This is a genomic window from Bacillus sp. FSL K6-1106, from assembly GCF_038005245.1.
Lineage (GTDB): Bacteria > Bacillota > Bacilli > Bacillales > Bacillaceae > Bacillus > Bacillus altitudinis.
In genome coordinates this window covers 1,151,543-1,209,213 of record NZ_JBBOSV010000001.1, presented here as the reverse complement: position 1 = coordinate 1,209,213, position 57,671 = coordinate 1,151,543, and the positions used below count along the sequence as shown (strand labels likewise).

Here is a 57,671-nt window from a genome sequence, read left to right as displayed (position 1 = left end):
GCTCAAATGTATGCAAAAGCTGATCGATGTCATCCTTTGATGATCCTCGTCCAAATGATAGTCGAATGAATTGAAGGGCATCACGATCTGATACATGTAATGCCTTTACAGCAGGGGAAGGGTGATGATAACCAGAAGCGCATGCACTTCCAGTAGATATACAAATTCCCTGCCGGTTACAAGCTAACATTACATATTGTCCTTCAAACCCTTCAAAAAAACAACCAATAATATGAGGCAGCGTGCGGCGCTGGTCATTTTCTTGCAGCATGCGGACAGGCAGCTGCCTTTTTTTTAGCTGCTGAAGAAAATAATCACGAAGCTGAATATCTAGCTGTTGCTGTTGATCTATTTTCAGCATGATTTGCTCGCTCGCGGCCACAAAAGCACCAATGCAAGGTACGTTCACTGTCCCTGGGCGTAGACCATTTTCCTGTACAGTATGTTGATATATAGGCTTCCAAGGGACATGTGCTCCCATATAGACAGCACCGGCGCCCTTAGGTGCATACACTTTATGACTCGAAATGGAGAGGGCATCAACCCCAAGTTCTTTAATCGACACATGCATTTTTCCGAATGTCTGCACTGCATCTGTATGAAAAAGAATATCTCTTTCTTTTAAGACCGTCGCTAATTCAGCTAATGGCTGAATAATCCCAGTTTCTGAGTTGGCATGCTGGATGGATACTAGTCCGGTTTCAGGCAATAGAGCCTGTTTGAGAATCTCCTTTGTGATAATTCCTTCTTGATTCGGGTCTATGACCGTCACCTTCACACCGAGACGCTGCAAGGCATTGACCGCATGATGAACAGAAGGGTGCTCTACTGATGTGGTAATGACATGCTGTTTATGTGGAGGTAGCCCATTTATGATCGATTGAATCGCAAGGATATTGGATTCAGTTCCGCCACTTGTAAAGTAAATGCCATCAGGTTCGCCCCCTAGAATCGCTGCAAGTGATTGTCTGCTGTAAGCCAAGATTTCATTTGCTCTTCCTCCTGCATCATGCAGGCTGCTCGCATTTCCGTAACATTCTTTGCTCAACTGCTGAAATACATGCAGTGATTCCTCAGAAACAGGTGTAGAAGCTGCATAATCTAAATAAATCAAATCCATCCATCTCCTGTGTGAAAATTTTTTCTTGTATTTATTGTAGTGTTGTGTAATGATATGTGTCAAGACAGGTGTAAATGACAGGAGGGGCAATTGTGTCATCTATCAAAAAAGTCATTGTGGTGGGGTCGGGCATTGCGGCTCTTTCCTTTGTGAATACGATCTCAGAGAACTGCCAAGTCATCATGATGACAAAAAAACAATTTTCCTCTAGTAATTCCATGCTTGCACAAGGGGGAATCGCTGCAGCTTTTTCCGCACATGATTCTGTCGATCAGCATGTGCAAGACACTTTAGCTGCGGGGTGTGGTCACAATGATGACAAAACTGTACAGGAGATCGTCCGTCATGGAAAAGATCTTGTAAAGAAGCTCGTAGAAGAGGGCTGCCCATTTGATCGAGATGAAACGGGAATCCCGCAGTTAGGTAAAGAGGGAGCCCATACGACCCATCGTATTCTGCATGCAGGGGGAGATCAAACGGGAAAAACCCTCGTGCAGTTTTTGAAAGGGAAGCTCGGCTCACACATTCATGTATACGAAAACCATCATGTCATGGATCTATTGGTTCATGAAGGGATATGTACCGGTGTTGTGTGGAAAGACGAAAAAGGTCATGTACATACAATGACCGCAGATGCAGTTGTATTATCCACTGGCGGCTGTGGATCCTTATATGAGACAAACACAAATGATCCGTCTGTGACAGGAGATGGTCTGATGATGGCCTATCGCGCAGGGGCACAGCTAGTAGATCTCGAATTTGTGCAATTCCATCCGACCCTTTTGACCACTTCAGGTAAAGCGATCGGGCTCGTATCAGAGGCAGTCAGGGGAGAGGGCGCCTATTTAGAAGATGAATCAGGCAGGTGGATCATGAAAGGAATCCACCCGCAAAGCGATTTAGCGCCTAGAGATGTGGTGGCAAGGACCATTTTCCATGAGCAGCAACTCGGTCATTCCATTTATCTGAACATCCGTGATATTCCGCATTTTTCTGCACGTTTTCCTGCGATTGCTTTGATGTGTCAGCGTGCGGGAGTTGATATGGCAAGCGGAAGGCTGCCAGTTTCACCCGGTATGCACTTTTTAATGGGTGGAATTAAGGTGAATGAACATGGAGAAACAACAGTTCCATCACTTTTTGCCATTGGTGAAGCAGCTTGTACAGGTTTACACGGCGCCAATCGACTGGCAAGTAATTCGCTCTTAGAAGGTCTCGTTCTAGGAAACAACGCAGCACGGTATATTGAGCGGTTGCAAGCCTGGCAAGATAAAAACCTTGCTCCTTCCATTCAAGAAGTATGGTCTGTCCCAACGGTGTCACTGGCTCAGCTCAGAAAATGGATGACGGCATATGCCGCAATTGTGAGAGATGAGAAAGGCTTACAGACTTTGCTCGATCATTTAGAACAAGTCTCTTTTCAGCAAATTAATGTGAAGAATATCACAAATGAACAGATCGAAATAACTAATCAATGGGCTTTAGCCATATGCCTTGTCAAATCTGCATTACTCCGAACAGAAAGCAGGGGCGGTCATTATCGCACAGATTATCCTAATCGGCATGATGCTTCGTGGCGAGCAAAACAGATTGTACATGAACAGGGCCATATTTATATCGTAAAAAATGAAAGGATTGGTGCCAAATGGAACGTTTACAGTTAAAGCAAATGCTCACTCATTTTTTAAAAGAAGATATTGGGTTTGGAGATGTATCCGCTGATGCCATCTTTGGAGACAAGAAAGGAACAGCTTACATCATGGCGAAACAATCAGGCGTATTGGCCGGGACGCAAGTCATTGATATGGGATACAAACTGCTGAATGAACAAGTTCAAACTGAGCTGTTCTTCCAAGAAGGTGATTGGATTCATGAAGGGGCTGTCCTGGCACAAATAACTGGCCCCGTCAACGACTTGCTGAAAGGGGAGCGGGTGGTGTTGAATATCCTGCAAAGAATGACAGGGATTGCTACACTAACGCATGAAGCAGTAGAGCGATTAGCTGATCCATCTATTACGATTTGTGATACGAGAAAGACGACACCCGGTTTGCGCATGCTGGAGAAGTACGCAGTAAAAGTCGGAGGCGGAAAGAATCATCGTTTCGGCTTATCCGATGGGGTGATGATTAAAGATAATCATATTGCGGCTTGTGGTTCTATCAGGGAAGCTGTGGAGAAAGCTAGAGCATATGCCGGTCATATGGTGAAAATTGAAGTGGAAATTGAATCAGAAGCACAGCTGATGGAAGCCATTGATGCCAAAGCAGATGTCATCATGTTTGACAACTGCTCTCCAGACGAAGTGAAGCGCTTTAAACAAATGACCCCTGAAACCATATTGACAGAGGCATCTGGCGGCATCACGTTAGAGAATGTGGCTAACTACCGGGGGACAGGTGTAGACCTTATTTCACTTGGATTCCTCACACATTCTGCTCCATCATTCGATTTTAGTATGAATATGGAATTCAGCCATAAAGGGGGAACGACTCATGTCCATGCTTGATGTGTTAGCAGCGCAGCATACAGCCATGATGCCAGATGAATATAAACGGCGCTCTTATGATGAAATGAAAGAGAGAGTATTAGAGATTAAACGCGCCTTTGGATCAAAGCTTTTTATACCGGGTCATCATTATCAAAAAGATGAAGTCATCCAATTTGCTGATGTGACAGGTGATTCATTGCAGCTTGCACAAATTGCTGCTGACAATCACGAAGCAGAATACATTGTATTTTGCGGGGTTCATTTTATGGCAGAAACGGCCGATATGCTATCAAAAAAGAATCAGCACGTCTTTTTGCCAGATATGAGAGCTGGCTGTTCAATGGCAGATATGGCGAATATGAAACAAACAGACAGGGCGTGGGATAAGCTCACTGAGCTGTTTGGAGATACGATCCTTCCGCTGACTTATGTAAACTCAACGGCTGATATTAAAGCATTTGTCGGCAAACATGGCGGATCGACTGTCACATCTTCAAACGCTAAAAAAGTATTGGAGTGGGCGCTGACCCAAAAAGAGCGGATTCTTTTTCTTCCTGATCAGCATTTAGGGCGTAACACGGCCTATGATTTAGGGATTCCGCTAGAGGAAATGGCTGTCTGGGATCAAATAGAAGAAAAGCTCATCACCGACCAACCGCTTCATCGAATCAAAATGATTTTATGGAAAGGTCATTGCTCTGTTCATGAGAAATTTACCATTGAGAATATTGAACAAACGAGAAAACGAGACCGTGACATACAGATTCTTGTTCATCCAGAGTGTACACATGAAGTTGTAAAGGCTTCTGATCTAGCTGGTTCAACGAAATTTATTATTGATACGATCAAGCAGGCACCAGCAGGAAGCAAGTGGGCCATTGGAACAGAAATGAATTTAGTGAAACGCATCATTGACCAGCACCCTGACAAACAAATCGAATCCCTTAATCCAGATATGTGTCCATGTTTGACAATGAACCGTATTGATCTGCCTCATCTACTATGGTCACTTGAAAGCATTGAAAAAGGGGAGCCGGTCGGTTTGATTCAAGTGAATGAAGAGACGACAAAAGAGGCATTGCTCGCTTTAAATAAGATGCTCACCATTAAATAATGAAGTGTCCCCTCCTATCAGAAAACAAGTTTTTATCATATCGGCTTGTAAATAGGCATAAATTTATGTTGAAACATATTGTACTTCTGACATAACCGCTACGTTCACGTTTTGCATAGGAGGGGAAAACGTTGAAAATTCATATTGTGCAAAAAGGAGACTCCCTTTGGAAAATTTCAAAGAAGTACGGAGTCGACTTTCAAGAATTGAAAAAATTAAATTCGCAGCTCAGTAATCCAGATTTGATCATGCCAGGAATGAAAATCAAAATTCCATCTAGTGGTGTTCCTGTAAAAACCGATCATCACAAAGCAAAAGAAATGCCAAAAGCAAAAGAACACCCGTATGTAAAAGAAAAGCCAAAGGATGTCGTGCAAGTTCAAGATACGAAGCCGAAGGAAAAGCCGAATGAACCGGTACCTTATGTGCCACCAGTACCAAAGATTGAACAGCCAGTTTTTCCACAAGTTGATGTAAACTATTATCAGACGAATCTCTACCAGCCATTCACGCCTCCTCCCAAAAAAGAACATCATGAGAAAAAAGATCACGTTCATGAAAAGAAAGATCATGTTCATGAGAAAAAGGATCATAAAGATCACAAGGACCATTTTCATCATGAAAATAAGGATCATTTCAAAGATGAAGTGGCGAAGGGATATGATCCATTCATTCATATCCCACATCAAAAAGAGGAGGGAAAAGATATGGAACATAGTAATTACCCAAACCTTCCTAATTTCCCGCAAATGCCGAATGTTGGAGGGGCAGCAGTAGGGGGCATGGCTGAAAATAAAGAGCATCACCACCATCATCAAGAGTCATATGATCCTTATTATGGTTATGGTCATTACATGCCAGCAATGTATCCATATCCGCAGCAAATGGTACCCGCTTCTCCTATTTTACCGGGATCAGGCCTTTGTTATCCGGTACAGCCGTATTATCACCATCACATGATGCCGTATCCTTACCCGGCGGCTCAGCCTTATTATCCTGCGTATCAAGCACCGGCTTATTACGGTGAACATCATGAGCATCATGCAAACGATGGGCATCACTGGCACCACCATATGCATCCAAATGCAGGCGCAAATGCAAATGCAAATGCAAATGCCAATCAAGGCTTTTATCCAAACGCTCCAAATGAAGCATATGGCAAGGAAGACTGCGGATGCGATGATGGCATGAAGCATCATCAACCATGGCTTGGACATTATCCAACCCCTGTTCCATATGGTCAAATGGGTGCTTATCCAGCACAGCCTTATATGCAGCAGCCTTATCAAAACCCATCTGTCTTTGCAAGACCAGAAGAAGACGAAGAAGATTAATGACACAAGGGACGATCTCAATCGTTCCTTTTTTTGTTTATAACTGACAGCTTGTTTTTGTCCTCAACTGTACATGCTAAAACAGAGCCTGTTTTGCGCTCATGAGATTCAATTTGTACAGGGGGTTTTTCGTTTGAGACAAAAATGGCAAAAAACAATCGCCTTAGTGCTTCTACCTATTGGATTAACGGCATGTGGTACAAATAACAATGCGGGTGTAGATACACGTCATAATCAATCAGGTCAGCCAGTTGGATACCACTCCAATCAACAGGCAACAGACAACAACCAAGATCATCAAGGACCGGTTTCTGAGCTTATGGAGGGAATGAACGGAAGAAATACAACGAATGTTGATTATCGTTCACGCCCTACACAGGATCAAGTGAGGATGCCGCTTACTGGTGGAGATGGACGTTACAGTCATGGAGATATGAACTATCATAACCAAATGTCGTTCTCTGGCTACGATAAACAAGAGAACATCCAGCGTTCAAGAAAAATCGCCAACCGAGTGAACAAAATGAACCATGTGACAGACTCACAAGTCATGGTGACGGATGAAAATGTGTATATTGCTCTTAAAACAGATGGGCGCTTGACATCAGAGGGTGTATCACAAGTAGAAGAAGCAGCGACTCGTTATGCAGATGGTAGAGCTGTCCAAGTCATTAAAGACGAAGGCGCATTTACACGCTTCAGAGATATGAGAAAAACGCAATTTGAAACAGGTCAGACAGGCATGACCCGATAAGCTGGAATAAAAAAGGCTAAAGTTCATGACGAACTTTAGCCTTTCTTTAAAAATAAACTTTGATCCCGATATAAAATTCATAAAAGAAATAACAGCCAAATCCAAGTAATAAAATACCGGCAATAATGGATGTCCACTTAATCATGGTTCGGTTCATCACTTTTCTTGTTAGGGAAACAATCGTGAGAAGACCGATGTCATGAAGAAGAATCCCTGCCAAAATACCCGTAGCAGCCAATATAAATTCAGATGAATTTGTATTTTTATAAGCATCTGCCAGTACAGCACCAAACACAGATACCCAGAACACAAGGTTTCCAGGGGATACCGCGACGAGCAGCCCATTTCGGTATGTTTTAGCGAATGATTTATTCACTTTTTCTCCTGCTAAATGGATGTCTTGATCCGCATTTTTAATCGAATCGTAGGCAAGAATCATTAAAAAGATGGCACCGATCAGCCAGAGCGGAATTTGGATAAAGGGCAAAGATAAAAATTGAGCAAATCCAGCATATAAAGCCAAGATGAGCAATATATCGATGGTCATACCACCAGCGCCTACAGTTAATCCATGAAAGAATCCGTTTTTTAATCCCTGCTTTGTCATTTCAACCGTGATCGCTCCAACAGGTAGAGCAATTGAGAATCCAACGACGATAAATGTAAGAAATGTTTGCAATCGACTAGAACTTCCTTTGAATCATGTTTGTATAAAAATTCTCCGTTTAGATTAATTATACATAATAGGAGAAAAGGATCAATGATTATTTCTGATTTAATCGAAATGAGAGAGGTAGATCGTGTATAGAAAGATGTATATGTGAAGATCATGTATTCATTGTAGGGGAAAGGAACTATTTTCCTGAAACTTCTTTTTTTCATTTCTCAGCTATGCTACACTGTTGTGGAAATCAATATAAGTGACTAGGGGTGCCCGGAAATGCGGGCTGAGAGAGAAGACAAGCTTCTTAACCCTTTGGACCTGATCTGGCTCGTACCAGCGTGGGGAAGTTGAAGATGATACATGTGCCATATGAATGGCATACATGTTTTTTTCTGACGACGAAACCAGGTTCTTTACATAGAATCTGGTTTTTTGCTGGTGCTGATTCCATCCTGACCGGTCACACGAAAAGAAGGAGAGAACAGCAAATGAATGAAAAGACAAATGTTCCATCAACGCAATCTTTATTATCAAACTTTGAAGGCAGTCGAAAGGTATATGAACAAGGCTCAAGACCTGACATTTTGGTGCCAAAAAGAGAAATTGTGCTCACAAATACAGTGACACAAGCAGGAGATATCCAAAATGAACCGATTCGTGTGTACGATACAAGTGGACCGTATACAGATGAGGAGGCTCATATTGATGTCACAAAGGGATTAAAGCGCCTGAGATCAAAATGGATTAAAGAAAGAGAAGATACTGAAAGCTATGAAGGGCGTCAAGTAAAGCCAGAAGATAATGGATATCGCTTGAATAGGAAAGAATCCTTTCAAGCTGCCCATACAGATTTTCATCATGTGCCGCTCCGCGGGAAACAAGGTGCTTGTGTGACGCAAATGCATTATGCAAAAAAGGGGATCATTACGCCTGAAATGGAGTTTATCGCTTTGAGAGAACAGCTAAGTCCTGAGTTTGTTAGAGAGGAAGTGGCTAGTGGAAGAGCGGTCATTCCAGCGAATATCAACCATCCTGAAAGTGAGCCGATGATCATCGGGAAGAATTTTCACGTGAAAATTAATGCGAATATTGGCAATTCAGCTGTGACGTCGTCCATTGAAGAAGAGGTGGAGAAGATGACATGGGCAATTAGATGGGGGGCAGATACGATGATGGACCTGTCTACAGGAAAGGACATTCATACAACGAGAGAATGGATTATCCGCAATTGCCCAGTCCCAGTAGGAACTGTCCCGATTTATCAGGCACTTGAAAAAGTGAATGGAATCGCAGAAAATTTGACGTGGGAAGTATACCGAGACACATTAATTGAACAGGCAGAGCAAGGGGTTGACTACTTCACCATTCATGCGGGCGTCCTGTTAAGGTATATTCCGCTCACAGTCGACCGGGTCACAGGAATTGTTTCAAGAGGCGGAGCCATTATGGCAAGATGGTGTCTCGCTCATCATCAAGAGAACTTTCTGTATACCCATTTTGAAGAAATTTGTGAAATCATGAAAACGTATGACATTGCCTTTTCGCTTGGGGACGGGCTCAGACCTGGATCCATTGCGGACGCAAATGACGAAGCGCAGTTTGCAGAGCTGGAAACGTTAGGGGAATTGACAGAGATCGCTTGGAAACATGATGTACAGGTCATGATTGAAGGACCTGGTCATGTTCCAATGGATAAAATCAAAGAGAATGTCGATAAGCAGATGGAGATATGCAAAGAGGCACCTTTTTATACGTTAGGTCCTCTAACAACAGATATTGCACCGGGATATGATCATATTACATCCGCGATCGGTGCGGCGATGATTGGCTGGTACGGAACCGCCATGCTGTGCTATGTGACACCAAAAGAGCATTTAGGTCTGCCGAACAAAGAAGATGTAAGAGAAGGCGTCATCGCCTATAAAATTGCCGCACATGCAGCTGATGTAGCAAAAGGACATCCTGCTGCTCAAAAGCGTGATGATGCCTTATCGAAAGCGAGATTTGAATTCAGATGGCGGGATCAATTTCATCTGTCACTTGACCCAGAACGAGCGCTGGCATTCCATGATGAAACATTGCCTGCTGAAGGTGCTAAAACTGCTCATTTTTGTTCCATGTGTGGACCAAAGTTTTGCAGTATGAAAATTTCCCATGACATCCGCAACCAATCAGAAGAAGTGAAAAGAGAGATGGAGAAGAAGGCAAAAGAGTTTATCAATCAAGGCAGCCAAATCTATCAATCCTAAAAAAAACCTCGCACTCCTCTAGTGCGGGGTTTTATAAAACGGCTGAAATGGCTTTTCTTACGAGGTGCAAAAATGCTCTTACTGCAATCGCCATCGTTTCAACACTTGGGATGAGGGCATCTGTTAAATGAAACAGGACTGTTTGTCTCTCTGGAGATGTTCGTTTTTTCTTTTGTTTCATAAAAGTAGCCTCCTTTTCATTCAATATACTTCTTTTGAAGAGTACATAGATAGATATGTTGTGCGAATTTAAACAAAATTTAAACTTCTTGTGTTTAGAAGGAAAGAAGCAGGGGAAACGGATTGAATAGAGAATGAATGAAAAGAGCTGACCGATTTGGTTAGTGAACAAGACAGAGTGGAAGGTGATCTTATGATGAAAGTATTTAAGGTAACATTTCATATGAACAATGGGGAAGTGCTCGATTTCGAGCTGAAACGTCCAGCTACCTATGATGTGTATAAAAAAATTGAGGAAGCCAATCATTGGTTTAAGCTGAATAATGAAATCATTAACCTATTAAATGTGAATAGTATCCATGTAGAAACAGAATAAAACAGAAAGCCGCTCAAAGAGAGCGGCTTTCAGCGTGTAGACAAACCCTCGCATTCTTTGTCAGTCCTGCGTGCCGGTGCTCACGAATGTCAAATTCGCTCCGCGCTGGTACTCGTCCTTCCTAGAATTCAAAGGTTTTCTATCACGCTGAAAAGAAGACAAAGGGCTAAAATAAAGTTCATTTTAGCCCTTTGTCAACAATCTGAAAGCCGCTCTTTTCGAGCGGCTTTCATTATGCAGTAAAATCATTTCGGTTGTTCAGCTGACCTCGAGACAGCCAGTTTTTCTTATACAAATAGGCAATCACTTCAAGCCACAGCCGCGGCGCTTTTTTAGGGAAAAAAGGTTTTTGATAATAGGCGTATGCAGCTTTTAAATCATCCCATTGATGACATGTTTTCGTTTGCGTGAAGCGGGCGACGTCAATGACCCTGACGCGGCCATCCTTTGTTAAAATTAAATTTCGCAGATGAATATCAGAAGGATTTAAACCTTTCGCGCGTGCTTCTTCCAATGCATCATCTACTTGTTCAATCATTTGTTTTTTGATCGGAATTCCTTTTGTCAGGCATTCATAGAAAGTATAACCTTTAATATATTCCATTAAAATATACTGATCCCCAGGCTCATAAATCTCAGGATAATAGGAGGAGCCGGAAAGTTTTTCATAAATTGCAGCCTCTTTGCGGGCGATGTTTCGATAAGAAGGAAAAAAGACTTTTAACGCCATTTTCTTGCCGTCTTTTTTGTATGAAAATACATAGGCACTTCTTCCTTTGCCGCACAGCTCAAGCTCAGCCGGTTTAAAGACGAGCTTATTAAAACGCTTTTCTTCTTGATACTGAATCGATTCGGCTAATCTTTTGACATCTGACATTGACTTCACCTTCTTTGGTTTCAGTTTATGCGGCTGAAAAACGAATGATGAAAAAACCATGTAATTCGGTAGAGCAATGGATTGTATAAAACATAACATTTACGCACGAAGGATACAACGAAAGACTCTCAATATGTGTCAAGACATCGATTTGGTTAATGTGTAGCAAAATGGGTCAAACTACATATGTCATGCATCGATCTTATGTTCTAAAGAGGTGTAAATAGTGAAAGTGAAAATAAAGTATTTCGTTACAGGACTTATCATGACAAGTGTACTCTTTTTCGCTGTTGATATGGAAGCAGCAGAACACTTGCAAAAAGAGTCAAAAACCATCAACGTTCAGCTTGAAAAGGTCTATCTAGACGGCGATGTAAGTATTGAAAGACAGCGGGCATCATTAGAAGACAAAGACACATTTTGGGCCCAGTATAAGGGCTGGACATTGGTAGAACAGCGAGAGGATTTTGCCCTTTTTAGAAAACAAATTGACGATATATCACCTTTGAGTAAAGCAAATGGATATATCGGATTATCAGAAGACGGCGTGATTTCTACGTTTCATGGAAGGCCTGACGGGTGGGCGGAGCCTATTCATCTCTTTTTTCAAATTGATACGTCCCGCTTGGAAAGTCATGTAGAGCAGCAGCTTGCACAAGGCATTCCGTTTCGAACAAAAGATGAATTTGAGCATGTGCTTGAAGTCATGAAACCTTACCGAAATGAACAATCGTTTTAATCGTATGACAGCTTGCTGGTGTGAAGACCGCAAGCTCTTTTTCATGGGTTGACTATGAAAAAAGGCTGAGCGAACGTATGTTAACTTTTATTACGGTTTTCTCTTCGATTTATGTTACAATGGAGAACAGTCAAAGAGGTGAAAACGGTGATAGAGTTTGTAAAAGGGACCATTGATTATGTGTGCCCGCAATATGTTGTCATTGAAAACGGCGGAGTGGGATATCAAGTCTATACCCCAAATCCGTTTATCTATCGAGTAACAAAACAAGAAACGATTTATACGTATCATTACATAAAGGAAGACGCTTTTTCGTTATATGGATTCCAAACACGAGAAGAAAAAGCGTTGTTCACAAAACTGTTAAATGTCACAGGGATTGGACCGAAGGGTGCGCTTGCGATTCTTGCTTCCGGTGACCCTGGCGCTGTCATTTCAGCGATCGAACGAGAGGATGAAGCTTTCCTCATTAAATTCCCGGGTGTTGGCAAAAAAACAGCACGTCAGATCATTCTAGATCTGAAAGGGAAGCTCGCAGATGTGGTGCCTGAAATGATAGGAAACTTATTTAACCACGAGGATCATATTCAGGTTGAAACACAGCAAAGCGCTTTAGATGAAGCGGTTGAAGCTTTAAGTGTCCTTGGGTATGGTGATCGTGAAATCAAAAAGGTTCTTCCTTTATTAAAAGAAGAGAAGAATCTTACAACCGATCAATATGTGAAAAAAGCTTTACAAAAAATGTTGAAATAGGGTGATGTCTCATGGATGAACGGCTCGTCTCAACTGAAGCAGACAACCATGAATCAGCCATTGAGCAAAGTCTGCGTCCACAGACGCTTAGTCAATATATTGGCCAGCAGAAAGTAAAGGATAATCTCAGCGTATTTATTGAAGCTGCCCGAATGAGGCAGGAAACACTGGATCACGTCCTTTTATATGGACCGCCGGGACTTGGGAAAACAACGCTTGCGTCAATCATTGCCAATGAAATGAATGTTCAGCTGCGTACAACGTCTGGACCAGCGATTGAACGCCCTGGCGATTTGGCGGCGATCTTAACATCTCTTGAACCTGGCGATGTTCTGTTTATTGATGAAATTCATCGCTTGCAGCGTTCAATAGAGGAAGTGCTATATCCAGCGATGGAGGACTTTTGTCTAGATATCGTGATTGGAAAAGGAGATACAGCACGCTCTGTGCGGCTTGATTTACCGCCATTTACGCTTGTAGGTGCTACAACCCGTGTTGGGCTATTAACAGCGCCGCTTCGTGATAGGTTTGGGGTTCATGCAAGATTGGAATACTATGAGCAAAGAGATTTGGCTCACATTGTAGCAAGAACAGCCGAGCTGTTTGAGATTGGGATCGACATTCGTTCAGCTGAAGAGATTGCAAGAAGATCTAGAGGCACACCGAGGGTCGCCAATCGTCTGCTCAGAAGAGTAAGAGATTTTGCGCAGGTGCTTGGAAATCATGCGATCACACAAGACATTGCAGAAGATGCTCTTGAGCGTCTGCAAGTTGACAGACTCGGACTTGATCATATCGATCATAAGCTGCTTTTAAGTATGATTGAAAAATTTAGAGGCGGTCCTGTTGGACTTGATACGATCTCAGCGACAATTGGAGAAGAATCACATACGATTGAAGATGTGTACGAACCGTATTTACTGCAAATTGGTTTTCTGCAAAGAACACCAAGAGGGCGGGTCGTCACAAGAGAAGCGTATGAACATTTTCATATGGAGGTTCCGATTCGTGACTGAATTCCCTAAAATGTTGATGATTTTAGGTGGTGTCCTTTTTGCCGCAGGTTTAGTGTTTCAATTGGTTGGGAAACTTCCTGGCGATATTTTCGTGAAAAAAGGGAACGTAACGTTCTTTTTTCCTGTGATTACATGCATTGTCATTAGCATCGTCCTAACCATTTTACTCAATGTCTTCGGACGGATGAAATAACGTTAACTAGTTAACTACAGAATAGGTGAAGGAAATGAAGTTAGAACTATTTGATTTTGATTTACCAGAAAGATTGATTGCACAAGTCCCGCTTGAAAAACGAGATGCATCAAGACTGATGGTCTTAAATAAACAAACAGGTGACATCACACATGATACATTCTCGCAAATCACAGATTACTTTCAAAAGGGTGATTGTCTCGTTTTAAACAATACACGTGTATTGCCTGCACGTCTGTTTGGAACGAAAGAGGATACGGGTGCTAAAGTGGAGCTGCTTCTTTTGAAACAAGAAGAAGGAGACAAATGGGAAACGCTCGTGAAACCAGCAAAACGTGTGAAAAACGGAACAGTCATTACATTTGGTGATGGACGATTAAAAGCGGTATGTACAGAAGAACTGGAACATGGCGGAAGAAAAGTTGAGTTTCAGTATACAGGCATTTTTTATGAAGTACTTGAATCTTTAGGTGAAATGCCGCTGCCTCCGTATATTAAAGAGCAGCTTGACGATCGTGAGCGTTATCAAACCGTTTATTCCAAAGAGGTTGGTTCGGCTGCTGCGCCTACTGCCGGTCTTCACTTTACAAATGAACTGCTGGATGCACTGAAAGCAAAAGGAGTGCATATTGCGTTTATTACGCTCCATGTAGGGCTTGGCACATTTCGACCGGTCAGTGCTGAACGCATTGAAGAACATGAAATGCACGCAGAGTTTTACGAAATGAATGAAGAAACGGCAGAAGAACTTAATCGCGTGCGCAAAGAAGGCGGGCGGATTATTTCAGTCGGAACAACTTCGACAAGAACGCTTGAAACCATTGCAAGTGCTTATGATGGTGAATTCAAAGCGTCAAGCGGCTGGACGTCGATTTTTATTTATCCAGGCTATACATTTAAGGCAATTGATGGCATGATCACGAATTTCCACTTGCCAAAATCGTCTTTAATTATGCTTGTCAGTGCATTAGCTGGACGAGAGCATGTCCTAAAAGCGTACAATGAGGCTGTAAAAGAGGAATACCGATTCTTCAGTTTTGGCGATGCCATGCTGATTCAATAACATCATACAACAAAGACAGGAGGGCTCATTTTTGTCGCAATTACCGATACGTTATGAGTTCATTAAATCATGCAAACAAACAGGTGCACGTCTTGGGCGCGTTCATACACCGCACGGCTCCTTTGAAACACCTGTATTTATGCCAGTTGGTACACTGGCTACAGTGAAAACAATGGCGCCTGAAGAGTTAAAAGCAATGGAAGCAGGCATCATTTTAAGCAATACGTATCATCTATGGCTGCGCCCTGGGCATGACATTGTCAAAGAAGCAGGCGGTCTGCACAAATTTATGAACTGGGATCGAGCGATTCTAACAGATTCAGGCGGTTTCCAAGTGTTTTCTTTAAGTGAATTTAGAAAAATTGAAGAGGAAGGCGTTCACTTCCGTAATCACTTAAATGGAGATAAGTTGTTCCTTTCTCCTGAAAAAGCGATGGAGATTCAAAATGCGCTCGGCTCAGATATTATGATGGCATTTGACGAATGTCCTCCGTACCCAGCAGAGTACGATTATATGAAACGTTCTGTAGAGCGGACAAGCAGATGGGCAGAGCGCTGCTTAACAGCGCACCAGCGTCCAGAGGATCAAGGACTGTTTGGCATTGTACAGGGCGGAGAATACGAAGAGCTTCGTAAACAAAGTGCAAAAGATCTTGTTTCACTTGATTTCCCAGGCTATGCCATTGGAGGTTTATCTGTTGGTGAACCAAAAGACGTGATGAACCGAGTGCTGGAGTTCACAACGCCATTTTTACCGGATGACAAGCCAAGGTACTTAATGGGTGTCGGCTCACCAGATTCATTAATTGACGGTGCGATTCGCGGTGTCGATATGTTTGACTGTGTACTGCCAACGCGAATTGCAAGAAATGGTACGCTCATGACAAGTGAAGGACGCCTTGTTGTGAAAAATGCTAAATATGAGCGTGATTTCAGACCAATCGATGAAAACTGTGACTGCTACACATGTAAAAATTACACACGCGCTTATATTAGACATTTGATCCGTACAAATGAGACGTTCGGAATTCGATTAACAACTTATCATAATCTTCATTTTCTGTTAAAATTAATGGAGCAAGTGAGAGAAGCTATCCGTGAGGATCGTTTAGGTGATTTTAGAGAAGAGTTTTTTGAGCGTTATGGCTTTAACAAGCCGAATGCGAAAAACTTTTAACGCATAAACGAAAAGCTTTACAATGCTTTAGAAAGGGGTGAGATAGAATGGATGGTGGTATGGGTTCAATCATTATGATTGTTGTCATGTTTGCTGTGCTTTACTTCTTGTTAATCCGTCCACAGCAAAAGCAACAAAAAGCTGTGCGTCAGATGCAGCAATCTTTATCAAAAGGCGATAAAATCGTCACAATCGGTGGTTTACACGGTGAAATCGACTACATTGATGAATCAAAAGTGGTCATCAAAACAAGCGAAAACAACCGTTTAACTTTCGACCGACGTGCTATTAGAGAATTAGCTGACAAAGGTTAATCCTCCAATACATAGCGATAAAAAAAGAGCGATATCATTCGCTCTTTTTTTATTTGCCCCGAAGATTAACCCCAATCATTCCCCCTAGCATACAAATTCCCAAAAAGGCTGCATGATAGATGAATTGTTCTGGTGAAAAGGTTTCTCCAAACCCTAAATATTGAAATAAAAAAACAGTGAGTGAAAAGATAAAAGAGGTCATGGCGCCAATGAGCCAGCCCCGTTCCTTTGCTTTCCCTCCAGAAATCATTCCTCCTAGAAAAAGTGCCGCAAAGGACAAGATCATGATCATCCATTTAAACGATGATTCCTGCATACTTGTGAAGGTAAGCATCAGTGATACAAGTAAGCTTGTGACAATCATCACGACAAAAATAGCAATTAAGCCAGATAAAATGCCTTTTCCTATTTGTTTCGTTTCCTGCATGTGATTCGTCTCCTCTCCAATTGACCGAAGCTTGTCTTTTACTAAAATGTATTCACGGAGAAGAAAAAATAGACATGTTTCTCGTGATAAAAACCGAGGCTTTCTTTTCTACATAAATAAAGTGTTTTGACACAAGCTATGGTGGAGAAGGAGGGTTTACATCATATGCAGGACATCTTAATTATCTCCATGAGAACAATCATTTTATATTTTCTCATTTGGTTTATCTTTCGTTTAATGGGCAAAAGGGAGATTGGGGAACTGAGTATTTTAGATCTTGTTATTTTTATGATGATCGCTGAAATTGCGGTGCTCGCCATAGAAGAAGTAGAGGATCACATGTTACATACAGTATGGCCGATCCTGCTGTTAACCTTCATTCAAATCACCCTTGCCTATTTGTCATTAAAATTTCAAGGTGTCCGGCGTTTTCTCGACGGTAAGCCGGCCCTGCTCATCATCAACGGAAAAATAGACGAGGGTGCGATGAGAAAACAGCGATACAATTTTGATGATTTGCTGATTCAATTAAGAGAAAATAACATCGATAGTATCCAGGATGTCTCATATGCCATCTTGGAGCCTTCAGGAAAGCTCGCCGTTGTTGAAAAAGAAAACAAGCGCAAACATGCAGCGCTTGAGCTCCCGCTTATTGCAGACGGTGTGGTTCAGCATGATCATCTCAAGCAGATCAACCATGATGAACAGTGGCTGATAAAGGAGCTTGCCAAAAGAGGCTATCATGATATCGAGCAAATCTCTTACTGCAGCTTTAATCAGAAGAATTTTTATATTGATTTGAAAGATGAAATTATAAAGAAAAGATGAGCTACAGCAGCTTCCCAATAAACGGGATGCGGCGCAGCTCTTCTCGTTTCACTAGCCCAAGACAGATTAATAGAATGACATACAGCACGCACGTCAAAAAGATCATCATGACAAGCTCTAAAGGTGCGGAAAAGAGTCCGCTCGCTTGATGTTTCATCCATAAGCTGACTGCCCCAGTGCCGATGATCACAAGGACGCAAAGTCCATATTCTTTTAATGGTAAATGAATAGGCAGCACTTTACCGACAGTTGCCGCATGGAGCAACGTGACAAGAACGATGCCAATGAGGATCGCAAGCGCTGCGCCCATAATGCCAAAGCTTGGCTGTGAAGCAAGAACAAAGATCATGCCTGTTTTCACAACAGCTCCTATCAAACTGTTGGTCATCGCTGCCCCCGCTAAATTTAATGCTTGAAGGACAGCCTGCAGCGGCCCTTGAAAGTAATAGAGCAAAAAGAAGGGCGCCATGAATTTTACATAGACAGCGGCATGAGATGAACCATACATGAAGAGGGTTAAATTTTCTGCATACACGAAAAGGATAATACATGAAATGCCCCCGCTTAATAAACAAAGGCGCATCGCCTGCTTGAGCCGGTATTCGACCGTTTTGCGTTTGTTCTGTTCCATCCCCTCACTAATCGCTGGAACTAGTGCGGTGGAGAGAGAATACGTGATAAAACTAGGAAGTGTCAAAAGGGTGAGCGCAAGTCCCGTCAATTCTCCATACTGCCTTGTTGCTTCCACAGCTGCATAACCGGCAATCGCAAGGCTTTGCGCGACTACAATCGGTTCTAAAAACCAAGAGATATTGCCGATGAAACGGCTGCCTGTCGTTGGCAGGGCAATACTCATGAGCTGCTTAAACGTATCCTTCCCATCATGAATTGCCTTGAAAAAACGTTTTCGGATACGGATGGTCTTTTTATAACGAAAGGCAATCAGTAAGTAAGCAAGTGAAATCATTTCGCCGATGACAGATGAAATCATAGCGCCTGCCGCTGCGTATTCAATTCCATAAGGCAGGAACGCTGTTGTACATACTGCCACGAGTGAAATTCTTGCGACCTGTTCTAGTACTTGCGACATCGCAAGCGGGCTCATTTGTTGTCTTCCTTGGAAATAGCCCCTTAACACACTAGAGATCGCAATAACGGGTACGACGGGTGTAATGGCAAGCAGAGGATAGACCGTTCTAGGATCTGTCAGCATATTTTCCGCCATAATAGGGGCAAACCATAAAAAGAGCGGCGTGAAAATCAGGCTGAGTGTTCCTGTTATCGCAAGGGACATCACTAGAATGCGTTTTGTTTTCTGTTTGTCACCACGGGCTTCTGCTTCTGCGACTAGCTTACTAATAGCAACAGGAAGTCCGAATTGTGTCAGCGTCACGGCGAGAAAAAAGGTAGGCGCTGCCATCATATAAAGCCCTACGCCTTCTTCACCAATGAACCTTGCAATCACAATTCGATTGACAAAACCCAATATTCTTGTAATAAAACCTGCTAAAATTAAAATAATCGTCCCTTTTAAAAACGTTTGCTTCGTCAAATCACAGATCACCTGCCTTCTCAAACGACATAGAATCATATACAATAAGATATGCGTGTATATCGTCCAAGCATGACAAGTCTCTCGATAAAAAACTGAAAAGGGGGAGCCTCACAATGACACAACATCCGGCTGCTATATACAAAGACCATCTAAAGCCTTTTCTGTTCAGTAAGCTTGAAGAATTCATCGTTTTGGGCTATAAAGATGTAGATTTAGAGGAATTATGGTCATACTTAGAGAATAAGAAGTGGAAGAAAAAACAAGAGTATCCGATTCATGAAATGGTTGCAGATATTTTATCTGTGAAAATTGGCGAATTTATGAACTATGCAACCGTTCAGTCGTTTAAAACGTCTGCTTTTTTGGACAGTGAAGATGGCAAGAATATGCTGGATGAACTGTTGAAATAAGCCATCTAAATGGATTCAGGTGTTTAAGGAGGAAATACATAATGAAAAAAGGGCGCATACTTGCGTTTTTCTTAGTGGTTCTGTTAATCGGAACTGGTGTGGGCTTATTAACGAAGCCCGTTGCGAAAGATATGACGCTAGGGCTGGACTTACAGGGTGGATTTGAGGTTCTGTATGATGTACACCCAGTGAAAAAAGAAGACAAGATCACAAATGGTGTTCTCGTCAGTACAGTAGAGGCTTTAAACCGAAGAGCCAACGTGCTTGGGGTCAGTGAGCCGAACATTTCGATTGAAGGAAACAACCGTATTCGCGTACAGCTTGCGGGTGTAAAAGATCAAAACAGAGCACGGGAGATTCTATCGACTGAAGCACAGCTTTCCTTCAGAGATACGAATGACAAAGAGCTTCTAAACGGATCTGATCTTGTTGAAAATGGTGCAAAACAAACATTCAATCAAACGAATGAGCCGATCGTGACGGTCAAACTAAAGGATGCGAAAAAGTTTGGTGACGTGACAAAAAAAGTAGCGGCGATGGCACCAAACAATCAGCTTGTCATTTGGCTTGATTATCATAAGGGAGATTCCTTCAAAAAAGAAGTCTCTAAATCAAATCATAAGTATGTATCTGCGCCGAATGTAAACCAAGAAATTAACAGCAGTGACGTACAAATCGAAGGAAACTTTACGGTTCAAGAGGCAAAAGACCTTGCGAGCATTTTAAATGCCGGCGCATTGCCAGTAAAATTAACCGAAAAATATTCAACATCTGTGAGTGCACAGTTTGGTGAGCAAGCACTAAACGAAACAGTCTTCGCAGGAATTGTAGGAATAGCATTTATCTTCTTATTCATGCTGTTTTATTACCGATTACCAGGTCTTGTTGCTGTCATTACACTGTCAGCTTATATCTATATCACACTGCAAGTCTTTGACTGGATGGGGGCGGTCATGACACTGCCTGGAATCGCTGCATTGATTCTTGGGGTAGGGATGGCTGTCGATGCCAACATTATTACGTATGAGCGGATTAAAGAAGAGCTCAAGCTCGGTAAATCTGTCCGTTCTGCTTTCAGATCGGGTAACCGCAGATCGTTTGCCACGATCTTTGATGCAAACTTAACAAGTATTATTGCCGGCGGGGTTCTATTCTTCTTTGGAACAAGCTCTGTCAAAGGGTTTGCAACCATGCTTATCCTATCGATTTTGACAAGCTTTATCACGGCTGTCTTCCTATCAAGATTCCTTCTTGGCTTACTTGTAGAAAGCCGTTATCTCGATCGCAGAAAAGGCTGGTTTGGTGTTCGTCAGAAAGACATCATTGATATTCATGAAACAACTGAAAATACTGAACCGAAAACACCATTTGATAAATGGGATTTCGTCAGCAAACGTAAAGGCTTTATGATTTTCTCAGCAGCCATTACCATTGCTGGAATCATTGTGCTGTCGATCTTCAAGCTCAATGCAGGTATTGACTTTGCAAGTGGTACTAGAGTTGATATTCAAAGTGACCATAAACTGTCAACAGAACAGGTGGAGCAAGATTTTAAAAAGCTAGACCTTGAGACAGACAGTGTTGTGTTATCGGGGCAAAAAGAAAATCAAGCAGCAGCTCGATTTGTCGGTGTTCCGAATAAAGAAAAAATTGCTGAAGTGAAAGATTATTTCAAAGATAAATACGGAACGGAGCCTAACGTAAGTACAGTGTCTCCGACGGTCGGAAAAGAGCTGGCGCGTAACGCATTATACGCTGTCATCATTGCTTCGATCGGGATTATCTTATATGTATCCGTCCGATTTGAGTATAAAATGGCGATTGCAGCGATAATCTCTCTGCTTTACGATGCATTCTTTATCGTTGCCTTCTTTAGTATTACGCGCTTAGAGGTGGATGTCACCTTCATTGCAGCGATACTCACGGTCATTGGGTACTCAATCAATGACACGATTGTCACCTTCGACAGGGTGCGTGAGCAAATGAAGAAACGCAAACCGAAAACGATCGAAGATTTATCGTACATTGTGAATTTAAGTTTACAGCAAACCTTTACGCGTTCTGTGAACACCGTGCTTACCGTACTTGTAGTGGTGATTGCACTTCTCATTTTCGGTTCAGCATCTATTACAAACTTCTCCATTGCCTTACTTGTCGGCCTATTAACAGGGGTGTATTCATCCCTTTACATTGCGGCACAAATTTGGCTGATATGGAAAGGTCGTGAGCTGAAAAAGCCGGCTAAAATCGACACAGAACAAGATATTTAAACAAGAAAGACTGCCAGCTTGGCAGTCTTTTTTTCATGCATCATATTTGTCAACGTCACAACAATAAGATGATATGTAAAAACATTTCGGGTTTCATTGATCTTGAAATGGTCTTTTGCTATAATGACATACGTTTAGATCAGTATAGAAAGCATGTGTCCGTTTGGGGCATTTGGCTTTTATTCATTGGAGGGGCTGTTATGAAGGTTCGGGAAACTGAACTGCCAGGTATCGGTCACAAAGCCGAAATGATCACAAGAAATAATGAGAAGCTTGCCATTATCACACATGATGACGGCAGAAGAGAGATGTATCATTTTCAAGAAGATGATCACGAAGAATGTATTTCTGGTATCTTGCTTAGCGATGAAGAAGCAAGACAAATCTCGGCTATTTTAGGCGGCATGGTCTATAAACCAAAAGCGCTTGAGACAGTGGAGGTGGCCATTGATGAACTCATCATTGAATGGTTTAAGATTGAAAAGAACGCACCGGCTGTTAACCAGACGATCGGAGACCTGAGTGTTCGCCAAAACTATCAAGTAACAGTCATCGCCATTGTGAGAAAATCACATGAGAAAATTTTAAATCCAGGACCAGATACGGTGATTGAAGAAGGAGACACCCTTGTCATCTCTGGAGAAAGAAAAGAATTAAAGAGACTTATTAAAGAAAAACTCAGCAGCTAAGCGCCCATGCTGATAGAAAACCTTCCGCCATGTTCTTTCGGTGTTTAAAAAGGACAAGAAAGAGGGAAGAATAAAAGAAAAAGCTTGGGGGATTTGTAGATGAATAAACAACAATGGACCATCATACTCGCATTTATTTTCGTATTAATTGTCTCAGTATTTGCTGTTATTAACGTGCGGCCTGTACAGGTAGACTACTTATTTGGAACGGCTGAATGGCCGCTGATCCTTGTCATTATCGGTTCTGTTCTGATGGGCGGACTCATTGTGGCTTTTGCGGGGATTTTCCAAATTGTGAAACTGAAACGTGAATTAAAAGCATTAAAAGCTGAACGTGCAGCCACTGTGACTGCCCCTACTGCTTCTCCAAAAAAGGTAGACAAAGACGTTCAAAAGAAAACGAATGTCACACCTTTAAAAGAACAGCCAGCGTCTTTTGACCGGAAGGAAAAATAATCTTCCAGTACAATTTCATAAAATAAAAATTGAAACCCCTCAGTCCACTCTAGTATAATAGTGTGGTTGAGGGGTGAATTTATGTTATTATCCAAAATGCGTTGGGAATATGAACATCCTAGCGAAGAAAAAGTGAAATCACTCTCTGAAAATCTGAATATTTCAGCGCTGACTGCATCACTTCTTGTACAAAGAGGACTCGAAGAAGTAGAAGAAGCGAGGTCTTTTTTATTTGATCAAAAAGCCGAATTTCATGATCCATTCTTATTAAAAGGAATGAAAGAAGCAGTAGAGCGCATCAACAAAGCGATCGAAGAGCAGGAATCGATTGTGATCTTCGGAGATTATGATGCAGATGGTGTGACAAGTACTTCTGTACTTTTACATACACTTAAAGAACGATCTGCGAAGGTAGACTTTTATATTCCAGATCGATTTAAAGAAGGATATGGGCCAAACGAACAGGCTTTCCGATATATCAAAGAGCAAGGAGCATCGCTTGTCATCACTGTGGATACAGGGATCGCTGCTGTAAATGAAGCACGTATTGCAAAAGAAATAGGATTAGACCTGATCATCACAGATCACCATGAACCAAGCGAGGAACTGCCTGAGGCACTTGCGATTGTACATCCTAAGCAGCCTGGGTGTGAGTATCCGTTTAAAGAGCTGGCGGGTGTCGGTGTGGCGTTTAAAGTGGCACATGCACTCCTCGGTAAACTCCCAGTAGAATTATTAGATCTTGCTGCAATCGGTACCATTGCGGATCTTGTCCCGCTGCATGATGAAAATAGATGGGTTGCCAAAAAAGGTCTTATGCAGCTTCGACAGTCTAGACGGCCTGGGTTAAAAGCGTTATTAAAAGAAGCAGGCGCCACTCTTGAAGAAGCAAATGAGGAAACAGTCGGCTTTCAAATTGCGCCAAGGCTGAATGCTGTTGGACGAATTGAGCAGGCAGATCCGGCTGTTCATCTTCTCATGACTGAGGATATGGATGAAGCAGAAGAACTCGCTCGTTTTGTACAAGAATTGAACAAAGAACGGCAGAAAATTGTGAGTACGATCACGGAAGAAGCCATTCAAATGGTCGAAGAGACAGGTGCTGACCAGTCTGCTATCGTCGTAGCAAAAGCTGGCTGGAATCCAGGCGTTGTCGGCATTGTTGCCTCAAAATTGACGGATACATTTTCTCGTCCGGCGATTGTGCTTGGAATAGATGAAGAAACGCAGATGGCGAAAGGGTCAGCCCGAAGTATTCCTGGCTTTGATTTATTTTTCCATTTGAGCAAGTGCCGTGACATCCTGCCGCATTTCGGTGGACACCCGATGGCAGCAGGAATGACACTTCAAGCGGATGATGTTCCTTTACTTAGGGAAAGATTGAATCAATATGCAAATGAAACGTTGACTGAAGAAGATTTTATTCCAATTCAACGGGTCGATGCAGTATGTAAAGTGGACGAAATGACGGTGCAAGCCATTGAAGAAGTGGGGCTGCTGTCCCCGTTTGGCATGCAGAATCCTAAGCCGTTCATTATGATTGAAGACGCCCAGCTTGAAGACATCCGAACGATCGGGGCCAATCAAAATCACATTAAAATGTCACTAAAAGACGAAGACAAGCTGCTCGACTGTGTCGGTTTTCACCAAGGCAAACTAAAAGAAGAACTTGTTCCAGGGAGTCAAATCTCTGTCGTTGGCGAGGTCTCGATTAATGAATGGAATAACCGAAAGAAACCTCAGCTCATGCTAAAAGACGCTAGAGTCGATGAATGGCAGCTGTTTGATTTACGCGGGAAAAAAGATTGGGAAAAGAAAGTATCAACACTTGATCCAGCAAAAACGATGGTCTTCTGTTTTGACGAAGAAACAAAAAAGCAATCGGAGCTGGTGGATATTCCGATTCACCTTATTGATGCAGAAAATGTATCCACGTTTGATGTGCAGGAAAAGTATGTGATCTTTGCCGATGTTCCTGCCGATGAACACTTGCTCAAGCTGCTTTTAGAAAATCAACAACCAGCAAGAATTTATACAGTGTTTCAGCGGAAAGAAGATCACTTTATGTCCTCATTCCCGAGCCGTGATCAATTCAAATGGTTTTATGGGTTCTTGTTCAAACGGGGAAGTTTTCCTATTAAAGAACAAGGCATGGAGCTTGCCAAACATAGAGGTTGGACAAAAGATACAATCATTTTTATGACAAAGGTGTTTTTTGAACTCGGTTTTGTTAAAATAGAGAATGGTGTGCTGTCAATAGTGCGTGATGCCCCTAAAAAAGATTTAACCGCATCATCGTCTTATACAGCAAAACAACGATTGATGGAACTCGATCAAACACTAACATATTCCTCAGCCAAAGAGCTGAAGGAATGGCTGAATAGCATGATGAGCGAAGTCTCACCTGTGCTTTGACGTACGAGGAGGAAAAGGAAAAGATGGATTTAAAACAATATGTGACAGTTGTACCTGACTACCCAAAGGAAGGTGTACAATTTAAAGATATTACAACGTTAATGGATAAAGGCGAAGTGTACCGTTATGCAACGGATCAAATCGTTGAATACGCGAAGGAAAGAGACATTGATCTCATTGTTGGACCTGAAGCGCGTGGATTCATTATTGGCTGCCCTGTAGCATACGCACTTGGTGTAGGTTTTGCCCCAGTTCGTAAAGAAGGAAAGCTTCCTCGTGAAGTCATCAAAGTCGATTACGGTTTGGAATACGGTAAAGATGTATTAACGATTCATAAAGATGCAATTCGTCCTGGTCAGCGTGTACTGATCACAGATGATTTGCTTGCGACAGGTGGAACGATTGAAGCATCCATCAAGCTGGTTGAGGAATTAGGCGGCGTTGTGGCAGGGATTGCATTTTTAATTGAGCTGACGTATCTTGATGGCAGAAAGAAGCTTGACGGTTACGACATCTTGACGTTAATGCAATACTAATGGAGTTTTACGCAAAAAGCACTCAGTAAGAAGGGTGCTTTTTTCCTATCAAAAATCTTTTAGCGGACTTCTTCTCTTTACATCTATCGAATTTTTCTTGATAATAAACTACAATACAGTTTTCATTTAAAAAGGTGATTCCATGGCGAACGAACAAGTTTTAACGGCGCAGCAGGTCATTGATAAGGCAAGAGAATACCTGTCCGCTGAACATATTCAATTTATAGAGCGTGCATACGAATATGCTGAAAATGCTCACAAGGAGCAATACCGGAAATCCGGTGAGCCCTATATTATCCATCCTATTCAAGTGGCGGGAATTCTTGTTGATCTTGAAATGGACCCTTCGACCATTGCTGGCGGCTTCTTGCATGATGTTGTCGAAGACACGGATGTGACATTAGAAGATTTAAAAGAGCATTTTAACGAAGAAGTAGCAATGCTTGTTGATGGTGTGACAAAGCTCGGAAAGATTAAATATAAATCACAAGAAGAACAACAGGCTGAAAACCATCGTAAAATGTTTGTTGCAATGGCGCAGGATATTCGCGTCATCTTAATTAAGCTGGCAGACCGTCTTCACAATATGAGAACACTCAAACATCTTCCGCAGGAAAAGCAGCGAAGAATTTCAAATGAAACCCTTGAGATCTTTGCACCGCTTGCGCACAGATTAGGGATTTCAAAGATTAAGTGGGAGCTTGAAGATACAGCCCTCCGCTATTTAAATCCGCAGCAATACTACCGGATTGTGAATCTCATGAAGCGTAAACGAGCGGAACGTGAGGAATACTTGGACGAGGTTGTCAATGAAGTAAAAGACCGCGTGTCTGAGGTGAACATTAAGGCTGAATTCTCCGGCAGACCGAAACATATTTATAGTATTTATCGAAAAATGGTCATGCAAAATAAGCAATTTAATGAAATATATGATTTGCTGGCTGTACGTATTTTGGTTGACAGCATTAAAGACTGCTATGCGGTACTTGGTATTATTCATACATGCTGGAAGCCGATGCCAGGCAGATTTAAGGATTATATTGCGATGCCAAAGCCGAATATGTATCAGTCTCTTCATACAACGGTGATTGGTCCAAAAGGGGACCCGCTTGAAGTTCAGATTCGTACAGTGGAGATGCACGAAATTGCTGAATACGGAATTGCCGCACACTGGGCGTATAAAGAAGGCAAAGAGTCAGCAGAATCGACGGAAGAAGCCGTTTTCCAGAAGAAGCTGTCTTGGTTTAGAGAAATCCTTGAATTCCAAAATGAATCCACAGATGCGGAAGAATTTATGGAATCGTTAAAAATCGATCTCTTCTCTGATATGGTGTTTGTATTTACACCAAAAGGTGACGTCATTGAGCTGCCGTCTGGTTCCGTACCAATTGATTTCTCATACCGGATTCATTCGGAAATTGGGAATAAAACAATCGGAGCCAAAGTCAACGGTAAAATGGTCACACTTGATCATAAGCTAAAAACAGGTGACATTATTGAAATTCTGACTTCTAAGCATAGCTATGGACCAAGCCAGGATTGGGTCAAACTTGCCCAAACCTCCCAAGCGAAGCACAAGATCAGACAGTTTTTCAAGAAACAGCGCCGTGAAGAAAATGTCGAAAAAGGCCGAGAACTTGTGGAGAAAGAAATCAAAAACCTTGAGTTCGATGTTAAAGACATCTTGACCGCTGAAAATCTGCAAAAAGTGGCCGATAAGTTTAATTTCTCAAATGAAGAGGACATGTATGCAGCTGTCGGTTATAACGGAATTACGGCACTCCAAGTGGCGAATCGTTTAACGGAAAAAGAAAGAAAACAAAGAGATCAGGAAGAACAAGAGAAAACCGTTCAAGAAGTGTCTGTAGAGTCAAAACCATATCACGGGAAAAAACGAGAAGCTGGCGTGCGAGTGAAAGGCATTGATAACTTGCTTGTCCGTTTATCTAAGTGTTGTAATCCTGTTCCTGGTGATAGCATTGTTGGCTTTATTACAAAAGGCCGTGGCGTATCTGTTCACCGTGATGACTGTCCGAACGTGAAGACAGGAGAAGCGCAGGAACGGTTAATCCCGGTTGAGTGGGAGCATGAACAGCCTGCTCGAAACCGTAAAGAATACAATGTGGAAATTGAAATATTAGGATATGACAGACGCGGCTTACTTAATGAGGTGCTTCAAGCAGTCAACGAAACCAAAACGAACATCTCGTCGGTTTCTGGTAAGTCTGATCGTAACAAAGTGGCGACGATCCATATGGCGATCTTTATCCAAAATATTAACCATTTGCACAAAGTGGTAGAACGCATCAAACAAATCAAAGACATTTACTCAGTTCGCCGATTTATGAATTAGAAAGGAAGTATATCGTCTATGAGGCTTGTTGTTCAGCGTGTGACGAGTGCATCTGTGAAAGTAGAAGAAGAGATCACAGGTGCCATCAATGAAGGCTATATGGTGCTCGTTGGGGTTACACATGAAGACACAGAAGAAGATGTGCATTACTTAGCTGAAAAGCTCGCACACTTGCGTATTTTTGAAGATGAAAACGGGAAAATGAATCATTCTTTGTTAGATGTAAAAGGAAGCGTGCTGTCTGTATCTCAATTTACTCTTTATGGTGATACGAGAAAAGGCAGACGGCCGAACTTTATGAAAGCTGCCAAACCAGATGTGGCGAATTCACTTTACGAATGCTTCAATGAAACGCTTAGAGAAAAAGGCATCCATGTTGAAACTGGACGTTTTGGGGCGATGATGGACGTCTCATTGACCAATTCTGGGCCTGTCACCATGTTGATGGACAGCAAAGAATAGAAAGACATTAGACTGTAGATAAACTCTTGCTGAGAGTTTGTTTAGAGTCTTTTTCTTTTGCGATCAAACAAAAAAGAGGCGCAGCGGCCTCTTTTTTCTATCGGAAATATTGTTTTAATCCTTCTGTCATTCCTTCTGTCACTCGTTCTTGGTAAGAGGCGCTATAAATGATCGCTTCTTCTTGAGGATTGCTTAAATAGCCGAGTTCATATAAAAGGGAAGGGCGCTTGTTTTCTCTTAAAACAAAATAATCTCCAAATTTGACTCCTTTATCAGGGATCTGTGATCGTTTTGCGACTTCCGTATGAACGCTTGTCGCCAGACGTTGATCTTTGGATGCCTGATAATAATATGCGGTGCTCCCTCTGATACTTGGGTCCATAAAGCTATCATAATGAAGACTAATAAATGCATCTGCATTTCGGTAATGTGAAGTGGCAACCCTCGATTGAAGGCTGATGAATGTATCATCACTTCTTGTTAAATAGACATTTGCTCCAGAAGCTCTTAACTTACCCGCCAGCAAATGAGCGGTTTTGATCGTGATATTCTTTTCAAATGCACCGTCTGCGCCGATCGTGCCGCTGTCTTTTCCGCCATGCCCAGGATCAAGAACAATTGTTTTGCCTTTTAAAGATCCAGTGCCAGACGATGAATCCTGCTGAGGTCTTGGTGCTTCGCTGCTATTTTTCTTTGTTTGAACGACCCAGCTCGCCACGTAGCCTGTTCCGCCGTTTGATAATGTCACCTCGTACCAGTCACCTTGCGTACGAACAATTTGATAAGCAGCTCCTTTTGTTGCTCTTTCTGCAATTCCAGCAGAGGTAGAAGCGCTTTTTCTAATATTCGTTCCATCATAAACGATGTACGCTTTCTGATGAGATGACGAAGAGGATGAATTCTTTTCAGGTGCTGCACTTGCTCCCTGGTTTGAGACAATATAATAACTTGCAACCCAGCCTTTAACGCCTTTTGCTTCGATTTCATACCAGCCATTTTGCTCCCGTAAAATGGTGACTTGAGTGTTGCGGGAAAGTGAAGCGGCCACTTGTGCGTTTGGTGCCGCCGATTTTCGAACATTCAAGCTTGATACGCCAACTGTGCCGGACTGTTTAGAACGAGCGGGCTCAGCTGAACTGGATGAAGAAGCGTTTTGTCCGCCAGAAATATAATCAGAGTGGACCCAGCCTTCCGCTTGTTTGTACGATATTTTTGTCCATTCGCCGCTTGTGTCCAGCTTTTTAGCGGAAGCGCCCTGCGGGAAAGTGCCAATGACTTGATAGGAAGTCCCTGGGCCTGTCCGAATGCGAAGGTCAGAGGCTGTTGACGTAATTGAACTGCTTCCTTGCGTACTTTGACCTTGCGTCTTTTGCTTAGCAGGCTTTTGTGCATCAGATGACTTGGTAATCAGCCATGAGACGACCCAGCCTTTTTGTCCGTTCGATAGCCCGATCTGTACCCATTCTCCTTGTTCAGTGAGAATCGGGTAGCTTTCTCCTCGTTTCACAACTGCTGCGATCCCGTAGCTTAAACCTGGTCCGGTTCGCACATTGATTTCATCTGTTGCAACGACAGCTTGATCTGTTTGAGCCGTCGCATGTGTCATTGGCCAAGTGCTGGCAATGAGGACAAAACAGGTGAGCAGCAACATCATGTGATGGTGTGTTTTCAGATTCAAAACGGTGTTTTCCCCTCCCTTGTAAAACCGATGAATGTTAATTCGTTATGTAATGGATGAATTCCTTGCAGTTTCCCTAATAAAATTGAATCAATCTGTTTATACTAGATAAAAATGTGATAAAAGGATGTACAAACATGAGATTAAGCAGAAAATTAGGACGAGTGCAATATAATGGACATCGTGATATCGACCGCTGGCAGCACGACGAAATGGATCAACCAGGCTTCCTTGAAGAAACGGCATCTGAATACGGATGCACGTCAAAAGAAGAGCTGGAAAAGAAAAAGAGACACGGCAAGGGTTGACAGAGTGGCAGCACCGACCTTATTATAATATAAATCAACACACTTGAAAATTTAAAATGTGGAACTGATGATAGAGAATAGTAGGGTAAATTGCGTGAGCAGAGAGGAATCGCCTTAGGCTGAAAGCGAATCCGCATGGCATTTATCACGAAAGAACACTCTGTAGGTTTCCTGCTGAACACTCAAAAAATGAGTCATTAGGCGGAGAACGTGAATCTGCGTTAAGGATTTGAGCGGGAACATGGCTAGATAATGTTCCAACTAGGGTGGCACCACGGGTATAACTCTCGTCCCTACTATACACATAGTAGAGGCGGGGGTTTTTTATATGTCCACATAAAAAATGAATGATGGTCGTAGGAGGACGAAAAATGAGTTTTAATATTCCAAGAGGCACACAGGATATTTTACCGGGAGAATCAGAACGCTGGCAGTATGTTGAACAAATTGCGAGAGATACATGTGCAGCCTTTCAATACAAAGAAATCCGCACACCGATTTTTGAGCATACGGAACTGTTTGCACGAGGAGTAGGCGAGTCAACAGATATCGTTCAAAAAGAGATGTACACATTTGAAGACAAAAAAGGACGTAGCATCACACTTCGCCCAGAAGGAACAGCTTCAACTGTCCGTTCTTATGTTGAAAATAAACTGTTTGCACAGCCTGCACAGCCTACAAAGCTGTACTACATTGGACCAATGTTCCGCTATGAGCGTCCGCAAACGGGAAGATATCGTCAATTTTATCAATTCGGAATTGAAGCGATCGGTTCAAAAGATCCTGCCATTGATGCAGAGGTCATTTCATTAGCGATGAGTGTGTATGAGAAAGCAGGTCTTTCCAACTTAAAACTCGTCATTAACAGCCTTGGTGACAAAGAAAGCCGTGCAGATTACCGTCAAGCACTTGTCGAGCATTTTGAACCAAGAATTGATGAATTCTGTCACGACTGCCAAATTCGTTTACATCAAAATCCATTACGTATTCTTGATTGTAAAAAGGACCGCGATCACGAACTGATGGCAACGGCACCATCCATTCAAGATTACTTAAATGAAGAATCACGGACTTATTTTGAAAAAGTAAAACAATACTTAACCGATCTAGGCATTGAATATGTCGTCGATCCGAACTTAGTGCGCGGTCTTGATTATTACAATCACACTGCCTTTGAGATTATGAGTAATGCAGAAGGCTTTGGCGCGATCACAACATTAGCCGGTGGCGGCCGTTATGATGGACTTGTTGAAGGAATTGGCGGTCCTGAATCACCAGGTATCGGCTTTGCGATGAGTATTGAACGTTTCCTATCAGCGATTAATGCAGAGAAGATTGAGCTTCCTGTTCAAGACGGCATTGATTTATATATTGCGGCATTAGGAGATCAAGCAAAAGATTATGCTGTTGGCTTATTGAATCGCCTAAGAAAAGAATGCATTTCAAGTGAAATGGACTATACAGGGAAAAAGCTAAAAGCACAATTTAAAGCGGCAGACCGCTTGAAAGCCAAGTTTATTGCAGTTCTTGGTGAAGATGAGCTGGCGCAGCAAATTGTAAACGTAAAAGATACGACAACGGGTGAGCAAATTGAAGTGAAGCTTGATGAGCTGATTCAAATGATGAAAGCCCACCAGAAAGCGTAAAGAAGGAGTGGAATGTTTGTGTTTGGTAGAACTTTTTATTGTGGAGAAGTAACAGAAGACCAAATCGGTCAAACCGTTGTATTAAAAGGATGGGTACAAAAACGTCGTGACCTTGGCGGATTAATCTTTATTGACCTGCGTGATCGTACAGGCATTGTGCAAGTTGTCTTTCATCCAGACCAATCAAAAGAGGCTCTTAAGACAGCAGAATCGATTCGGAATGAATATGTCCTTGATATTAAAGGGACAGTGGTCGCAAGAGAAGAAGCCACGATCAACCCAAATTTAAAAACAGGTAAAATTGAAATTCAAGTCGACACAGTCACTGTTTTAAATGAAGCCAAGACGCCTCCATTTGTGATTTCTGATCAAGCAGATGAGGTATCAGAAGATGTGCGCTTAAAATATCGCTACCTAGATCTTCGCCGTCCTGCGATGTTTGAAACGATGAAAATGCGACATGAAGTGACAAGAGCCTTCCGCCATTTCCTAGATGATAACGGCTTCCTAGACATTGAAACACCAATTTTAACAAAAAGTACGCCAGAAGGTGCGCGTGACTATCTTGTGCCAAGCCGTGTACACGAAGGAGAATTCTATGCGCTGCCGCAGTCTCCGCAATTATTTAAGCAATTGCTCATGGTGTCTGGGATGGACCGCTACTATCAAATCGCTCGTTGCTTTAGAGATGAAGACTTGCGTGCTGACCGTCAGCCGGAATTTACACAAGTCGATATTGAAATGTCCTTTATGAGCCAAGAAGACATCATGACGCTTGCTGAAGAGATGATGGCAAAGGTGATGAAAGATGTCAAAGGTGTTGACCTGACATTGCCATTACCTCGTATGACGTACGATGAAGCGATGAATTCCTATGGTTCTGACAAGCCAGATACCCGATTTGACATGAAGCTTGTCAACATTTCAGACACGGTAAAAGACTCAGATTTCAAAGTCTTCAGCGGTGCTGTAAACAATGGCGGAGCTGTCAAAGCGATTAATGTCAAAGGGGCTGCAGCAAACTACTCAAGAAAAGACATCGATGCACTTGGTGCATTTGCAGCGAACTATGGTGCAAAAGGTCTTGCTTGGCTAAAAGCTGAAGGGACAGAGTTAAAAGGACCAATCGCTAAATTCTTTGATGAGTCAAAACAAGCAGAATTAAAAGAACAGCTTCAAGTTGAAGAGGGAGACCTTTTACTTTTTGTCGCTGACAAAACGTCTGTTGTCCATGATGCGCTTGGCGCACTTCGTTTAAAACTTGGCAAAGAGCTTAAACTCATCGATGAGTCTGTCTTCAATTTCTTATGGGTAGTCGATTGGCCGCTGCTTGAAAAAGATGAAGAAGAAGGCCGCTTCTATGCTGCTCATCATCCTTTCACAATGCCAGTTCGTGATGATCTTGAATTAATTGAAACAAGTCCAGAAGATATGAAAGCTCAAGCGTATGATCTTGTGCTGAACGGCTATGAGCTTGGCGGAGGTTCTATTCGTATTTTTGAAAAGGACATTCAAGAGAAAATGTTTGGTTTACTTGGCTTTTCTAAAGAAGAAGCGTACGATCAGTTCGGCTTCCTTCTTGATGCATTTGAGCATGGTGTGCCTCCGCACGGCGGAATTGCGCTTGGGCTTGACCGCTTAGTGATGCTGCTTGCCGGCCGATCTAACCTAAGAGATACCATTGCGTTCCCGAAAACGGCAAGTGCAAGTTGTGTTCTCACAGATGCTCCTGGCACTGTAAGCGCAGCGCAGCTAGATGAACTGAGCTTGGCTATTAAAACAAAAGTAAAACAGTAAAATAGGCGCATGTTTATAGGCATGTAAACGCTTGAAAAAGGGACATGCCTATGATATGCTTTCATCAACCAATAAATAAAGTCCTGATACGTACGGTGGTTACCTAGTTTTGACCGAACATTTTTTTCTACGGGAGCTTGCCTTTCCTTTCTGCATAAATGCCTCTTCTGAGGACTTATAAAGTGAGGAAGAAAGCACCCACCTGCATGGTGCGGGGTTCAAAACGAAGGAAAAGCTGGCGGCGTGATCGGGACTTTTTTGTGTTTTTTTCTATTTGAGAAGGATGACGGAGAACGCTGAATATGATATGATTCTTTCGATTCATTTTAAATAAAGGTGGAGTGAGGCACTTGTTACATCAGTTTTCAAGAAACGAGCTTGCCATTGGCAAGGAAGGCTTAAATATATTAAAAAACAGTACAGTTGCAGTGCTTGGAGTAGGCGGCGTAGGTTCTTTTGCAGTAGAAGCCCTTGCTCGTTCAGGTGTTGGCCGTATTGTTCTTGTTGATAAAGATGATATTGATATTACAAATGTAAATAGGCAGCTGCCAGCTCTGCTATCAACGGTTGGTCAGCCTAAAGTTGACTTAATGCAGGCAAGAATTGCTGACATTAACCCAGAATGTGAAGTTGTTGCGCTCAAAATGTTTTATACAGAAGAAACATATGAACAATTCTTTGAGTATCCACTTGATTATGTCATTGATGCATCAGATACAATTCATTATAAAATTCATTTAATGAAAGAGTGCCTGAAACGCGATGTGAACATTATTTCGAGTATGGGTGCTGCAAATAAAACAGATCCGACACGCTTTAAAATTGATGACATCTCGAAAACACATACAGACCCAATTGCGAAAGTCGTCAGAACACGCCTGCGGAAGGAAGGCATTCGTAAGGGAATTGAAGTTATTTTCTCTGATGAAAGTCCGATTGTCATTCGTGAAGATGTGAGAAAAGAAGTTGGAAATGATGAAGCGAAAATTCGTAAGGCACAAATGCCGCCATCATCCAATGCATTTGTTCCATCTGTGGCTGGACTGATTATGGGTGGTCATGTCATTATGAAACTGTTAAAAGACATTCCGATTACACGTGTGAAAGATAAATAAACAGCCCGCCTGCTTAGAGCAGGGGGCTGTTTTTATTTTTGCCGTCTTAAATTTTCATACACTTGCTTTAGTGCACCTTCAAATTTTCCAGTTTGCTTTGGTTCATAATATTGCTTGTTTTTCAGCGGGTCAGGTAAATATTGCTGCTTCACCCAGCCATTTTCATAATCGTGCGGATATAAGTAATCGGCGCCCCTTCCAAGTGCTGCTGCTCCTTTATAGTGGGCGTCTTTTAAATGAACGGGAACTTCACCAATTTTCCCCGTGCGAATATCATGCAGTGCCGCATCAATCGCTTGGTAAGCGGAGTTTGACTTTGGAGAAAGACACAGTTCAATCACGGCATTAGCGAGTGGAATTCGTGCTTCTGGAAAACCAACTCTCTCAGCTGTTTGAACAGCGCTTAACACACGTGGCCCTGCCTGCGGACTGGCTAGGCCAATATCTTCATAAGCCATCACAAGTAATCGTCTCGAAATGCTTTCAAGATCTCCCGCTTCAATCAGTCTTGCAAGGTAATGAAGCGCAGCATCTGCGTCAGATCCTCTAATGGATTTTTGAAAAGCCGAGAGGACATCATAATGGGCATCACCGTTTTTATCATGCGAGAAGCTCTTTTTTTGTAAACATTCTTCTGCTGCAGCTAGAGTGATCGTGATCTGTCCAGATTCATCCGCTTTTGTCGATAAGACGGCTAGTTCAAGTGCATTTAAAGCGGAACGCACATCTCCTCCGCATCCATTTGCAAAATGATTCATTGCCTCCTCATCAACTTTGACCGAATAACCGCCAAGCCCGCGATGTTCATCCTGTAAAGCTCGAGATAATGCAGCTTTAATTTGCTCTGTTTCCAGCGGCTTCAGCTCAAATATTTGTGTCCGGCTGCGGATGGCTGGGTTAATCGCATGATACGGATTAGCTGTTGTCGCGCCAATTAAAATGATCATGCCATTTTCTAAATACGGCAGAAGGAAATCCTGCTTCCCTTTATCGAGTCTGTGGACTTCGTCTAAAATCAAGATGACCTGACCACTCATTTTCGCTTCAGCGGCGACAGCTTCCATATCTTTTTTGTTATGAATCACCGCATTCAATGTACGGAAGGCAATGCTTGTACTGCCAGCGATTGCAGTTGCAATGGATGTTTTGCCGATTCCCGGCGGTCCGTATAAAATCATCGAGGACAAATGTTTTGCCTCGACCATTCGTCTAATAATTTGACCTTCCCCAACGAGATGCTCCTGCCCAATAATGTCTCCAATATGACTTGGGCGCATCCGATACGCTAAAGGTTTCATGATTATCTCTCCTAAAGCAATGTCTTGTTTGTATAGAGTACCGAAATTTCTTCAAATAGAAAAGGGATGCGTCCTCGTTTTGAGCTCAGAACCCGCAAATGAAAGTTGGCTAAAAGTATGATATAATTGCTTTTGGTCTATATAAGCGTATATGAAATCAGAAAAATAATTGATGACATAGAAATAGAAAACGCAGAGGTGTTTAACTTGAAAATTTCTACTAAAGGCAGATATGGTCTGACGATCATGATCGAATTAGCCAAAAAGCATGGCGAAGGCCCTACATCATTAAAATCAATCGCTCAAAACAATGATTTGTCTGAGCATTATTTAGAGCAGCTTGTATCACCACTTCGCAATGCACGTCTTGTGAAAAGTATCCGCGGAGCGTATGGCGGCTATGTGCTTGCCCATGAGCCAAACGAGATTACAGCCGGTGATATTATTCGTGTATTAGAAGGACCTATTAGTCCTGTTGAAGTGATCGAAAACGAAGAACCAGCAAAGCGTGCACTTTGGATTCGTATTCGTGATGCAGTAAAAGACGTACTAGACAATACAACTCTTGAAGACTTGGCAAGCTATAAAGATGACGAGGATCAAGAGGCGTATATGTTCTATATTTAGATCAGAGGTGTACCGGAAATGGAACGTATCTATTTAGATCATGCAGCCACAACGCCGATGGATCAGCGAATTGTGGACAAGATGATGCCTTACTTTACAGAGATATTTGGCAATCCCTCTAGTATTCATTCATATGGGCGCGAGGCAAGAAAGTGGCTCGATGAAGCAAGGGAAGTCATTGCAGGAGAATTACACTGTAAGCAGCAGGAGATCATCCTCACAAGCGGGGGAACAGAGGCAGACAACTTGGCCATTACAGGTGTGGCAATGGCAAGGCAGCATGAAGGAAAACATATCATCACAACAAAAACTGAGCATCATGCAGTGCTGCATACATGCGAACGCTTAGAGAAGCTTGGTTTTGATGTGACGTATTTAGATGTGGATCACACTGGATTGATTCATCTTGATCAATTAAAACAAGCACTAAGAGACGATACAATTCTTGTGACCATCATGTATGGCAATAATGAAACGGGTGTGATTCAGCCAATTAAAGAAATTGGTCAACTTTTACACGAACACACTGCTTATTTTCATACAGACGCAGTACAGGCATTTGGGACAATATCAATTGATGTCACAGAACTTCATATCGACCTCTTATCTGCGTCCGGTCATAAACTAAATGGCCCGATGGGAACAGGCTTTTTATATGTGGATGAGCGTGTAAAACTTTCTCCACAGCTATTCGGAGGAGAACAAGAGAGAAAACGCCGTGCTGGTACTGAAAATGTGGCGGGAATCATTGGACTTGCAGAAGCAGTTCAATTAACAAAGCAAAATAGAAGAGAAAAAGCAGTGCATTATGGTAAGCTCAAAGAAGCGATGCTGCAAGTATTCGAAGAGGAATCACTCAATTTCTCTATCAATGGACATCCGAAAGAGACATTGCCGCACATTTTAAATGTCCACTTCCCGGGCGTTTCTATTGAATCGTTACTTGTGAACTTAGATATGGAAGGGATTGCTGTTTCAAGCGGGTCAGCATGTACGGCTGGATCTGTCCTTCCTTCGCACGTATTAAGCGCCATGTATGGTGAAGAAGCAAAAGAGCTGACATCCTCAGTCAGAATAAGCTTCGGTCTTGGTAATGAAGAGGAACATGTGAAGCAGGCGGCGCATAAGATAGCGGCTGTCGTGAAACGCCTAGCCAAATAAATGCTCCCTTTTGTTCGTGTGTGAAAAATGAAACAGCTAGGCACCTGAAGAACGAAACGCGCACGTTGTTTCATTGAAATTGGAGTTGATGAAGATGACAAAAAGACCTGAAGACACAAGAGTTGTGGTCGGTATGTCCGGAGGCGTCGATTCATCAGTTGCTGCTCTCATGCTAAAGGAGCAAGGCTATGATGTGATCGGCATATTTATGAAAAACTGGGATGACACAGATGAAAATGGTGTATGTACAGCAACGGAGGACTATGAGGATGTCATTCGTGTTTGTAACCAGATTGGAATCCCATATTATGCAGTGAATTTCGAGAAACAGTATTGGGACAAAGTGTTTCAATATTTTCTTGATGAATATAAAGCAGGCAGAACGCCGAACCCAGATGTCATGTGTAATAAAGAAATTAAGTTCAAAGCATTTCTTGAGCATGCATTGTCGCTTGGAGCGGATTATTTGGCAACAGGCCACTATGCCCGTGTCGACAGAACCGGCGATGAAGTGAAAATGCTAAGAGGTCTTGATACAAACAAAGACCAAACTTATTTCTTGAATCAGCTGACTCAAGAACAACTTGATAAAGTGTTGTTCCCAATCGGCGATTTAGAGAAAAAAAGAGTGCGTGAATTAGCAAAAGAAGCAGAGCTCGCAACAGCAACGAAAAAAGATTCTACGGGCATCTGCTTTATTGGGGAAAGAAACTTTAAAACGTTCCTTAGCCAATATTTGCCTGCACAGCCCGGTGTGATGCAGACAATGGACGGAGAAGTAAAAGGTGAACATGATGGACTCATGTATTACACGATCGGTCAACGCCAAGGACTTGGCATTGGCGGAAGCGGTGATCCGTGGTTTGTTGTTGGGAAGGACTTAGAGAAAAATATCTTATTTGTTGAACAAGGCTTCCACAATCCGCTTTTATACTCTGAAAGTATTTCAGCTGTTAACATCAGCTGGACGCGTCCTCATATTGTCGGCGAAAACGGTGAACTCACATGCACAGCGAAATTCCGATACCGTCAAGAAGACCATCATGTAAAAGTCAAAATGACAGGTGAGCAGGAAGCAATGGTGATCTTTGATGAACCCGTTCGTGCTGTCACTCCAGGACAAGCTGTTGTTTTTTATGATGGCGAAGAATGTCTTGGCGGCGGGACCATTGACGATGTCTTTAAAGATGGCCAAAAGCTGTCGTATGTGTAACATGTGTTAAAAACCTCAACGTCGCTGTTGAGGTTTTTTAATGAAAGGATGAAGAGAGCGAATGAATCATAACGAAATCGGTATTGAAGCTTTAAATCAAGGGAACATCGAACAGGCAGCTGAAGCTTTTACGAAAGCCATTGAAGAAAGCCCAAAGGACCCGGTTCCATATATCAACTTTGCGAATTTACTTTCAAGTGTTCATGAATTTGAACGTGCTTTGAACTTCTTTCAAAAAGCCATTGAACTTGATCATACAGCAGCTGCAGCCTATTACGGAGCAGGAAATGTTTACACGATGAAAGAAGACTTTATGAAAGCGAAAGACTATTTTGAGCAAGCGCTACAAGCTGGAATGGAAAACAGTGATTTGTTTTATATGTTAGGGCAGACACTGATGAAATTAGAGCAGCCAAAGCTTGCGATGCCTTATCTTCAGCGTGCAGTTGAGCTAAACGAAGAAGACAACGAAGCAAGATTTCAATTTGGCATGTGCTTAGCGAATGAACATCTGCTGGAGGAAGCGGTCGCAGTCTTTACTGAAGTGATTACGCGAGATCCGCAGCATGCAGACGCCTTTTATAATGCAGGCGTTGCGTATGCGTATTTAGAGAAAAAGGACGAAGCGCTTGAAATGCTAGGAAAAGCCATTGACGTGCAGCCTGATCATATGCTTGCATTGCATGCGCAAAAGCTGATTCAAGAGGCAGAATAACCGGAAGGAGGGAAGACCTGTGCAGGAACATCCAGATCAAATGAAGCTTGAAGATGAACCGTTTTTAAAAGGGACGGTTCAAGCCGTTATTTTCCATAACGAAAGTAATTTATACTCTGTGTTAAAAGTAAAAGTCATTGAAACATCAGAGAATTTAGAGGAAAAAACAGCATCTGTCACAGGCTACTTCCCAGCGCTTCATGAGGAGGAAACCTACACCTTCTATGGCAAGGTCACAAGTCATCCGAAGTTTGGCGAGCAGTTTCAAGCCACTCATTTTCAAAAGGAAGTCCCTACAACAAAGCAAGGCATCATTCATTATCTCTCTAGTGACTTGTTTGAAGGGATTGGAAAAAAGACGGCGGAAGAAATCGTCGGCAAGCTTGGCAATCAGACTCTTCATCAAATTATGCGTGATCCGTCTGTGTTGTATGACGTCCCTCGCCTGTCAAAAAAGAAGGCAGATAAGCTGGCTGCCGCACTTCAAGAGCATCAAGGGCTTGAGCAAATCATGATTAGCCTGAATCAATATGGTTTTGGTCCTCAGCTTAGCATGAAGATTTACCAAGTATACGAGAGTGAAACGTTGCAAAAAATTGAAGAAAACCCTTATCAGCTCGTCAAAGACGTCGAGGGGATTGGCTTTATTAAAGCAGACGAACTCGGCGCTAGAACAGGGATATCTGGAAATGATCCAGACCGCATTCGTGCAGCTCTTTTGTATACCGTTGAGACAGCAAGCCTGCAGGACGGTCATACGTACATACAAACGAAAGATCTGATCGTCGAAACCCGTAAACTGCTGAATCAAACCGGCAATGACTACAAAGTGACTGAAATGGACGTTGCCAATCAGATCATTGCACTTGGTGAAGGGAAAGACATGATTATTGAAGATGAGCGCTGTTATCATCCGTCGCTCTTTTATGCGGAGCAAAGTGTGGCAAAACGCATTCAAAAAATTGTCGCTCAAACGGAATATGCAGATCAATTTCCTGAATCAGAATTTCTGCTTGCACTCGGTGAACTGGAGGAACGGCTTGGTGTCCAGTATGCACCAACTCAAAAAGAAGCCATTCAAAAGGCACTCATGTCTCCAATGCTGCTTTTAACAGGCGGACCGGGTACAGGGAAAACGACGGTCATTAAAGGGATTGTCGAGCTTTACAGCGATCTTCACGGCGTATCTCTTGACCCGGGTGATTATAAAAAAGATGAAGCATTTCCGTTCGTGCTTGCCGCACCAACTGGACGTGCTGCGAAACGAATGACAGAATCCACTGGACTTCCTGCTGTGACCATTCACCGGCTGCTAGGCTGGAATGGATCAGAAGGCTTCTCACATGATGAAGACCAGCCGATTGAAGGGAAGCTTGTCATCATTGATGAATCGAGTATGCTGGATATTTGGCTGGCGAACCATTTGTTTAAGGCGATCCCAGATCATATTCAAGTCATTATGGTTGGAGACGAACATCAACTTCCATCTGTCGGACCTGGTCAAGTGTTAAGAGACCTGCTTGCGTCACAAGCTATACCGGCAGTTACACTAACTGATATTTACCGGCAGGCAGACGGTTCAACAATTGTTGAGCTTGCGCATGATATGAAAAATGGTGTATTGCCAAAGGATATTACTGCGCGCTCGAAGGATCGATCCTTTATTCAATGCTCTAGTGACCAAATGAAAGAAGTCATCGAGAAAGTGGTCAGCAATGCTGCGCAAAAGGGTTATTCAGCAAAGGACATTCAAGTGCTTGCCCCGATGTATAAAGGAAAAGCAGGCATTAATGAACTGAATAAAATGCTCCAGCAAATTTTGAATCCTAAAAAGCCAAAAGGAAGAGAGATTCCATTTGGTGATGTCGTCTACCGGACAGGTGATAAGGTACTTCAGCTTGTCAATCAGCCGGAGAATAACATTTTTAATGGAGATATTGGCGAAATTGTCTCGATCTTTTATGCGAAAGAAAACACGGAAAAAGAAGATATGGCGATCATCTCCTTTGATGGAAATGAAATCACGTTTACGAAAAAAGATTTTCATCAATTTACACACGCTTATTGTTGCTCGATTCATAAATCCCAGGGCAGTGAATTCCCAATCGTGGTGCTGCCAGTCGTGAGAAGTTATTATCGAATGCTTCGAAGAAATTTGCTTTACACGGCCATTACACGAAGTAAAAAGTTTTTAATTTTGTGCGGCGAGGAATCAGCATTAGAGTGGGGCGTGAAAAATAATGAAGACTCCCTCAGACAAACGTCTTTAACCATGCGTCTTACTGAAACGGAAGAAATCATGGACGCTGAGCTAGCAGCCCTCCAAAAAGAACTTCCTTTCAGCGTACACGATGCCAATATTGGCATGGAGGGAATCACCCCGTTTGATTTTATGCAAGAGTAAATGGCTTCCTTCATGGAAGCCATTTCTTCGTATGAGTCATAGAGGAAACGCACACGATAAGACTGTTCCGAAAAGGTGGTTGATCACATTTTGAGAACATGTCGAGAGCTTGAAGGACTGACGATCTATACAGACGAGCTGTCTCATTCACTTGGGGCGATCAAAGATATTTGCTTTTTAGCCGGCGGCAGCTGCGGGGGATATGTTTTAGATGGGAAAAAGAAAGACTGTGCTTTCATTCCATTCTCAGCTGGCGACAAATTGACAGACAAAGGTCTATATGTGAGCTGCCAGAAGGGCATCGAGATAGATACCTCCGCCCCACCCTTCTTCTTTTCGAAATTAAAAAAGAAAATGATCCATACGCCAGATGGTGAAACATTAGGTGTTTTGGAAGATGTATACTTTTGTACAAATTCGGGCACAATCGTAGCATATGAACTCTCGGACGGCTTCTTTACAGAGCTATCAGGGATTCGAAAGCAGCTGCATGCTGCCGGAACCTTGATGGATGTTCAAAAGGAAGCACTTGTTCTAAACCGAACGTAAAGAGGTGCTGAGTATGCTCATTTGCCCAAATTGCAAATGTAAAGACATCGGAAAAATTGGGGTCAATCAATATTATTGCTGGGGCTGTTTTATTGAATTGACACTGTCAAAAGGCAAAATATCTACTCACCAAGTGGAGGAAGACGGTACACTAAGTAGTTTAGACGACCTGTTTAGTGACGATGAACGTTCAATTCAACTATAAGTGTTAAGGGGGAATTTCGAATGGGCAAAATGACTTCTTCACTATTAACGCTTGGTGCAGGTGCACTCGCATATCACTTTGCAAGTCGATATGATATGCCATCTAAGCGGGATATGAAAAAGATGAGAAAACGAGTTATGCGAATGCTTTAAACAAAAAGGGACATCCACCATGAGCGGATGTCCTTTTTTTATGCCTGCCTGTACTCTAATCTCCGTGCAAGTATAGACAAGCTGAAGTTCACAACAAAATACATCATGGCCGCCAAGAGGAAAATAGGAAGTAAATAAGATTGGCTTTGACCATTTAAAATCTGCGCGTGATGCAATAACTCTGGAAGGGCAATCACAACGGCAAGCGATGTATCTTTTAAAAGAGAAATAAATTGACTGACAATCGGCGGTACCATTCGGCGTAACGCCTGTGGCATGATAATCATTTTTAATGTTTGAATATAGGTTAAACCAGAGGATCTAGCCGCTTCGATTTGTCCTTTATCAATTGATTTTAATCCGCTGCGAATGATTTCTGACAGCATGGCAGATTCAAACACGGTTAAAGCCGCAATGGCAGAGGCTGTAATACTCAGCTTAATGCCGATTTCAGGCAGAGCGAAATACGTAAAAAAGATGATCAGCAAAAGCGGCAGGTTCCGAACGGTTTCCACAATGACCGCAAGCACCTTTGATAAAATAGGGATTTGTGCGAACCTCAATGTGCCAACGACTAATCCGATGATAAAGCTTAAAATGATGGAGATAAAAGCCACTTTTAAGGTGACAGCAAATCCTTCAAGTAAAAAGGCGAGATGATCGGGCTGGTAGGCACCTATAAAATCCATTGTGTTTCCTCCTTTCTAGTGGCTTCGGGCTAATCTTTTTTCTAAATAACCAACGCCTAGACTAAGCGGAATGGTCAATAGAAGATAGAACATGGCAACAAAGATGTATACATCAAATGTCACAAATGTTCTCGAAGCGATAAGGTCTCCTTGGTACATCAGATCAAACCCTGCAATGACACCTAAAATAGACGAGTTTTTCACAAGGTTGATAAATTGATTCCCAAGTGGTGGAATGACAATTTTGATTGCCTGCGGCAGAATAATATATCGCATCGTTCCGCCATATGACAGACCAGAAGCTCTAGCTGCTTCCATTTGTCCAAGCGGTACAGCTTGTATACCTGCACGAATGGCTTCAGCGATAAAAGCAGACGTATAAATGGAGAGGGCAATGGTTCCTGCTGTAAAGCCATCTGCCACAATGCCAAGTACCGGTAAACCAAAAAAGAACACAAAGGTGATCAATAATAACGGAATATTCCGAATAAATTCCACGTAAGCCGTCCCTAACCAGTTGAGCGGCCTTAGTGGCGCAATTCTCATAATGGCAATGAGTGTACCGATGAAAAAGCTTCCAATCAACGCAATGACACTTGCACCAATCGTATATTTAAACCCTTCTAAATAAAGATGGAAGTTCTCAGTTAAAATGGAAAACCGCAGCAATCAGTTCACTTCCTTCCTAATCAACAGAGGAGCCGGCAAGCGGCTCTCCTGAGGGTGTTGAGATTGATCGAGTCAATTGATTATTCTTTGATCCATTTTTTATGAATCTTGTCATACTCTCCATTATCTTTTAATGCCTTTAACGCTTTATTAATGGCTTCTGTCAATTTTTCATCGCCTTTTTTCACAGCGATGCCATAAGGCTCATCGGTAAATGTTCCGCCAACGACTTCATAATTTGAATCTTCGTCTGCCATGCCAAATAAAATTGCATTATCAGTTGTCAGAACTTGCCCTTGATTTGATTTTAAGGCTGTAAAGGCTTCTTGGTAATTTTCAAATTCTAAAACGGATGCTTCTGGTGCTTTTTCGCGAATGTTTTGAGAAGAAGTGGACCCTTTCACTGCAAGCACCTTCGTACCTTTTTTAAGATCATCAATCGATTGAATGTCGCTGCCTTTTTTCACAAGCAGTGATTGTCCTGCTTCAAAGTAAACATCTGAGAAATTGACCTCTTTTTTACGCTCTTCTGTGATCGTCATTGTGGCAACAATGGCATGAATATCTCCTTTTTGCAGTAAAGGAATCCTTGTTTTAGATGTTACTTCTTTAAATTCTGCTTTTCCTTCATCACCGAGCATTTCTTTAGTGATCGCTTTTGCGATATCAATATCAAACCCTTCAATATCCCCGCTACTAGGATTTTTTAGACCGAATAAACGGGTATCGTTTTTCACACCGAAAACGATTTTTTTGTCTTTCTTAATGGCTTCTAATGAGCTGCCTTGTTTTGCATCGGTTGAGCCTTTCTCGGCAGATCCGCAAGCAGCGAGAGCGATCATACAGCAAGTCATCAACAGTAATAGGCCAAAGCGTTTCATTTTTTTCATCAAATTCATTCCCCCTAGTGATTTAAAATACGGCTTAAAAAGAGCTGAGCGCGTTTCTCGCGCGGTTTTTCATAAAAGGCAGCTGGTGTAGATTCTTCAAGAATTCTTCCTTCATCAATAAACACAATACGGTCTGCGACTTCACGGGCAAACCCCATCTCGTGCGTGACAACGACCATTGTCATTCCTTCCCTTGCCAGCTGTTTCATCACATCTAGCACCTCACCAATCATCTCTGGATCAAGAGCTGATGTTGGTTCATCGAAAAGCATGACCTCAGGTTTCATTGCAAGTCCCCTTGCGATTGCCACACGCTGCTGCTGTCCTCCTGAGAGTCTAGAAGGGTAGGTGTCTGCTTTTTCAGGAATGCCAACTTTATTTAAATAAAATTCAGCTGTTTCCTTTGCTTCTTCTTTGCTCACTTTTTTAACCTTCATCGGTGCAAGCATAATGTTTTCAAGCACCGTCTTATGCGGATAAAGATGGAAGTGCTGAAACACCATCCCGATATTTTGCCTGATGAGATTGATGTTGGTTTTCGGATGCTGAACAGACACTTGATTGACAAGGACTTTTCCTTCATCAATGCTTTCAAGACGATTGATACATCTGAGCATCGTGCTTTTTCCAGACCCTGAAGGACCGATGATCACAACAACCTCACCTTTTTGAATATGTAGGTTAATGTCCTTAAGTACATGGAACTGGCCGTAATGCTTGTTGACTTCTTCAAATGTGATCATGAAGAACCTCCTCTTCTAATGATTGAGCTAAAGCGGATTCTAGCATAAATGAGGCAAAAATAAGAAAATAATGGAATGTTTTCTAACGAGATTTTACAGCAAACAGTGACTTTGGATGGAGCCGTATGTTTCATGTGTATTCATTTTTAACAAAGTTAGGACAAATTTTATTTACATGGATAATTGCAGAAGTTGGTTAAACAATAAGAAGAGAGGTGAAAAAGGTGAAGAAACGTCCGATCGAGTTTCTAATATATGCTGCAGGTGTACTGCTTGTCCTTGCGTCTTTACTCATTTTGGTTCAGCTCGACGAGTTATGGATGCCTATTTTTTTATTGCTCAAAGCGGTTTTGATCCCGCTTCTTATCGCTATTTTTATTTCTTATCTTCTTTATCCCATTGTTGAAAGACTACATAAGCGAGGTTTGCCAAGGACGGTCAGTCTCTTATTGATATATGTGCTGTTTTTTGGCGGCATTGGTTTGGCTGTGTATAAAGGGGCACCGGTTTTAATCGCTCAGTTAAATGAATTGTCGGAGCAAATTCCCATGCTTGCCGAAACGTATAATGGTGCTTTATCACATGTTCATCGTCATACAAGCCACTGGCCTGATGGACTACATGAACGACTGGATCGTTTTATTGTCCAATCTGAGACGTATGCCGCAAATGGGGCAGAGCGGATGATTCTTAGCTGTAAAGTACTGCTTGATTACGCCTTAGTTGCTGCACTCATCCCTTTTCTTGTCTTTTATATGGTGAAAGATATGAACACGATGAAGCGGGCAGCATGGTATTTAACCCCGCCAAGCTTCCGAAAAAGGGGACATGCCTTTGTGAAAGCAGTGGATGACTCACTTGGGGATTATATTAGAGGGCAATTGCTTGTCTGTTCTTTAATTGGGGGAGCTGCTGCCATTGTTCTTTGGCTGTTTCATATTCCATATCCGCTTGTACTAGGTATGTTAATCGGTGCAACGAATGTCATTCCGTATTTTGGCCCGATTATTGGAGCGATTCCAGCTGTCTTTATCGCTTTTACCATCTCAGTGAAGTCAGTGATCATTGTGCTAATTACAGTAGCCGTGCTTCAATTTTTAGAAAGCAATGTACTGAGTCCGATCATTGTCGGGAGAAGCCTGCATATGCATCCTGTCGTAATCATGCTGGTGTTACTCGCTGGAGGTGAGCTGTTTGGCTTGATTGGAATGATTTTAGCCGTGCCGTCCGCAGCCATTATGAGGGTCATCATTGTGCAATATATTCACATGAGACGAAGCGTTCATTGACAAGACGAGCCGAGTTGTCTATAATAATTTCGATTCATACATATTTGAATTCAATGACGGACCCGAGTACGTTAAAAAGCTGTTGCAGAGAGAGGCTTTGTTTGCTGAGAAAAGCCTTATCAGACCTTTAACGGAAGCTAGTCCCGAGTGCAGATAAACACTGCCGCTCTCTTCCGGCGTTATCGGATGTGAAGGTGATAGACGCATATGTCTATAATCAGGGTGGTACCGCGAGAGCATCTCGTCCCTGTGTAAGTAGTTTTTTGCTTGCATAGGGCGGGATGTTTTTTCGTTTGTGTGAAGATTGAGAATAAAAAAGGGAGGATTTATGATGAAAACTTTAACTTCAGCTCAAGTACGTCAAATGTTTTTAGATTTTTTTAAAGAAAAAGGACATGCTGTCGAACCGAGTGCGTCCCTCGTACCGCATGACGATCCAACACTTTTATGGATTAACAGCGGGGTGGCAACATTAAAGAAATACTTCGATGGCCGCGTCGTGCCTGAGAATCCGCGTATTTGCAACGCACAAAAATCAATTCGTACAAATGACATTGAAAATGTAGGGAAAACAGCACGCCATCATACGTTTTTTGAAATGCTGGGCAACTTCTCTATTGGAGACTATTTCAAAGAAGAGGCAATCGAATGGGCTTGGGAATTCCTCACAAGTGACGAGTGGATTGGCTTTGATCCGAATCTGTTATCTGTAACGGTACATCCAGAGGATGAAGAAGCGTATGTTCTTTGGAGAGATAAAATTGGTGTCCCTGAGGAACGAATTATTCGTCTAGAGGGCAACTTCTGGGATATTGGCGAGGGGCCAAGTGGTCCGAATACAGAAATTTTCTATGATCGTGGCGAAACATATGGCAACGACATGAACGACCCTGAATTATATCCAGGCGGAGAAAATGAACGTTATCTAGAAGTATGGAATCTTGTTTTTTCTGAATTTAACCATAATCCAGATGGTACATACACACCGCTTCCGAAGAAAAACATTGATACAGGAATGGGTCTTGAGCGTATGGTCTCTGTGATTCAAAACGTACCGACGAACTTTGATACAGACCTGTTCATGCCGATTATTCGTGCAGTAGAAACGATTTCTGGAGAAAGCTATGGGGAGTCAAAAGAAAAAGACACAGCATTTAAAGTCATTGCTGACCATATTCGTACTGTGGCCTTTGCCGTCAGTGACGGAGCACTTCCTTCTAATGAAGGCCGAGGTTATGTGTTAAGACGTTTGCTGCGCCGTGCTGTGCGTTATGCAAAAACGATCCATATCCACCGTCCATTCATGTATGATCTAGTTCCAGTTGTTGCGGAGATCATGAAGGATTTCTATCCAGATGTTCAAGCAAAAGAAGAATTTATTGCAAAAGTGATCAAAAATGAAGAAGAGCGTTTCCATGAGACACTGAATGAAGGGTTAGCCATTTTATCAGAAGTGATCAAAAAAGAACGAGACAATGGCAGCTCACAAATTTCCGGTAAAGATGTGTTTAAGCTTTATGACACATATGGATTCCCGGTCGAACTCACGGAAGAATATGCAGAAGATGAGAACATGACAGTTGATCGTGAAGGCTTCCAGCTAGAAATGGAGAAGCAGCGTGAACGTGCAAGAAATGCCAGACAAGATGTAGGTAGTATGCAGGTTCAAGGCGGGGCTTTAGGCGATATTAAAGCAGAAAGTACGTTTGTGGGCTATGAAAATTTAACTGCAGATGCTCGTATTATCGAATTGCTTCAAAACGGTGAAATTGTCACAGAAGCTCACGAAGGGGAAACGGTGCAAATTTTATTAGATGAAACACCTTTCTATGCAGAAAGCGGCGGACAAGTGGCGGATAAAGGAACGTTAAAAAGTGCCGAAGCGATCATTGATATCAAAGATGTGAAAAAGGCGCCAAACGGCCAGCATGTCCACGAAGGAGTCGTCGTAAGTGGTACAGTTCAAAAAGGCATTGAAGTCACTGCAGAAGTCGAATCAGCGCTTAGAAAAGGCATTGTGAAAAATCACACAGCGACACATCTTTTGCACCAAGCGCTAAAAGATGTATTGGGCAGCCACGTTAACCAAGCGGGTTCACTTGTGAATGAAAACAGACTTCGCTTTGACTTTTCTCACTTTGGACAAGTAACAAAAGAAGAATTGTCACAAATTGAAAAAATCGTCAACGAAAAGATTTGGGAAGGCATTTCGGTTGCCATTGACCTGAAACCAATTGCTGAAGCAAAAGAAATGGGCGCAATGGCGCTGTTTGGCGAGAAGTATGGCGATATTGTCCGTGTGGTGCAAGTGGGTGATTACAGCATCGAGTTATGCGGAGGCTGTCACGTTCAAAACACTGCGGAGATCGGATTGTTTAAAATTGCATCTGAATCGGGTATTGGTGCTGGAACACGCCGTATTGAGGCTGTAACAGGTAAAGGTGCTTATGAAGAATTAAATGATCAGCTTGCGATTTTAGAAAAGGCAGCTAATGAACTGAAATCAAATACAAAAGATGTACCAAAACGCATTGCTTCCTTGCAGGCTGATTTAAAAGAAGTTCAAAGAGAAAATGAATCACTTCTTGCGAAATTAAGTCAAGCAGAAGCTGGCTCTATTTTAGAAAAAGTCATCGAAGTTGGTGGAGTGAACGTGTTAACTGAAAAAGTAAACGCCAAAGATATGAACCATTTAAGAACGATGGTTGATGACTTAAAAGCGAAATTAGGTTCAGCTGTCATCGTACTTGGTGCCGTTCAAAATGGAAAAGTCAACATTTCAGCCGGTGTGACGAAAGACGTCATTGAAAAAGGTCTTCATGCAGGAAAACTTGTGAAGCAGGCAGCTGAAATTTGCGGCGGAGGCGGAGGCGGACGCCCAGATATGGCACAAGCAGGCGGTAAACAGCCAGAAAAGCTTGAAGAAGCACTGGCAACTGTCGAAGAATCTGTCAAATCCGTTTTATAATCAGTCAATGTAGTGTAGAATAATGGTATTAGATGAGCGGTTAGAAAAAAGCTTGCTAGTAGAATGTTGGAAGAGAGGTGCAAGAAGCAGTGAGTTCATTTGATAAGACAATGAAGTTTAACTTCTCTGATGATTCAGCTGAAACCAATGTGAATGAAGTGCTCATAACAGTTTATGACGCACTCCAAGAAAAAGGATACAACCCGATCAATCAAATTGTCGGATACTTGCTGTCAGGCGACCCTGCTTATATTCCAAGACATCAGGATGCACGCAACCTAATTCGTAAACTAGAACGAGACGAATTAATTGAGGAATTGGTTAAATCGTACTTAGAGACACATAAAGAGGCGTAAAACATGAGAATTTTAGGCTTAGATTTAGGCACGAAAACCCTTGGTGTGGCAATCAGTGATGAAATGGGATGGACAGCTCAAGGGATTGAAACCATTAAAATTGATGAAGCAGGCGGAGACTTTGGTCTCAGCCGCCTGTCTGAGATCGTCACGCAATATGGAACGGATAAAATTGTACTTGGTTTTCCAAAAAATATGAACGGTACGGTCGGTCCAAGAGGCGAGGCCAGCCAATCATTTGCGAAAGTGTTAGAAAACACGTACAATGTTCCTGTTGTGCTTTGGGACGAGCGTCTGTCAACGATGGCAGCAGAAAAAATGCTCATCTCTGCAGATGTGAGCAGACAAAAGCGTAAAAAAGTCATTGATAAAATGGCGGCTGTTATGATCCTTCAAGGATACTTAGACAGCTTAAATTAAAATGAGGTGAATCAAATGGAACACGGAGAAAAGCAAATTACAATCGTTGATGATAATGGAAATGAGCAGCTTTGCGAAGTACTATTTACTTTTGAAAGCGACCATTTTAACAAATCATATGTTCTTTACTACCCAATTTCTGAACAAGATAACGAAGAAATTGAAATTCATGCATCAAGCTTCACACCAAACGAAGACGGTGAAGATGGCGAATTAGAGCCAATTGAAACGGATGAAGAGTGGGACATGATTGAAGAAACGTTAAATACGTTCTTAGATCAAGAAGACGAAGAAGAATAGAACGAATAAAAGGCCTGTGAACATGATCTCTGTGATCTTTCTTCACAGGTCTTTTTTTACATTCTATATGTAAACTATTATCGAAATTTAGTTGACATATATCACTCGACCTTTTACGCTATTTTTATCAAAAACATCGAGTGAGGGGTATGAAAATTGAAAATTCACGATATGATGCAAATGGCATTCATGACAGCAGTTATTGGGATGTTAGGATTGATTCCGCCTATTTTTCTTGCGTTTACACCTGTACCAATCACCTTACAAACCGCAGGTCTTTTGCTTGCTGGAGGGCTGTTAAAACCAAAGCAAGCGCTGATTAGTTTACTTCTGTTTCTTCTAATAGTGGCAGCAGGCGCACCTCTTTTATCTGGAGGGAGAGGCGGAATAGGGGTCTTTTTTGGGCCAAGCGGTGGTTTTTTACTTGCTTATCCAGTGGCTGCCTTTATGATCAGCCTGTGGCTGAACCGGCTGAAGAAAGTGACGGCCTTACGCCTATTTTTAATCTATGCGGTATGCAGTATCGGGATATTATATATAGGCGGAATTCCCTTTCAAGCCATGATGATGCATATAAAGATCACCCAAGCAGCTCTGTTCAGCATCATTTATTTACCGGGTGATCTGATCAAAGCAGGGATATGTGCCGTCTTCACGGTGAAAATCATTCAAGCGATGTCATATCGAAAAAGGGACTTACATAGAGGGAGGCGAGCAGTTTGATGAGAATAACGGAAAGCTATGCACCTCATGCAAAAGTGAAGCCAGATCAGATGGCGATCATAGATGAAAAAGAGCAGATCACTTATGAAGAATGGCATGAGCGTGTGCAGTCATCTGCACAATGGTTAAAAGAAACGTCTCATCAGCAAAAAAGAGTCGCTTTTTTATTATCAAATGGTGTTCCGTTTCTCCAACTATTTGCTGGCGCAGCTTCTGCAGGATGGACAGCGGTGCCTCTTGATCCGCGGTGGAGTGATAAGGAATGCGCGGAAAAGCTCTTATTAAGCGAGGCAGACCTTGTCATTGTGGAAGATCGATATATCAAAAGAATTGAAAAGTACAAGCTGGATATGCCAGTGCTCTCTTTATCTGAATGGAAAGAAAGAATCAGCCTCAGCATAAACGTTCAATCGAACAAAGGTGAACCGGAGGAAGATCCTGCTTTTTATATGGGTTTTACTTCAGGATCAACGGGATCGCCCAAAGCCTTTATAAGACGCCAACAGTCATGGATCGAGAGCTTTCAAATGACAACATCCGTCTTTGGGATCACACATAAAGATCATGTACTGATTTTGGGCACACTTTTATCCTCTCATTTTTTATACGGTGCGATCAGCACACTTTATTTCGGTGGCACTGTGACATTGTTAGAAAAATTTGTGCCAGATAAAGCAAAGAACATCTTAGAAAGAGGAGACATCACGGCTATTTATACGGTTCCGACCATGACAGAATCGTTACTGCAAATGGATGCTTTCGGAAAAAATCCGCTTCTTGTCCTGTCTTCTGGTGCAGATTGGGGAAACTCTTCAAAAAAACAGCTCGCCAACCGCAATCCCCACATCACATTTTTTGATTTTTATGGAACATCAGAATTGAGTTTTGTCTCCTATTTATCTTCAGATGACTTTTTGCAAAAGCCTACTTCTGTCGGAAAGCCTTTTCCTTCTATTCAGGTTGAAGTCAGGAGGGCAGATCAAACCGTTTGCAAGCCAAATGAAATAGGGAGAATTTATGTGAAAAGCCCAATGTCTTTTTCAGGCTATTTACAAGATGAAAAGCCGCCCGAAGAGTGGCTGACCGTATATGACATGGGGTGGCTCGACGAGGATGGTTACTTGTATATGAGCGGCCGCGAGAATGGCATGATTGTCTATGGGGGACTGAATATTTTTCCAGAGGAAATTGAGCGTGTGCTGAATGAACAGCCAGAGGTGAATCGGTCAATCGTGATTGGACTTCCTGATCCATATTGGGGCGAAATCCCTGTTGCCATTATTGAGAATGTACAGCAAACAAAAACCATTCGGCAAGCTGTAAAAGAAACATTAGCGGCATACAAAGTACCAAAAAAATGGCTCGTCACGGACAAAATGATCGAAACATCAGGAGGGAAAATCGCTCGTGCCAGTATGAAAAAGTGGGCGGAGGAACAATTATCATGCAAGCCGTGATCGTACAAGCGAAGCGGACGCCCTTCGGTGAGAAAAATGGAATGTTGAAGGATTACCGGCCAGAGCATCTAGCTGCGCCCTTGATCCAGCATTTTTCAAACGTGACCAAGCCAGATGACATCATTTTAGGCAATGTCGTCGGGGGTGGTGGCAACATTGCCCGTCTGTCCTCGTTAGAAGCAGGGCTTTCATTACATATTCCGGGTATGACCATTGATAGGCAGTGTGCTTCCGGTCTTGAAGCCATTAGAACGGCGTGCATCATGATTCAGTCGGGGGAGGGATCAATGTATATCGCTGGTGGAACGGAAAGCATTTCTCGGTCACCAATGAAAGAAAGGGCCCGCTTTTCTCCAGAGTGGATAGGGGACCCTCATATGGGGGAAGCGGCAGAGCTGACGGCGTCGAGATTTTCAGTTGCGAGACAAGAGCAAGATGACTATGCACTTTTAAGCTGGGAACGAAGTATAACCGCATTCAAGCAAGGAACGTATTCAGAAGAAATTGTTCCGATTAGCGGGATGAGTACAGATGAAGCGGCAGCTAAAATAAGACCGATTGCAAGCTTGATAAAGCGGGCAAAACCTGTCTTTTTACCAGGCAAAGGTACTGTGACTGTGACCAATAGCTGTAAAGAAGCAGATGGTGCAGCTGCCGTCGTTGTGATGGAAAGAGCGGAAGCGGAGGCAAAAGGCTTCAGCCCTATGCTGCGGTATATCGGGAGTGCCGTGACCGCTATGGACCCGCATTATCCTGCTGCTTCACCAATTGATGCAATCAAGAAACTTTTACATAAAGAACAAGTGAAGATAGAAGATGTTGCACTTTTTGAAATCAATGAAGCGTTTGCGCTCAAAGTAGTGCTCATTGCCCGGACACTAGGTATTCCTTATGACCGTATCAATAAAAGAGGCGGTGCGCTTTGTCTTGGGCATCCATATAGCGCCTCGGGAGCTGCTATGATGGTGAGACTGTTTTACGAAGCCCGCGCCTTACCGAATGGAAGTTATGTCATGGCTGCAATTGGCAGTGGAGGCGGTGTCGGTTTAGCCTCACTATGGCAAGTTCTGTCATGACATGCATGAGCAAGTAATTGCCGAACTCCGTCGAATCATGTACTATAAAAGCTAGATGTGAGGAGGGCCATGCATGTTTTCAGAACAAAAGAAACGACCATTTTTTAAACGAAAAATGGGGATCGTCCTGTTATCTGTACTTGCTGTGATCATCATTGCAGCATTATCAGGTTTTTTATATGTAAAATCAGCACTCGGGCCGGTCGATCAAAAAAGCAAACAAACCATTAATATTCATATTCCAAATGGGACATCTGTCAGTGGAATTGCGAGCATTTTAAAAGAAAATGAGCTGATTTCAAATGACACGATTTTCACTTACTATGCAAAGTACAAAAAAGCGTCAGGCTTTAAAGCGGGCTATTTTCATCTCAAACAAACAATGGATGCGGATCAGCTAATTCAAAAGCTGACATCTGGCGGGACAGATTACGCATTTCAGCTTGTGATACCTGAAGGGAAACAGTTGTCTGATATTGCAACTATTATCGCAAACCAGACGAATTTTTCAGCGAAGGAAGTTGAAGCGAAGCTGGATGATCCAGCCTTTATTAAAAAATTAATGAAAAAATACCCGAAAACGGTGACATCACAAGTGAACGGGAAACAGGTCAAGCATCCGTTAGAGGGATATTTATTCCCGGCGACGTATCCGTTTTATCGTGAGGATGAATCACTTGAAACCATCATTGACACGATGATTAAACAAACAGATCAATATGTGAAAACGTATGAAAAGGACATGAAAAAGAGAAAGATGTCCATCCATGATGTCCTAACGATGGCATCCCTGATAGAAATGGAAGCAACCGAAAAAACAGACCGGTCAAAAATCTCAAGTGTGTTTTATAACCGGTTGAAAAAGGACATGCCGCTTCAAACAGATCCAACCGTTCTTTATGCGCTTGGCGAGCATAAGTCCCGTGTTTATTACAAAGATTTAAAAGTGAAATCACCTTATAATACGTATACAAACAAAGGGCTGCCGCCTGGACCTATTGCCAATGCTGGAGAATCTTCTTGGAAAGCAGCACTCCATCCAGAGAAAACAGATTTTGTTTACTTCCTAGCAAAGAAAAATGGGGAAGTCGTCTTTACGAAAACGTTAAATGAGCACAACAAAGCGAAAGCGAAATACATCACAGGCAGCAACTAGCGCTCATGTGAAAGGAAAAAGACTGTAGACAATGGTGAAATTGCCTGCAGTTTTTTTCGTTGTTATATCCATTTTATAGGTTAGCAATTACCACATCTTTGTGGTAAAATATATCGGGTTGTTTTTACTTAGATGAACGAAAGATTGACGAGAAAGAGAGCTGCAGCAGGCAGGACTCTTCTTTTTCAGGTCATGAAGGAGCTAGACATATAATGACAATCGAAGATGATCAAATAAATGATTATATTGAAGATTTAATTGAGCCGAGTCCTAATGCCATCGCTCAATTAGAGGAGTATGCGAAAGAGCATCATGTGCCAATCATGGAAAAGGTGAGCATTGAACTGTTATTGCAGCTGCTTTCTTTGAAAAAACCGAAGAAGATTCTTGAGGTTGGGACAGCGATTGGCTATTCAGCGATTCGAATGGCAGAAGCTCTGCCAGATGCTGAAATCTATACGATTGAGCGAAATGCGAAACGTTATGAGGAAGCGACACGGAATATTGAAGAATTGCATTTCAAAGATAGAATTCACGTGTTTTTTGGCGATGCGATCGAATCAGCTAAAACGGTTCAGACGATGGCGCCCTATGATGTGATCTTCATTGATGCGGCAAAAGGTCAGTATCAACGCTTTTTTGAGCTGTTTGAACCGATGCTGTCCGATGACGGAATGATTATTACAGACAACGTATTATTTAAAGGCTTAGTTGCGACAAATTATGAAGAAGAAATTGAAGATAAACGAAAAAAACAATTAATAGGCAAAATTGATCGATACAATCAATGGCTGATGTCAAATCCTGACTACCAAACGTGTATCATTCCGGTTGGAGATGGGATCGCTATTAGTACAAAAAGAGGTGACCAATCATGAAAAAACCAGAATTGCTTGTGACGCCAAGCAAGGTGTCGGATGTACTGCCGCTCATTGAAGCAGGTGCTGACGCATTTTTAATAGGTGAACAAACATATGGAATCCGTCTTGCAGGTGAGTTTTCAAGAGAAGATGTGAAACAAACGGTTCAACTCGCACATGCACATCACAAAAAAGTATATGTCGCCATGAATGCGATTTTTCATAATGACCGTGTGGCACTACTTGGAGATTATTTAACCTTTCTCGATGGGTTAAACGTGGATGGTGTCGTTTTTGGAGATCCGGCAGTGATCATGGCCGCAAAAGAAACAGGTGTCAACTTGAATCTGCACTGGAGTACAGAAACAACTGGGACAAACTATTACACTTGT

Annotated in this window: 58 protein-coding genes, 1 other RNA gene, 1 riboswitch and 2 other annotated features (2 of these 62 running past the window's edge); of the genes, 47 read left to right on the top strand and 12 right to left on the bottom strand. The window is 42.4% G+C overall.

Annotated features, from left to right (window positions below):
• Positions 1–1,120, bottom strand: partial view of an IscS subfamily cysteine desulfurase gene (locus MHI20_RS06345; RefSeq protein WP_340937233.1) — the 5' portion only. Its footprint begins 29 nt before the window's first position; only the first 1,120 of its 1,149 coding nucleotides appear in the window; the start codon lies at positions 1,118–1,120; the stop codon falls past the left edge of the window.
• 92 nt (positions 1,121–1,212) lie between these two features.
• Between MHI20_RS06345 and nadB the strand changes: the two genes are divergently transcribed.
• The 5 genes from nadB (at position 1,213) to MHI20_RS06320 (ending at position 6,813) form a co-directional block, all read left to right on the top strand.
• Entirely contained in the window at positions 1,213–2,784 is a 1,572-nt protein-coding gene (gene nadB / locus MHI20_RS06340; RefSeq protein WP_340937231.1) for an L-aspartate oxidase, read from the top strand.
• Positions 2,766–3,629 (top strand): carboxylating nicotinate-nucleotide diphosphorylase, encoded by an 864-nt coding sequence (nadC, locus tag MHI20_RS06335; RefSeq protein ID WP_017367720.1) that lies wholly within the window; start codon positions 2,766–2,768, stop codon positions 3,627–3,629. Before nadB ends, nadC begins: the two co-directional genes overlap by 19 nt.
• A complete protein-coding gene (nadA, locus tag MHI20_RS06330; RefSeq protein ID WP_024718391.1) occupies positions 3,616–4,725 on the top strand; it encodes a quinolinate synthase NadA in 1,110 nt (369 codons plus the stop codon). The genes nadC and nadA overlap by 14 nt, the downstream gene beginning before the upstream one ends.
• Positions 4,726–4,856: 131 nt before the next feature.
• Entirely contained in the window at positions 4,857–6,059 is a 1,203-nt protein-coding gene (safA, locus tag MHI20_RS06325; protein ID WP_340937229.1) for a SafA/ExsA family spore coat assembly protein, read from the top strand.
• Between the two features lie 133 nt (positions 6,060–6,192).
• A complete protein-coding gene (locus MHI20_RS06320; RefSeq protein ID WP_017367717.1) occupies positions 6,193–6,813 on the top strand; it encodes a YhcN/YlaJ family sporulation lipoprotein in 621 nt (206 codons plus the stop codon).
• Positions 6,814–6,859: 46 nt separating this feature from the next.
• On the opposite strand, the gene MHI20_RS06315 is transcribed toward MHI20_RS06320, so the two are convergent.
• The gene (locus MHI20_RS06315) at positions 6,860–7,492 is read right to left on the bottom strand and encodes a LysE family transporter (protein ID WP_041090919.1); all 633 of its coding nucleotides are present in this window, start codon (positions 7,490–7,492) and stop codon (positions 6,860–6,862) included.
• 237 nt (positions 7,493–7,729) lie between these two features.
• Positions 7,730–7,839, top strand: a riboswitch (TPP riboswitch).
• A gap of 126 nt (positions 7,840–7,965) precedes the next feature.
• Between MHI20_RS06315 and thiC the strand changes: the two genes are divergently transcribed.
• Complete coding sequence (gene thiC / locus MHI20_RS06310) at positions 7,966–9,726, top strand: phosphomethylpyrimidine synthase ThiC (protein ID WP_327855088.1); 1,761 nt, start codon at positions 7,966–7,968, stop codon at positions 9,724–9,726.
• A 31-nt stretch (positions 9,727–9,757) separates the two neighbouring features.
• Here thiC and MHI20_RS06305 read toward each other — a convergent pair whose 3' ends face one another.
• Positions 9,758–9,907 (bottom strand): hypothetical protein, encoded by a 150-nt coding sequence (locus MHI20_RS06305; protein WP_017367715.1) that lies wholly within the window; start codon positions 9,905–9,907, stop codon positions 9,758–9,760.
• 192 nt (positions 9,908–10,099) lie between these two features.
• Here MHI20_RS06305 and MHI20_RS06300 point away from each other — a divergent pair, with 192 nt between their 5' ends.
• A complete protein-coding gene (locus tag MHI20_RS06300; RefSeq protein ID WP_008342761.1) occupies positions 10,100–10,282 on the top strand; it encodes a hypothetical protein in 183 nt (60 codons plus the stop codon).
• A gap of 232 nt (positions 10,283–10,514) precedes the next feature.
• Here the strand turns inward: MHI20_RS06300 and MHI20_RS06295 are convergent, their stop codons facing one another.
• Positions 10,515–11,159, bottom strand: coding sequence for a protein kinase family protein (locus MHI20_RS06295; RefSeq protein WP_340937224.1), 645 nt, complete (start codon positions 11,157–11,159; stop codon positions 10,515–10,517).
• A gap of 226 nt (positions 11,160–11,385) precedes the next feature.
• On the opposite strand from MHI20_RS06295, the gene MHI20_RS06290 reads away from it, so the two are divergent.
• The 7 genes from MHI20_RS06290 to yajC all read left to right on the top strand — a co-directional run bounded on the left by MHI20_RS06290 (position 11,386) and on the right by yajC (position 16,414).
• Entirely contained in the window at positions 11,386–11,898 is a 513-nt protein-coding gene (locus MHI20_RS06290) for an intercompartmental signaling factor BofC (protein WP_008342756.1), read from the top strand.
• Positions 11,899–12,045: 147 nt separating this feature from the next.
• Positions 12,046–12,651, top strand: coding sequence for a Holliday junction branch migration protein RuvA (gene ruvA, locus MHI20_RS06285; protein WP_047947106.1), 606 nt, complete (start codon positions 12,046–12,048; stop codon positions 12,649–12,651).
• An 11-nt stretch (positions 12,652–12,662) separates the two neighbouring features.
• Positions 12,663–13,667 (top strand): Holliday junction branch migration DNA helicase RuvB, encoded by a 1,005-nt coding sequence (gene ruvB, locus MHI20_RS06280; RefSeq protein WP_007501501.1) that lies wholly within the window; start codon positions 12,663–12,665, stop codon positions 13,665–13,667.
• Positions 13,660–13,860 (top strand): DUF2905 domain-containing protein, encoded by a 201-nt coding sequence (locus MHI20_RS06275; RefSeq protein WP_008342752.1) that lies wholly within the window; start codon positions 13,660–13,662, stop codon positions 13,858–13,860. The genes ruvB and MHI20_RS06275 overlap by 8 nt, the downstream gene beginning before the upstream one ends.
• Before the next feature lie 34 nt (positions 13,861–13,894).
• Positions 13,895–14,923 (top strand): tRNA preQ1(34) S-adenosylmethionine ribosyltransferase-isomerase QueA, encoded by a 1,029-nt coding sequence (gene queA / locus MHI20_RS06270; protein WP_007501498.1) that lies wholly within the window; start codon positions 13,895–13,897, stop codon positions 14,921–14,923.
• A 31-nt stretch (positions 14,924–14,954) separates the two neighbouring features.
• Entirely contained in the window at positions 14,955–16,100 is a 1,146-nt protein-coding gene (gene tgt, locus MHI20_RS06265) for a tRNA guanosine(34) transglycosylase Tgt (protein WP_008342748.1), read from the top strand.
• Between the two features lie 47 nt (positions 16,101–16,147).
• Entirely contained in the window at positions 16,148–16,414 is a 267-nt protein-coding gene (gene yajC / locus MHI20_RS06260; protein WP_003216659.1) for a preprotein translocase subunit YajC, read from the top strand.
• Between the two features lie 49 nt (positions 16,415–16,463).
• Here yajC and MHI20_RS06255 read toward each other — a convergent pair whose 3' ends face one another.
• Positions 16,464–16,841 carry a TIGR04086 family membrane protein gene (locus tag MHI20_RS06255; RefSeq protein ID WP_007501492.1) on the bottom strand — a complete coding sequence of 126 codons (378 nt, stop codon included), beginning with the start codon at positions 16,839–16,841 and terminating at the stop codon, positions 16,464–16,466.
• A 165-nt stretch (positions 16,842–17,006) separates the two neighbouring features.
• Between MHI20_RS06255 and MHI20_RS06250 the strand changes: the two genes are divergently transcribed.
• Positions 17,007–17,669: a DUF421 domain-containing protein gene (locus MHI20_RS06250; RefSeq protein WP_024718383.1), complete on the top strand. Its 663-nt coding sequence runs from the start codon at positions 17,007–17,009 to the stop codon at positions 17,667–17,669.
• Position 17,670: 1 nt separating this feature from the next.
• Here MHI20_RS06250 and spoVB read toward each other — a convergent pair whose 3' ends face one another.
• On the bottom strand, positions 17,671–19,221 hold the full coding sequence (gene spoVB, locus MHI20_RS06245; protein WP_019743030.1) for a stage V sporulation protein B: 1,551 nt from the start codon (positions 19,219–19,221) through the stop codon (positions 17,671–17,673).
• A gap of 116 nt (positions 19,222–19,337) precedes the next feature.
• Here spoVB and MHI20_RS06240 point away from each other — a divergent pair, with 116 nt between their 5' ends.
• From MHI20_RS06240 to dtd, 8 genes are all read left to right on the top strand, one after another.
• Entirely contained in the window at positions 19,338–19,634 is a 297-nt protein-coding gene (locus MHI20_RS06240) for a post-transcriptional regulator (RefSeq protein ID WP_003216788.1), read from the top strand.
• Between the two features lie 41 nt (positions 19,635–19,675).
• The gene (secDF, locus tag MHI20_RS06235) at positions 19,676–21,904 is read left to right on the top strand and encodes a protein translocase subunit SecDF (protein WP_048001809.1); all 2,229 of its coding nucleotides are present in this window, start codon (positions 19,676–19,678) and stop codon (positions 21,902–21,904) included.
• Between the two features lie 200 nt (positions 21,905–22,104).
• Positions 22,105–22,593 carry a cation:proton antiporter regulatory subunit gene (locus tag MHI20_RS06230; RefSeq protein WP_046344113.1) on the top strand — a complete coding sequence of 163 codons (489 nt, stop codon included), beginning with the start codon at positions 22,105–22,107 and terminating at the stop codon, positions 22,591–22,593.
• 99 nt (positions 22,594–22,692) lie between these two features.
• Positions 22,693–23,049, top strand: a complete 357-nt coding sequence (locus MHI20_RS06225) for a LapA family protein (protein ID WP_025207709.1) — start codon at positions 22,693–22,695, stop codon at positions 23,047–23,049.
• An 81-nt stretch (positions 23,050–23,130) separates the two neighbouring features.
• Positions 23,131–25,464, top strand: a complete 2,334-nt coding sequence (gene recJ, locus MHI20_RS06220; protein ID WP_340937214.1) for a single-stranded-DNA-specific exonuclease RecJ — start codon at positions 23,131–23,133, stop codon at positions 25,462–25,464.
• Positions 25,465–25,487: 23 nt separating this feature from the next.
• A complete protein-coding gene (locus MHI20_RS06215; protein ID WP_008342729.1) occupies positions 25,488–26,000 on the top strand; it encodes an adenine phosphoribosyltransferase in 513 nt (170 codons plus the stop codon).
• Positions 26,001–26,142: 142 nt separating this feature from the next.
• A complete protein-coding gene (locus MHI20_RS06210; protein WP_008342726.1) occupies positions 26,143–28,353 on the top strand; it encodes a RelA/SpoT family protein in 2,211 nt (736 codons plus the stop codon).
• A gap of 18 nt (positions 28,354–28,371) precedes the next feature.
• Entirely contained in the window at positions 28,372–28,815 is a 444-nt protein-coding gene (dtd, locus tag MHI20_RS06205) for a D-aminoacyl-tRNA deacylase (protein WP_008342725.1), read from the top strand.
• 97 nt (positions 28,816–28,912) lie between these two features.
• Here dtd and MHI20_RS06200 read toward each other — a convergent pair whose 3' ends face one another.
• Positions 28,913–30,493: an SH3 domain-containing protein gene (locus MHI20_RS06200; protein ID WP_144684074.1), complete on the bottom strand. Its 1,581-nt coding sequence runs from the start codon at positions 30,491–30,493 to the stop codon at positions 28,913–28,915.
• A gap of 137 nt (positions 30,494–30,630) precedes the next feature.
• Here MHI20_RS06200 and MHI20_RS06195 point away from each other — a divergent pair, with 137 nt between their 5' ends.
• The 5 genes from MHI20_RS06195 to MHI20_RS06175 all read left to right on the top strand — a co-directional run bounded on the left by MHI20_RS06195 (position 30,631) and on the right by MHI20_RS06175 (position 35,359).
• Positions 30,631–30,801, top strand: coding sequence for a YrzK family protein (locus MHI20_RS06195; protein ID WP_003216250.1), 171 nt, complete (start codon positions 30,631–30,633; stop codon positions 30,799–30,801).
• 58 nt (positions 30,802–30,859) lie between these two features.
• Positions 30,860–31,099 (top strand) — a binding site (T-box leader).
• Between the two features lie 73 nt (positions 31,100–31,172).
• Complete coding sequence (hisS, locus tag MHI20_RS06190; protein ID WP_340937207.1) at positions 31,173–32,447, top strand: histidine--tRNA ligase; 1,275 nt, start codon at positions 31,173–31,175, stop codon at positions 32,445–32,447.
• Positions 32,448–32,465: 18 nt separating this feature from the next.
• A complete protein-coding gene (aspS, locus tag MHI20_RS06185; RefSeq protein ID WP_340937206.1) occupies positions 32,466–34,244 on the top strand; it encodes an aspartate--tRNA ligase in 1,779 nt (592 codons plus the stop codon).
• 77 nt (positions 34,245–34,321) lie between these two features.
• Positions 34,322–34,502: non-coding RNA, 6S RNA (ssrS, locus tag MHI20_RS06180), on the top strand.
• Between the two features lie 92 nt (positions 34,503–34,594).
• Positions 34,595–35,359 carry a tRNA threonylcarbamoyladenosine dehydratase gene (locus MHI20_RS06175; protein WP_008342718.1) on the top strand — a complete coding sequence of 255 codons (765 nt, stop codon included), beginning with the start codon at positions 34,595–34,597 and terminating at the stop codon, positions 35,357–35,359.
• Positions 35,360–35,391: 32 nt separating this feature from the next.
• On the opposite strand, the gene MHI20_RS06170 is transcribed toward MHI20_RS06175, so the two are convergent.
• The gene (locus MHI20_RS06170) at positions 35,392–36,657 is read right to left on the bottom strand and encodes a replication-associated recombination protein A (protein ID WP_008342715.1); all 1,266 of its coding nucleotides are present in this window, start codon (positions 36,655–36,657) and stop codon (positions 35,392–35,394) included.
• Between the two features lie 207 nt (positions 36,658–36,864).
• On the opposite strand from MHI20_RS06170, the gene cymR reads away from it, so the two are divergent.
• The 8 genes from cymR to MHI20_RS06130 all read left to right on the top strand — a co-directional run bounded on the left by cymR (position 36,865) and on the right by MHI20_RS06130 (position 43,683).
• Positions 36,865–37,284, top strand: coding sequence for a cysteine metabolism transcriptional regulator CymR (gene cymR, locus MHI20_RS06165; protein ID WP_008342713.1), 420 nt, complete (start codon positions 36,865–36,867; stop codon positions 37,282–37,284).
• 18 nt (positions 37,285–37,302) lie between these two features.
• Positions 37,303–38,445 carry a cysteine desulfurase family protein gene (locus MHI20_RS06160; RefSeq protein ID WP_340937201.1) on the top strand — a complete coding sequence of 381 codons (1,143 nt, stop codon included), beginning with the start codon at positions 37,303–37,305 and terminating at the stop codon, positions 38,443–38,445.
• Positions 38,446–38,539: 94 nt separating this feature from the next.
• Entirely contained in the window at positions 38,540–39,658 is a 1,119-nt protein-coding gene (gene mnmA / locus MHI20_RS06155) for a tRNA 2-thiouridine(34) synthase MnmA (RefSeq protein ID WP_008342709.1), read from the top strand.
• A gap of 61 nt (positions 39,659–39,719) precedes the next feature.
• The gene (locus MHI20_RS06150; protein WP_008342707.1) at positions 39,720–40,373 is read left to right on the top strand and encodes a tetratricopeptide repeat protein; all 654 of its coding nucleotides are present in this window, start codon (positions 39,720–39,722) and stop codon (positions 40,371–40,373) included.
• 19 nt (positions 40,374–40,392) lie between these two features.
• Positions 40,393–42,777: an SF1B family DNA helicase RecD2 gene (recD2, locus tag MHI20_RS06145; protein ID WP_144667329.1), complete on the top strand. Its 2,385-nt coding sequence runs from the start codon at positions 40,393–40,395 to the stop codon at positions 42,775–42,777.
• A 90-nt stretch (positions 42,778–42,867) separates the two neighbouring features.
• Positions 42,868–43,326, top strand: a complete 459-nt coding sequence (locus tag MHI20_RS06140) for a PRC-barrel domain-containing protein (RefSeq protein WP_340937198.1) — start codon at positions 42,868–42,870, stop codon at positions 43,324–43,326.
• A 13-nt stretch (positions 43,327–43,339) separates the two neighbouring features.
• Positions 43,340–43,531: a hypothetical protein gene (locus tag MHI20_RS06135; RefSeq protein ID WP_003216308.1), complete on the top strand. Its 192-nt coding sequence runs from the start codon at positions 43,340–43,342 to the stop codon at positions 43,529–43,531.
• A gap of 20 nt (positions 43,532–43,551) precedes the next feature.
• Positions 43,552–43,683 (top strand): YrzQ family protein, encoded by a 132-nt coding sequence (locus tag MHI20_RS06130; RefSeq protein WP_008342695.1) that lies wholly within the window; start codon positions 43,552–43,554, stop codon positions 43,681–43,683.
• Between the two features lie 38 nt (positions 43,684–43,721).
• Here the strand turns inward: MHI20_RS06130 and MHI20_RS06125 are convergent, their stop codons facing one another.
• The 4 genes from MHI20_RS06125 to MHI20_RS06110 all read right to left on the bottom strand — a co-directional run bounded on the left by MHI20_RS06125 (position 43,722) and on the right by MHI20_RS06110 (position 46,674).
• Positions 43,722–44,372: an amino acid ABC transporter permease gene (locus MHI20_RS06125; RefSeq protein WP_008342693.1), complete on the bottom strand. Its 651-nt coding sequence runs from the start codon at positions 44,370–44,372 to the stop codon at positions 43,722–43,724.
• A gap of 15 nt (positions 44,373–44,387) precedes the next feature.
• The gene (locus MHI20_RS06120) at positions 44,388–45,041 is read right to left on the bottom strand and encodes an amino acid ABC transporter permease (protein ID WP_007501460.1); all 654 of its coding nucleotides are present in this window, start codon (positions 45,039–45,041) and stop codon (positions 44,388–44,390) included.
• Positions 45,042–45,121: 80 nt separating this feature from the next.
• The gene (locus MHI20_RS06115) at positions 45,122–45,931 is read right to left on the bottom strand and encodes a transporter substrate-binding domain-containing protein (protein WP_041506818.1); all 810 of its coding nucleotides are present in this window, start codon (positions 45,929–45,931) and stop codon (positions 45,122–45,124) included.
• Positions 45,932–45,945: 14 nt separating this feature from the next.
• Complete coding sequence (locus MHI20_RS06110) at positions 45,946–46,674, bottom strand: amino acid ABC transporter ATP-binding protein (protein WP_007501456.1); 729 nt, start codon at positions 46,672–46,674, stop codon at positions 45,946–45,948.
• A 224-nt stretch (positions 46,675–46,898) separates the two neighbouring features.
• Here MHI20_RS06110 and MHI20_RS06105 point away from each other — a divergent pair, with 224 nt between their 5' ends.
• The 11 genes from MHI20_RS06105 to MHI20_RS06055 all read left to right on the top strand — a co-directional run.
• Positions 46,899–47,963 carry an AI-2E family transporter gene (locus MHI20_RS06105; RefSeq protein ID WP_017358104.1) on the top strand — a complete coding sequence of 355 codons (1,065 nt, stop codon included), beginning with the start codon at positions 46,899–46,901 and terminating at the stop codon, positions 47,961–47,963.
• A 44-nt stretch (positions 47,964–48,007) separates the two neighbouring features.
• Positions 48,008–48,215: a binding site (T-box leader), on the top strand.
• Between the two features lie 79 nt (positions 48,216–48,294).
• Positions 48,295–50,931, top strand: coding sequence for an alanine--tRNA ligase (alaS, locus tag MHI20_RS06100; RefSeq protein ID WP_041506819.1), 2,637 nt, complete (start codon positions 48,295–48,297; stop codon positions 50,929–50,931).
• Between the two features lie 89 nt (positions 50,932–51,020).
• A complete protein-coding gene (locus MHI20_RS06095; RefSeq protein ID WP_024718370.1) occupies positions 51,021–51,287 on the top strand; it encodes an IreB family regulatory phosphoprotein in 267 nt (88 codons plus the stop codon).
• 3 nt (positions 51,288–51,290) lie between these two features.
• Positions 51,291–51,707, top strand: coding sequence for a Holliday junction resolvase RuvX (gene ruvX, locus MHI20_RS06090; RefSeq protein WP_024718369.1), 417 nt, complete (start codon positions 51,291–51,293; stop codon positions 51,705–51,707).
• A gap of 15 nt (positions 51,708–51,722) precedes the next feature.
• A complete protein-coding gene (locus tag MHI20_RS06085; RefSeq protein ID WP_017358102.1) occupies positions 51,723–52,007 on the top strand; it encodes a DUF1292 domain-containing protein in 285 nt (94 codons plus the stop codon).
• Positions 52,008–52,163: 156 nt separating this feature from the next.
• On the top strand, positions 52,164–52,730 hold the full coding sequence (locus tag MHI20_RS06080) for a biotin transporter BioY (RefSeq protein ID WP_047946491.1): 567 nt from the start codon (positions 52,164–52,166) through the stop codon (positions 52,728–52,730).
• Positions 52,730–54,187: an acyl-CoA synthetase gene (locus tag MHI20_RS06075; protein WP_340939275.1), complete on the top strand. Its 1,458-nt coding sequence runs from the start codon at positions 52,730–52,732 to the stop codon at positions 54,185–54,187. The genes MHI20_RS06080 and MHI20_RS06075 overlap by 1 nt, the downstream gene beginning before the upstream one ends.
• A complete protein-coding gene (locus MHI20_RS06070) occupies positions 54,175–55,263 on the top strand; it encodes an acetyl-CoA C-acyltransferase (protein WP_144667339.1) in 1,089 nt (362 codons plus the stop codon). The genes MHI20_RS06075 and MHI20_RS06070 overlap by 13 nt, the downstream gene beginning before the upstream one ends.
• 73 nt (positions 55,264–55,336) lie before the next feature.
• A complete protein-coding gene (mltG, locus tag MHI20_RS06065) occupies positions 55,337–56,419 on the top strand; it encodes an endolytic transglycosylase MltG (protein ID WP_024718365.1) in 1,083 nt (360 codons plus the stop codon).
• A gap of 212 nt (positions 56,420–56,631) precedes the next feature.
• The gene (locus tag MHI20_RS06060) at positions 56,632–57,297 is read left to right on the top strand and encodes an O-methyltransferase (protein WP_024718364.1); all 666 of its coding nucleotides are present in this window, start codon (positions 56,632–56,634) and stop codon (positions 57,295–57,297) included.
• On the top strand, positions 57,294–57,671 hold the beginning of the coding sequence (locus MHI20_RS06055; protein WP_008342670.1) for a peptidase U32 family protein. 552 nt of this gene lie beyond the right edge of the window; only the first 378 of its 930 coding nucleotides appear in the window; the start codon lies at positions 57,294–57,296; its stop codon lies beyond the right edge, outside the window. The genes MHI20_RS06060 and MHI20_RS06055 overlap by 4 nt, the downstream gene beginning before the upstream one ends.

What these genes read in the sequence shown, in the direction of transcription:
- nadC (WP_017367720.1), top strand. Translation starts at nt 2,766, where the DNA reads ATGGAACGTTTACAGTTAAAGCAAATGCTCACTCATTTTTTAAAAGAA.
- nadA (WP_024718391.1), top strand. Translation starts at nt 3,616, where the DNA reads ATGTCCATGCTTGATGTGTTAGCAGCGCAGCATACAGCCATGATGCCA.
- thiC (WP_327855088.1), top strand. Translation starts at nt 7,966, where the DNA reads ATGAATGAAAAGACAAATGTTCCATCAACGCAATCTTTATTATCAAAC.
- MHI20_RS06305 (WP_017367715.1), bottom strand. Translation starts at nt 9,907, where the DNA reads ATGAAACAAAAGAAAAAACGAACATCTCCAGAGAGACAAACAGTCCTG.
- MHI20_RS06300 (WP_008342761.1), top strand. Translation starts at nt 10,100, where the DNA reads ATGATGAAAGTATTTAAGGTAACATTTCATATGAACAATGGGGAAGTG.
- MHI20_RS06295 (WP_340937224.1), bottom strand. Translation starts at nt 11,159, where the DNA reads ATGTCAGATGTCAAAAGATTAGCCGAATCGATTCAGTATCAAGAAGAA.
- ruvB (WP_007501501.1), top strand. Translation starts at nt 12,663, where the DNA reads ATGGATGAACGGCTCGTCTCAACTGAAGCAGACAACCATGAATCAGCC.
- queA (WP_007501498.1), top strand. Translation starts at nt 13,895, where the DNA reads ATGAAGTTAGAACTATTTGATTTTGATTTACCAGAAAGATTGATTGCA.
- yajC (WP_003216659.1), top strand. Translation starts at nt 16,148, where the DNA reads ATGGATGGTGGTATGGGTTCAATCATTATGATTGTTGTCATGTTTGCT.
- MHI20_RS06255 (WP_007501492.1), bottom strand. Translation starts at nt 16,841, where the DNA reads ATGCAGGAAACGAAACAAATAGGAAAAGGCATTTTATCTGGCTTAATT.
- MHI20_RS06250 (WP_024718383.1), top strand. Translation starts at nt 17,007, where the DNA reads ATGCAGGACATCTTAATTATCTCCATGAGAACAATCATTTTATATTTT.
- MHI20_RS06240 (WP_003216788.1), top strand. Translation starts at nt 19,338, where the DNA reads ATGACACAACATCCGGCTGCTATATACAAAGACCATCTAAAGCCTTTT.
- secDF (WP_048001809.1), top strand. Translation starts at nt 19,676, where the DNA reads ATGAAAAAAGGGCGCATACTTGCGTTTTTCTTAGTGGTTCTGTTAATC.
- MHI20_RS06230 (WP_046344113.1), top strand. Translation starts at nt 22,105, where the DNA reads ATGAAGGTTCGGGAAACTGAACTGCCAGGTATCGGTCACAAAGCCGAA.
- MHI20_RS06225 (WP_025207709.1), top strand. Translation starts at nt 22,693, where the DNA reads ATGAATAAACAACAATGGACCATCATACTCGCATTTATTTTCGTATTA.
- recJ (WP_340937214.1), top strand. Translation starts at nt 23,131, where the DNA reads ATGTTATTATCCAAAATGCGTTGGGAATATGAACATCCTAGCGAAGAA.
- MHI20_RS06215 (WP_008342729.1), top strand. Translation starts at nt 25,488, where the DNA reads ATGGATTTAAAACAATATGTGACAGTTGTACCTGACTACCCAAAGGAA.
- MHI20_RS06210 (WP_008342726.1), top strand. Translation starts at nt 26,143, where the DNA reads ATGGCGAACGAACAAGTTTTAACGGCGCAGCAGGTCATTGATAAGGCA.
- dtd (WP_008342725.1), top strand. Translation starts at nt 28,372, where the DNA reads ATGAGGCTTGTTGTTCAGCGTGTGACGAGTGCATCTGTGAAAGTAGAA.
- MHI20_RS06195 (WP_003216250.1), top strand. Translation starts at nt 30,631, where the DNA reads ATGAGATTAAGCAGAAAATTAGGACGAGTGCAATATAATGGACATCGT.
- hisS (WP_340937207.1), top strand. Translation starts at nt 31,173, where the DNA reads ATGAGTTTTAATATTCCAAGAGGCACACAGGATATTTTACCGGGAGAA.
- MHI20_RS06170 (WP_008342715.1), bottom strand. Translation starts at nt 36,657, where the DNA reads ATGAAACCTTTAGCGTATCGGATGCGCCCAAGTCATATTGGAGACATT.
- MHI20_RS06160 (WP_340937201.1), top strand. Translation starts at nt 37,303, where the DNA reads ATGGAACGTATCTATTTAGATCATGCAGCCACAACGCCGATGGATCAG.
- mnmA (WP_008342709.1), top strand. Translation starts at nt 38,540, where the DNA reads ATGACAAAAAGACCTGAAGACACAAGAGTTGTGGTCGGTATGTCCGGA.
- MHI20_RS06150 (WP_008342707.1), top strand. Translation starts at nt 39,720, where the DNA reads ATGAATCATAACGAAATCGGTATTGAAGCTTTAAATCAAGGGAACATC.
- MHI20_RS06135 (WP_003216308.1), top strand. Translation starts at nt 43,340, where the DNA reads ATGCTCATTTGCCCAAATTGCAAATGTAAAGACATCGGAAAAATTGGG.
- MHI20_RS06130 (WP_008342695.1), top strand. Translation starts at nt 43,552, where the DNA reads ATGGGCAAAATGACTTCTTCACTATTAACGCTTGGTGCAGGTGCACTC.
- MHI20_RS06125 (WP_008342693.1), bottom strand. Translation starts at nt 44,372, where the DNA reads ATGGATTTTATAGGTGCCTACCAGCCCGATCATCTCGCCTTTTTACTT.
- MHI20_RS06115 (WP_041506818.1), bottom strand. Translation starts at nt 45,931, where the DNA reads ATGAAAAAAATGAAACGCTTTGGCCTATTACTGTTGATGACTTGCTGT.
- MHI20_RS06110 (WP_007501456.1), bottom strand. Translation starts at nt 46,674, where the DNA reads ATGATCACATTTGAAGAAGTCAACAAGCATTACGGCCAGTTCCATGTA.
- alaS (WP_041506819.1), top strand. Translation starts at nt 48,295, where the DNA reads ATGAAAACTTTAACTTCAGCTCAAGTACGTCAAATGTTTTTAGATTTT.
- ruvX (WP_024718369.1), top strand. Translation starts at nt 51,291, where the DNA reads ATGAGAATTTTAGGCTTAGATTTAGGCACGAAAACCCTTGGTGTGGCA.
- MHI20_RS06085 (WP_017358102.1), top strand. Translation starts at nt 51,723, where the DNA reads ATGGAACACGGAGAAAAGCAAATTACAATCGTTGATGATAATGGAAAT.
- MHI20_RS06075 (WP_340939275.1), top strand. Translation starts at nt 52,730, where the DNA reads ATGAGAATAACGGAAAGCTATGCACCTCATGCAAAAGTGAAGCCAGAT.
- MHI20_RS06070 (WP_144667339.1), top strand. Translation starts at nt 54,175, where the DNA reads ATGCAAGCCGTGATCGTACAAGCGAAGCGGACGCCCTTCGGTGAGAAA.
- mltG (WP_024718365.1), top strand. Translation starts at nt 55,337, where the DNA reads ATGTTTTCAGAACAAAAGAAACGACCATTTTTTAAACGAAAAATGGGG.
- MHI20_RS06060 (WP_024718364.1), top strand. Translation starts at nt 56,632, where the DNA reads ATGACAATCGAAGATGATCAAATAAATGATTATATTGAAGATTTAATT.